Source organism: Streptomyces sp. MST-110588 (assembly GCF_022695595.1).
Taxonomy (GTDB): domain Bacteria; phylum Actinomycetota; class Actinomycetes; order Streptomycetales; family Streptomycetaceae; genus Streptomyces.
Map to the genome: position 1 here is coordinate 6,430,446 of NZ_CP074380.1, position 57,671 is coordinate 6,488,116.

Annotated in this window: 38 protein-coding genes and 3 pseudogenes (1 of these 41 only partly in view); 24 read left to right on the plus strand and 17 right to left on the minus strand. The window is 71.9% G+C overall.

From position 1 onward, the window contains the following. Positions 1–378: 378 nt before the first annotated feature. Together KGS77_RS28200 and KGS77_RS28205 are read right to left on the minus strand one after the other, a co-directional pair. Positions 379–669: a DUF6343 family protein gene (locus KGS77_RS28200; RefSeq protein ID WP_242585969.1), complete on the minus strand. Its 291-nt coding sequence runs from the start codon at positions 667–669 to the stop codon at positions 379–381. A gap of 256 nt (positions 670–925) precedes the next feature. Beyond that, a complete protein-coding gene (locus KGS77_RS28205) occupies positions 926–2,614 on the minus strand; it encodes a UvrD-helicase domain-containing protein (RefSeq protein ID WP_242585970.1) in 1,689 nt (562 codons plus the stop codon). Positions 2,615–2,845: 231 nt separating this feature from the next. On the opposite strand from KGS77_RS28205, the gene KGS77_RS28210 reads away from it, so the two are divergent. The 4 genes and pseudogenes from KGS77_RS28210 to KGS77_RS34705 all read left to right on the plus strand — a co-directional run bounded on the left by KGS77_RS28210 (position 2,846) and on the right by KGS77_RS34705 (position 10,800). Then, positions 2,846–3,508 (plus strand): hypothetical protein, encoded by a 663-nt coding sequence (locus KGS77_RS28210; protein ID WP_242585971.1) that lies wholly within the window; start codon positions 2,846–2,848, stop codon positions 3,506–3,508. A gap of 187 nt (positions 3,509–3,695) precedes the next feature. Beyond that, the gene (locus tag KGS77_RS28215; protein ID WP_242585972.1) at positions 3,696–6,884 is read left to right on the plus strand and encodes a DEAD/DEAH box helicase; all 3,189 of its coding nucleotides are present in this window, start codon (positions 3,696–3,698) and stop codon (positions 6,882–6,884) included. Positions 6,885–6,985: 101 nt separating this feature from the next. Beyond that, positions 6,986–8,679: pseudogene (locus KGS77_RS28220) on the plus strand (SWIM zinc finger family protein). A gap of 27 nt (positions 8,680–8,706) precedes the next feature. Further along, entirely contained in the window at positions 8,707–10,800 is a 2,094-nt protein-coding gene (locus KGS77_RS34705; protein WP_277994275.1) for a helicase-associated domain-containing protein, read from the plus strand. Between the two features lie 143 nt (positions 10,801–10,943). Here the strand turns inward: KGS77_RS34705 and KGS77_RS28230 are convergent, their stop codons facing one another. After that, entirely contained in the window at positions 10,944–12,020 is a 1,077-nt protein-coding gene (locus tag KGS77_RS28230; protein WP_242585973.1) for an RNA ligase (ATP), read from the minus strand. Between the two features lie 370 nt (positions 12,021–12,390). Between KGS77_RS28230 and KGS77_RS28235 the strand changes: the two genes are divergently transcribed. Together KGS77_RS28235 and KGS77_RS34710 are read left to right on the plus strand one after the other, a co-directional pair. Beyond that, positions 12,391–12,870, plus strand: coding sequence for a hypothetical protein (locus tag KGS77_RS28235; RefSeq protein ID WP_242585974.1), 480 nt, complete (start codon positions 12,391–12,393; stop codon positions 12,868–12,870). 229 nt (positions 12,871–13,099) lie between these two features. Further along, positions 13,100–15,232 carry a tetratricopeptide repeat protein gene (locus KGS77_RS34710; RefSeq protein WP_277994276.1) on the plus strand — a complete coding sequence of 711 codons (2,133 nt, stop codon included), beginning with the start codon at positions 13,100–13,102 and terminating at the stop codon, positions 15,230–15,232. Positions 15,233–15,266: 34 nt separating this feature from the next. Here KGS77_RS34710 and KGS77_RS28245 read toward each other — a convergent pair whose 3' ends face one another. Then, entirely contained in the window at positions 15,267–16,715 is a 1,449-nt protein-coding gene (locus tag KGS77_RS28245) for a hypothetical protein (RefSeq protein WP_242585975.1), read from the minus strand. 464 nt (positions 16,716–17,179) lie between these two features. Here KGS77_RS28245 and KGS77_RS28250 point away from each other — a divergent pair, with 464 nt between their 5' ends. Beyond that, positions 17,180–17,818: a uridine kinase gene (locus KGS77_RS28250; RefSeq protein WP_242585976.1), complete on the plus strand. Its 639-nt coding sequence runs from the start codon at positions 17,180–17,182 to the stop codon at positions 17,816–17,818. Between the two features lie 30 nt (positions 17,819–17,848). On the opposite strand, the gene KGS77_RS28255 is transcribed toward KGS77_RS28250, so the two are convergent. From KGS77_RS28255 to KGS77_RS28265, 3 genes are all read right to left on the minus strand, one after another. Further along, complete coding sequence (locus KGS77_RS28255; RefSeq protein WP_242585977.1) at positions 17,849–18,400, minus strand: DUF1697 domain-containing protein; 552 nt, start codon at positions 18,398–18,400, stop codon at positions 17,849–17,851. A gap of 93 nt (positions 18,401–18,493) precedes the next feature. Beyond that, a complete protein-coding gene (locus tag KGS77_RS28260; RefSeq protein ID WP_242585978.1) occupies positions 18,494–19,117 on the minus strand; it encodes a methylated-DNA--[protein]-cysteine S-methyltransferase in 624 nt (207 codons plus the stop codon). A 135-nt stretch (positions 19,118–19,252) separates the two neighbouring features. Then, entirely contained in the window at positions 19,253–20,161 is a 909-nt protein-coding gene (locus tag KGS77_RS28265) for a glycerophosphodiester phosphodiesterase family protein (RefSeq protein ID WP_242585979.1), read from the minus strand. Positions 20,162–20,617: 456 nt separating this feature from the next. Between KGS77_RS28265 and uvrB the strand changes: the two genes are divergently transcribed. The 3 genes from uvrB (at position 20,618) to KGS77_RS28280 (ending at position 24,831) form a co-directional block, all read left to right on the plus strand. After that, a complete protein-coding gene (gene uvrB / locus KGS77_RS28270; protein WP_242585980.1) occupies positions 20,618–22,759 on the plus strand; it encodes an excinuclease ABC subunit UvrB in 2,142 nt (713 codons plus the stop codon). Positions 22,760–23,247: 488 nt separating this feature from the next. Continuing rightward, the gene (locus KGS77_RS28275; RefSeq protein ID WP_242585981.1) at positions 23,248–24,297 is read left to right on the plus strand and encodes a TerC family protein; all 1,050 of its coding nucleotides are present in this window, start codon (positions 23,248–23,250) and stop codon (positions 24,295–24,297) included. Between the two features lie 75 nt (positions 24,298–24,372). After that, positions 24,373–24,831 (plus strand): lamin tail domain-containing protein, encoded by a 459-nt coding sequence (locus tag KGS77_RS28280; protein WP_242585982.1) that lies wholly within the window; start codon positions 24,373–24,375, stop codon positions 24,829–24,831. Between the two features lie 118 nt (positions 24,832–24,949). On the opposite strand, the gene KGS77_RS28285 is transcribed toward KGS77_RS28280, so the two are convergent. From KGS77_RS28285 to KGS77_RS28295, 3 genes are all read right to left on the minus strand, one after another. After that, complete coding sequence (locus KGS77_RS28285) at positions 24,950–25,606, minus strand: MBL fold metallo-hydrolase (protein WP_242585983.1); 657 nt, start codon at positions 25,604–25,606, stop codon at positions 24,950–24,952. A 9-nt stretch (positions 25,607–25,615) separates the two neighbouring features. Next, on the minus strand, positions 25,616–26,392 hold the full coding sequence (locus tag KGS77_RS28290; protein WP_242585984.1) for a maleylpyruvate isomerase family mycothiol-dependent enzyme: 777 nt from the start codon (positions 26,390–26,392) through the stop codon (positions 25,616–25,618). Positions 26,393–26,517: 125 nt separating this feature from the next. After that, positions 26,518–28,221: an FAD-dependent monooxygenase gene (locus KGS77_RS28295; RefSeq protein WP_242585985.1), complete on the minus strand. Its 1,704-nt coding sequence runs from the start codon at positions 28,219–28,221 to the stop codon at positions 26,518–26,520. 166 nt (positions 28,222–28,387) lie between these two features. On the opposite strand from KGS77_RS28295, the gene KGS77_RS28300 reads away from it, so the two are divergent. Next, on the plus strand, positions 28,388–29,128 hold the full coding sequence (locus KGS77_RS28300) for a TetR family transcriptional regulator (protein ID WP_242585986.1): 741 nt from the start codon (positions 28,388–28,390) through the stop codon (positions 29,126–29,128). A gap of 406 nt (positions 29,129–29,534) precedes the next feature. Continuing rightward, on the plus strand, positions 29,535–32,636 hold the full coding sequence (gene uvrA, locus KGS77_RS28305) for an excinuclease ABC subunit UvrA (RefSeq protein WP_242585987.1): 3,102 nt from the start codon (positions 29,535–29,537) through the stop codon (positions 32,634–32,636). A gap of 130 nt (positions 32,637–32,766) precedes the next feature. On the opposite strand, the gene KGS77_RS28310 is transcribed toward uvrA, so the two are convergent. Further along, positions 32,767–33,717 carry a carbohydrate kinase gene (locus tag KGS77_RS28310; RefSeq protein ID WP_242585988.1) on the minus strand — a complete coding sequence of 317 codons (951 nt, stop codon included), beginning with the start codon at positions 33,715–33,717 and terminating at the stop codon, positions 32,767–32,769. Next, complete coding sequence (locus KGS77_RS28315) at positions 33,714–34,832, minus strand: LacI family DNA-binding transcriptional regulator (protein ID WP_242585989.1); 1,119 nt, start codon at positions 34,830–34,832, stop codon at positions 33,714–33,716. Before KGS77_RS28315 ends, KGS77_RS28310 begins: the two co-directional genes overlap by 4 nt. 160 nt (positions 34,833–34,992) lie before the next feature. Here KGS77_RS28315 and KGS77_RS28320 point away from each other — a divergent pair, with 160 nt between their 5' ends. The 3 genes from KGS77_RS28320 to KGS77_RS28330 all read left to right on the plus strand — a co-directional run bounded on the left by KGS77_RS28320 (position 34,993) and on the right by KGS77_RS28330 (position 37,950). Continuing rightward, positions 34,993–36,012: a zinc-dependent alcohol dehydrogenase family protein gene (locus tag KGS77_RS28320; protein ID WP_242585990.1), complete on the plus strand. Its 1,020-nt coding sequence runs from the start codon at positions 34,993–34,995 to the stop codon at positions 36,010–36,012. Then, positions 36,009–37,433 carry a sugar porter family MFS transporter gene (locus tag KGS77_RS28325; protein ID WP_242585991.1) on the plus strand — a complete coding sequence of 475 codons (1,425 nt, stop codon included), beginning with the start codon at positions 36,009–36,011 and terminating at the stop codon, positions 37,431–37,433. Before KGS77_RS28320 ends, KGS77_RS28325 begins: the two co-directional genes overlap by 4 nt. Before the next feature lie 106 nt (positions 37,434–37,539). Then, positions 37,540–37,950, plus strand: coding sequence for a Rieske (2Fe-2S) protein (locus KGS77_RS28330; RefSeq protein ID WP_242585992.1), 411 nt, complete (start codon positions 37,540–37,542; stop codon positions 37,948–37,950). Positions 37,951–38,093: 143 nt separating this feature from the next. Here the strand turns inward: KGS77_RS28330 and KGS77_RS28335 are convergent, their stop codons facing one another. Further along, entirely contained in the window at positions 38,094–39,059 is a 966-nt protein-coding gene (locus KGS77_RS28335) for a hypothetical protein (RefSeq protein ID WP_242585993.1), read from the minus strand. Between the two features lie 246 nt (positions 39,060–39,305). On the opposite strand from KGS77_RS28335, the gene KGS77_RS28340 reads away from it, so the two are divergent. Together KGS77_RS28340 and KGS77_RS28345 are read left to right on the plus strand one after the other, a co-directional pair. Next, positions 39,306–39,968, plus strand: a complete 663-nt coding sequence (locus KGS77_RS28340) for a papain-like cysteine protease family protein (protein ID WP_242585994.1) — start codon at positions 39,306–39,308, stop codon at positions 39,966–39,968. A 4-nt stretch (positions 39,969–39,972) separates the two neighbouring features. Next, positions 39,973–40,869 carry a hypothetical protein gene (locus KGS77_RS28345; protein WP_242585995.1) on the plus strand — a complete coding sequence of 299 codons (897 nt, stop codon included), beginning with the start codon at positions 39,973–39,975 and terminating at the stop codon, positions 40,867–40,869. 119 nt (positions 40,870–40,988) lie between these two features. Here the strand turns inward: KGS77_RS28345 and KGS77_RS28350 are convergent, their stop codons facing one another. Genes KGS77_RS28350 through KGS77_RS28365 form a run of 4 tightly spaced genes read right to left on the minus strand, consistent with a single transcriptional unit; the run spans position 40,989 to position 44,720 of the window. Next, on the minus strand, positions 40,989–41,822 hold the full coding sequence (locus KGS77_RS28350) for an SDR family oxidoreductase (protein WP_242585996.1): 834 nt from the start codon (positions 41,820–41,822) through the stop codon (positions 40,989–40,991). Then, on the minus strand, positions 41,819–43,126 hold the full coding sequence (locus KGS77_RS28355) for an aminotransferase class V-fold PLP-dependent enzyme (RefSeq protein ID WP_242585997.1): 1,308 nt from the start codon (positions 43,124–43,126) through the stop codon (positions 41,819–41,821). The genes KGS77_RS28350 and KGS77_RS28355 overlap by 4 nt, the downstream gene beginning before the upstream one ends. After that, positions 43,123–44,022: a tryptophan 2,3-dioxygenase family protein gene (locus KGS77_RS28360; RefSeq protein WP_242585998.1), complete on the minus strand. Its 900-nt coding sequence runs from the start codon at positions 44,020–44,022 to the stop codon at positions 43,123–43,125. Before KGS77_RS28360 ends, KGS77_RS28355 begins: the two co-directional genes overlap by 4 nt. Next, entirely contained in the window at positions 44,019–44,720 is a 702-nt protein-coding gene (locus KGS77_RS28365) for a DUF6875 domain-containing protein (protein WP_347404539.1), read from the minus strand. Before KGS77_RS28365 ends, KGS77_RS28360 begins: the two co-directional genes overlap by 4 nt. A 371-nt stretch (positions 44,721–45,091) precedes the next feature. Here KGS77_RS28365 and KGS77_RS28370 point away from each other — a divergent pair, with 371 nt between their 5' ends. The 7 genes and pseudogenes from KGS77_RS28370 to KGS77_RS28400 all read left to right on the plus strand — a co-directional run. After that, the gene (locus KGS77_RS28370) at positions 45,092–45,712 is read left to right on the plus strand and encodes a hypothetical protein (RefSeq protein WP_242586000.1); all 621 of its coding nucleotides are present in this window, start codon (positions 45,092–45,094) and stop codon (positions 45,710–45,712) included. A 148-nt stretch (positions 45,713–45,860) separates the two neighbouring features. Next, a pseudogene (uvrC, locus tag KGS77_RS28375) lies at positions 45,861–48,001 on the plus strand (excinuclease ABC subunit UvrC). 143 nt (positions 48,002–48,144) lie between these two features. Continuing rightward, entirely contained in the window at positions 48,145–49,035 is an 891-nt protein-coding gene (gene rapZ, locus KGS77_RS28380; RefSeq protein WP_242587739.1) for an RNase adapter RapZ, read from the plus strand. After that, a complete protein-coding gene (gene yvcK / locus KGS77_RS28385) occupies positions 49,032–50,090 on the plus strand; it encodes a uridine diphosphate-N-acetylglucosamine-binding protein YvcK (RefSeq protein ID WP_242586001.1) in 1,059 nt (352 codons plus the stop codon). The genes rapZ and yvcK overlap by 4 nt, the downstream gene beginning before the upstream one ends. After that, the gene (gene whiA / locus KGS77_RS28390; RefSeq protein ID WP_242586002.1) at positions 50,081–51,070 is read left to right on the plus strand and encodes a DNA-binding protein WhiA; all 990 of its coding nucleotides are present in this window, start codon (positions 50,081–50,083) and stop codon (positions 51,068–51,070) included. Before yvcK ends, whiA begins: the two co-directional genes overlap by 10 nt. A 1,209-nt stretch (positions 51,071–52,279) precedes the next feature. Beyond that, on the plus strand, positions 52,280–53,758 hold the full coding sequence (locus KGS77_RS28395) for an MFS transporter (protein WP_242586003.1): 1,479 nt from the start codon (positions 52,280–52,282) through the stop codon (positions 53,756–53,758). Positions 53,759–54,736: 978 nt separating this feature from the next. Then, a pseudogene (locus KGS77_RS28400) lies at positions 54,737–57,671 on the plus strand (M14 family zinc carboxypeptidase) (it continues 76 nt past the right edge of the window).

Genomic DNA, 57,671 nt, shown 5'->3' on the forward strand with positions numbered 1-57,671 from the left:
TCCACCTCCCACCCACGGCCCGCCTCCACCCGAGACCTGCCCCACAAACGTCACTTCTTCCCCTTCTCTCTTCCCCCCCAGGGGCCCGCCCCCCACCCACCCCTCCACCACCACCCCAACGCGCCCACATCCCAAGCAGAACGCTCGGCACGCTCCCACCGGCCGCTCCCACGCGCCCTTCCGTCGGCCGGGCCGCGCCGCACCGGCCGCACCGCACCGGCCGCACCGCACCGGCCGCGCCGCACCGGCCGCGCCGCACCGGCCGCGCCGCGCGCCACGCGCCCACGCGCCCACGCGCCCACGCGCCCACGCGCCCACGCGCCCACGCGCCCACGCGCCCACGCGCCCACGCGCCCACGTTTCAGGCTGTGCTTACCACTATCTGCGGCGGTTTTTGCCGTCTTCTTCCTTCGGGGCGTGGGCGGGTTCGTACGGTGGGACGTCCCGCCCCGGCTGGTAGTGCGGCCCCTGGCGGATGTGGCGTATCACGATGACCAAGTCGACAGCCGCCACCACAGCCACCAGCGCACACGCCGCGGCCCATCCGGGGCGCCCGGCCACCGAGAAGGCCGCCGCTCCGGCCGCGGCCCACACCAGTCCCCACAGTGCCAGCACGCGCCGCATTCTCAGCGGGCTGCGCGCCTGCAACGGCTCGTTCCCCGTACGCATCGCAACGCATCTCCTCCTCTCCAGGGTCCTCCCTGTCGGCGAACTCGTCATCTGCTCCTTCCGGCCGCAGGCCGCCGACCCTGGTGGGCCTGGTCGTCCTGGTGAGATCGGTGGGCCCGGTGGGTCCGGTGCCGTGTCTGCAATCCGGCCGGCGGGCGTCGCCGACGCTGGTTGCGTGTCCGTGGCCGGGGCTTGTCGGTGCTGTCTGCCATGGCTCGTGGGAGAGCTCGGGGACTGGTGCCGTACACCCCGCCTTTCAGCACGCTGACGGCGTCCCGGAAGCCTTGATCGCCTCCTTCGCCCTTGGCGTTCTTGGTGGTGCGCCGGGCCGGGCGGCGCCGCCTGCTCTGGGGTCTCCGGCCGGGTGGCTGTTGATCCACGACAGTCCACCGACGTCGAGCCGCAGACGGGCCCGGGTCACCGCCACGTAGGCGAGGCGCGCCTCGTCGGGATCGATGGGGCCGGGAAGCGGTTGTCCGTCCTCGCCCACTTCGTCCAGGTCATCGGGCGCGGTGAAGTCCTCCGCGATACGTACGGTGGGCCACTCCCGCCCCTTGGCACGGTGTGCCGTCGAGACCGTCACCTCCGCCGCCCCCTCGTCGACCAGCTTGCCCAGGGCCTCCAGAACGGCCTCCGTGCCGTGGTCATCCACCAGTTGCACCAAGGGCAGCAGATCGCGTCCGGACGGGTCTCGCTCCGCGTACTCCCGCAGTTCCTCCCAGGAGTCGAAGAGCAACAGCTCGGGGTGGGACGTCCGACAGCCTGACCGCAGGTCGTGTGCGGCCCGCGCAAGCGCGCCCAGCGTCCCGCCGCCGCCTACCAGGGCCACCCGGCGGCCCTTCTCCAGCAGCCTTATGACCTCCACCATCGCGCCGGCGTTCGATCGGCACACCACCGCGTCCGCGTCCGGCGTGGCGCCCACCTCGGTCGTCAGCAGCGGTGAGCCGTTGAGGCGGATCGGGGCGTCGATGACCGACAGCCAGCGGTTGGCCTCCTCGGCCAGTGCCGGGCCGAAGCGGAAGGACTGGGAGAGGCTGAGCTGTCTGCCGTCGAACCCCGTCATGACATCGCGCGCTCCCCGCCACCCGTAGATGGCTTGCGCCGAGTCGCCGACCAGGACGAGCTGTGCGTGTCCGCGCTGTGCGACGAAGACCTGCTCCACCACCGGGTTGGTGTCCTGCGCCTCGTCCAGGAGCAGGAAGTCCGCCGCGATGACCGGCTTGTCCAGCGCCCACATCTTCAGATAGTGGTCGTGCTCGAAGCGGACCACTCCCTGCTCCGTGCGCCGCAGGTCCGCCCACGCCTTGTGCGCGTACGGCAGTACGAGCTGGGCCAACTGCGCGTGCGAGGCGTCCGACTCGGCGCCGCGCAGCCGCGGTACGTGCTGGGCCGTGATGCTCTCGTCCGCGGACTGGCAGAACCGGGTCACCGTGCGCAGCGCGGTGAAGGACAGAGCCCTGCTGGTCACCTTGCGCGCCCCGATGCGCACGCTCATCCCGGCGTCGATGCCGAGCGCCTCGCCGGTCTTCCAGCCCGCCCGCCGAGGGGCGCTCAGGCGGTGCCGGTACCGCTTTCCCACGGCCGCGTACGCGAGGGCGTGTGCGGTGCCGCACGCCACTTGAGGTGGGAAACGCCGGGCGGCGTCACGCGCGATCGTTCTGTTGAAGGCGAGATATCGGCCGTGGCGCATCTCCTCGGGCGGATCCGGGGGAGGGGGCTGGCCCTGCTGCCCGTACGGCGGCTGCCCATGCCCGCGTTCCGGTCTCCGGGGTCGTGTGCAGTGGGCGAGCATGGACAGTGTCGTGGTTTTGCCCGTGCCGGCGCCGGCCTGGATGACGAGGTGGTCACCCGCCCGGAATGCTTCCGTGGCGGCGATCTGCTCGGCGGTCGGAACCTTCGGGGCGTGGGAGGTGCCGGGGGCGGGGTGAGTGATTGTCGCGGACATGAGCTGCTCCTTGCCGGGTGCTGTCGCTGTCACGCTGCGTGACGAGTGGCTTCACGCTAGCCCTTTCCGCGGAATCTGTCCGCCTGCCTCCGCGGCCTGTGGATAACTTTCGCCGAGGCCCGCCGCGCACCGGCCGAAGGGCGTTGTCAGTGCCGTCTGCTTCCATCGTTTTCACGCGCAATCGCGGCGGTCCGACGCCGCACGCGGCGGACGGCAGGGGGCAGGAAAGACATGGGCTTCACCTCGGCGTGGCTGATCACTTCGCATGACGACGACTTCATCCGCGACCTGGAACCGCGGATGCGTGAGCTGATCGACACGGCTCGGGCCCTGCCCGCCTCGCGTGCGGGATGGGAGCGCTGGGCGGCCGAGCCCCTGCCGGACTGGCGGAGCTGGTACCGAAACGGCGGCGGGGGCGATCAGGCCGTCCGGGAACAGGCCGACCGGGTCCGGGAACGGGCCGAGTCCTTCTTCGGCCTCACGAGCGCCGGACAGTTCGACGAGCTGTACGACGGCCGAGGCCCCGACGACGACTTCTCCGTCATGACCGACGTGTGGGGCCGGCATGACGAGCAGGTGAGGCCCTTCGCCGCCGTCCACTCCAAGGAATACCCGGTCGCGGCGCTCTTCCACGCCCTCGGCAGCCGCCGGGCCGCTCTCATACCGGGCTGGCTGGGGACCTTCCTCCTCTCCGCGGAGCAGGTGCGCGAGAGCCTTCCGCGGATCGAGGCGGCCTTCTCCTTCTCCGACGAGGAACGCGCCCTGGCCGAGGAGCAGATCTGGCTGGACGAGGACCCCGGGCAAGAAGGGGTGCTGGATGGCCCGCCGCGCTGCTGGCGCCAGGCGGCGGCACACGGGCTGGGGCTGTGCGGGGTCTACGTCCACATCTATTGAACCGGTGTACCGGCCGTCGGGCCGCGACCTGGCGGAGTCGCTTGTGCGCGCGGGGCCGGCCGGCGGTGCGCGAGCACGATCAGGAACAGGAGGGGCGGTGCGTACGACCGTAGACTCGCAGGTCGGGGCGGGACGAACGAGCCGGGCGGCAGCACCGGCCTTTGACGGACAGACGCGTGAGGGCAGCATGGTGAGGCGGGAGGAGACGGCGGCGGGGGCGCATCCGCCCCTCGGCGGCACGCCCCCGCATGGCCTGCCCGCCGACCGTGCCTCCGGGGGGCCGGGGCAGGCCGCTCTGGTGCGCTGTGCCGCGGTGTTCCTGCCCGCCGACCCGCCGCGCGCCGGCGAGATCGCGTTCTGGCGGCCTGACGGCGGCCCGTTGCCGTACAACGATGCCTACGCGGACGATGCCTACGCGGTCGGTATGGGTGCGGACAGTCCCTCCGCCTCGAAGTCGTACGCGGTCGGGGCAGTCGATGGAGGTGACGGCCCGGTGGGGGCGACGCGGCTCACGGTGGCGCGTCGCCACGGCAACGGGGCTCGCAGCCGTACCGTCCCCGCCGTCGTGCTGTCCATCGCTGACGCCGTCCCGCTGCTGGCCCGGGCCCGGCACGACCCGGCGGCGCACCCTGCCACCGCCTGCTGGGGCGCCGCGGCCCTGCACGCGCTGCACCTCGCCGCCCGCGGGCGGCTGCTGCCCGGCCTGACCGTCCAGGACACCGACGCCTGGCGCGCCGGCCCACTGGATCCCGAGGACATCGCCCACCTGCGCGCCATCGCCGCGGCCCTGCCCGCCGAGGGGTACGCCGTTCCGCTCCCCGGCAGCCGCCCGCTGCGCCTTCCCGACCCGGGGGCCTTGGTGCGCGCCCTGGTGGACGCCGTGATCGACGCTCTGCCGCGTACTCCCGCGGCGGCGGATGTGGCCGGTACCCCGTTCGCCGCGCGCGGCCCGCAGTATCTGCCCCAAGCGCGGGAGTGGGCCGCCGAGGTCGCGGCAGGAGTCGACGCGGGCGTACGGCTGTCACTGCGCCTGGATCTGGACCCGGACCGGCTCTTCGACTTCCGGGAGGGAGAGACGGACCCCGGGGCGGGCTTGGGGACCGGCTTGGGGACGGACGCCAGGAGCCACGACGGCGATGACGGCGTGGCTGAGGAGCATGACGGCATCCATGACGGCATCCGTGACGGGCGTGACGGCATGGGCGACGAGCATGACGGACCGAGCGATCTGTACGGCACAGAGCTTGCGGGCAGCGGGCGCGGGGGAGGCGGCGGTGCGCAGGAGCGCAGTGCGGCGGCCGTCGTCCTTCAGGTGCAGAGCCTCACGGACTCGACCCTCATCAGTGACGCCCGGGACCTGTGGGAGGGCGAGGGCCCCGACCACTTCGGGCCGCGGGCCCGCGTCGACACCCTGCTCGCCCTGCGCCGCGCCTCCCGCGTCTGGCCGCCGCTCGCCCGCCTCCTGGAGCGGGCGGTCCCCGACGTGCTGCCGCTCACCGAAGAGGAGCTGTACGAGCTGCTGGGCGAGGCCACACCGCGCCTGAACGCCGCCGGGGTCGCCGTCCACTGGCCCAGGGAGCTGGCGCGCGGGCTGACCGCCGCGGCCGTTCTACGCCCGGCGCCCGGCTCGGCCGCCGACGGCTTCGGTTTCTTCGACACCGACCGGCTCGCGCAGTTCCGCTGGCAGGTGGCGCTGGACGGGCAGCCGCTCACCGAGGCGGAGATGGACGCGCTCGCCGAGGCGCATCGCCCCGTCGTACGGCTGCGGGACCGGTGGACGCTGGTCGACCCGGCGCTCGTCCGCAAGGCCCGTAAGCGCGAACTGGGCTACCTGGACCCGGTCGACGCCCTCGCCGTCACACTCAGCGGTACGGCGGAGGTCGACGGCGAACAGGTCGACGTCGTACCCGTAGGGGCCCTAGCCGTCCTCCGTACCCGTCTGACCGGCGACGTCCGGCCGCTGCCGCAGCCCGCCGGACTGCGCGCCACCCTGCGTGACTACCAGCTCCGTGGCCTGGCCTGGCTGGACTTGATGACCTCCCTGGGCCTGGGCGGCTGCCTCGCCGACGACATGGGGCTGGGCAAGACCGTCACCGTCATCGCCCTGTACCTCCACCGGCGACCCACCGCTCCCGTGCTGGTGGTCTGCCCGGCGTCCCTCCTCGGCAACTGGCAGCGGGAGATCGAACGCTTCGCCCCTGGCGTCCCCGTACGCCGTTTCCACGGTGCCGGCCGCAGCCTGGAGGACCTGACCGCAGGCTTCGTCCTGACCACGTACGGCACGATGCGTACGAGCGCCGCAGAACTGGCCGGCCGCTCCTGGGCGTGGGTCGTCGCCGACGAGGCACAGCACGTCAAGAACGCCCGGTCCTCGACCGCCAGGGCACTGCGCGACATCAAGGCGCCCGCCCGGATCGCCCTCACCGGCACGCCCGTGGAGAACAATCTCTCCGAGCTGTGGGCCCTCATGGACTGGACCACTCCCGGGCTCCTCGGATCCCTGAAAACCTTCCGCGCCCTGCACGCACGGGAGGTCGAGGGCGGCGAGGACCCGGATGCGGCTCGGCGACTGGCCCGGCTGGTCCGCCCCTTCATCCTGCGGCGCAAGAAATCCGATCCCGGCATCGCCCCCGAACTGCCGCCCAAGACCGAGACCGACCACCCGGTGGCGCTCGGCCGCGAACAGGCCGCGCTCTACGAGGCGGTGGTGCGCGAAACACTCGCCCGGATCGGGGCCGCCGAAGGCATCGCCCGCCGCGGCCTGGTGATGAAGCTGCTCACCGCCCTCAAACAGATCTGCAACCACCCCGCGCAGTACCTCAAAGAAACCGCCCCGGGCCTGGCCGCCCGCTCCGGCAAGCTCGAACTGCTCGACGAACTCCTCGACACGATCCTCGCGGAGGGCGGGGCGACGCTGATCTTCACCCAGTATGTGGAGATGGCGCGGCTGCTCGAAAAGCACCTCGCCGTCCGAGGTGTCCCGCACCAGCTCCTGCACGGCGGTACACCCGTCGGGCAGCGCGAGAAGATGGTCGACCGCTTCCAGTCGGGGCAGGTCCCCGTCTTCCTGCTCTCCCTGAAGGCGGCGGGTACGGGCCTGAACCTCACCCGCGCCGGGCACGTCATCCACTACGACCGGTGGTGGAATCCCGCCGTGGAGGAACAGGCGACGGACCGCGCGTACCGCATCGGGCAGACCCAGCCCGTACAGGTACACCGCCTCATCGCCGAAGGCACGGTCGAGGACAACATCGCCGAACTGCTGAGCGCCAAGCGGGCCCTGGCCGATTCGGTCCTCTCCGGCGGGGACGCCGCACTGACCGAGCTGACCGATGAGCAACTCGCCGACCTGGTCTCCCTCAGGAGGCCCGCATGAGCCCCGACCCGCGCCCGGACGACTCCCCGGCTGCCGCCTCCTGGCCCTCCGGCCGGCTCAGCCGGACCGGCCGGTCGGGCCGGCCTGATCGCACCGGTCGTATCGGCCGTACCGGTGCCACCGGCCGCACCGGCCGTTCGGGCAGCGCCGGCCGCAGCGACCGGTCCGACCGTTCGCGTACGTTCCCGCCGCTGCCCGTCCGCTCCGGTGACCAGGACCCGTTCGCCGAGTCGTGGTGGGGCAGCGCATGGCTGGACGCGCTGGAGACCACCGCGCTGGACACCGCGCGCCTGGCCCGCGGCCGGACATACGCCCGCGACGGCAATGTCGACACGATCAACGTCACACCGGGCCGTATCGCCGCCTCCGTACGGGGCAGCCGGCCGCGCCCGTACAGCGCGGAGGTCCGCCTACAGGTCCTCACCGACGACGAGTGGGCCGTGCTCCTGGACACCATTGCCGCCGAGCCGGAGCATCTGGCGGCGCTGCTTGCGAAGAAGCTGCCCCGTGCGCTCGCCGAGTCGGACGTACGGCTGCTGCCCGGGCCGGGCGACCTCCTCCCGCGCTGCTCGTGCCCCGACCGGGGACATCCGTGCAAGCACGCCGCCGCCCTGTGTTTCCAGACGGCCCGGCTCCTGGACGCCGATCCGTTCGTCCTGCTCCTGATGCGCGGTCGCGGTGAGAGGGAACTCCTCGACGAACTTTCCCGCCGCAGCGCCACCCACGCCGCGCTCGAAAGCCGTCCGCTGTCCGCCGCCCCGCGCGCGGCACGCCTCGGCGGCCGTGACAGGCCGGTCGGCGAGGACGCCTCCGCCCGGCCCGGCGCGCCCGCGCGGCCCGGCATGTCCACACAGCCCGGGGCACCGGGAGACTCCGCGGCGGCTGAGCGTGCCGCCACGGCCCGGCGCGGCGAGGCGTGCACCTCCTCGGCGGCGTCACCCCCGAGGGGCCGCAGACACCCCGAGCCGCGACCACAACCCGGGCCCGTCATGGCCACGACCGCGATGCTGCTCACGCCTCAGACGCTGCTCACGCCTCACTCGGCGGCGCCGACCAGGGCGTTCTCGCCCGCGTCGCCCTCTCCGAACGGCTGCTTCCGGCACTTCCGCCGCCCATGCCCGTGCCGGACCGTCCGGGCCGGGCCCCGGCTCTCCCGGAGGCCGTCGGCCTGCCCTTCGACGCCGGGTCGCTGGAGTTCCTGGCCACCGACGCCGCCGCCCGCGCCCACGCGTACCTGGCCGCCCAGCCCGCCCGTCCCGACGCACCCACCGCATCCGCCCCTCGCCCCTCAGCCGCTCACTCCTCCACCGCCCCCACCCCCGCCGTCCCCGAGGCCGTCCGCAGCCCCTTCCCGGCGCTTACGGCATGGCAGGACGCCGTCCGGCTGGCCGCCGGCGCCCATCCCACGGCCGGCCTGACCGCCACGACCCGCGGCCTGTACCGGGACCTGGCCGCGGCCACCGGCCGTACGACCGCGGACGTGGCCCGCGCGGTCGCCGCCTGGCGGCAAGGCGGTGCCGAAGGACTCGTCCTCCTCGACACCACCTGGAACCCGCCGGCCGGGGACTTCGACCGCGCCCGCAGCGCCCTGCTCTCCGCCGGCCTCCCCGACCTCCCGGTCCTGCGCCCCCGCTACAACCACCTCACCGACCCCGCCCGCAGCATCCAGCTCCGCTTCGGCCACGACAACCGCTGGTACCCCTACGAATCCGACCCCGGCCGCGAGGACTGGTGGCCCACCGGGCGCGCCGACCCCGACCCCGTGGCGGCCCTGACCGCCCTCCTGGCACGATGACCGGCCGCGCTGACTACCCTCGGGGCCGTGGAAGGTCTCGACACGCTCACCCGGTCCCTCGCGCAGCGCACCCCCGAACAGCTCGCCGCCCTGCTCACCCGCCACGCGGAGCCCCTCTCCCGGCAGCCCGCGCCCACCCGGCTCCGCGCCCTGGCCGCCACACTGTGGTCGTACGAGACCCTCCACCACGTGGTCCTCCACCTCGATCACCCGCGCCTGCACCTGCTGGCCGCGACCGCCCGCATCAGTCAGGGCCTCGCCAAGGAGAGCGCTCCGGTTCCCGCCGCCCCGGCGCCCGGGGCGGACTACCAGTCGCTGATGGCGCACCGTCTGTCCTTCGCGCACCTGGCCACCGAGCCCGTACCGAGCGAGGAGATCTACGCCGCCCTGGGCGCGGACCGGGCCGGTCCCGCCCGCGACGCCGCCGTCGCCGCGCTGCGATCTCTGTACGAGGACGGGCTGGCGGCACCCACCGAAGACGGTCGCGTCGTCGTGCCCCCTCGCACGCCCCAGCTCCTGGGCACGCTCGACCTCGGCCCCTTCACCCCCACCGCGCCCATCCCCGACGCCACCTCCGACACCGCTCGCGGGCCGCAATCCGCCGTCGGGCACGCCGCCGTCGGGCACGCCGCCGTCCCTTTCCCCGCCCCCCGCTCGCCCCACGCCGAATCCCAGGCCGCCGCCTCCGTACTGGCCGCCGCACTGGACCGGCTGCTCGCATCCCTCGCCGGCCGGCCCGCCGCGCTCCGCAAAGCAGGCGGCCTGGCCCTGCGCGAAATCAAACGGCTTGCGAAGGACGCCGGCACGACCGAGGCGCAGTGCCGCCTGCTGCTCGATCTGGCCCTGGCCGCCGGACTGATCGCACTGACCCGTACGCCGGCGGGCACCACCGCACTGCCCACCAGCGCCTACGACGACTGGCTGACCCGTACCCCCGGCGCACGCCTGGCCCCGGTCCTCGCCGCCTGGCTCACCCTCTGGGCCATCCCCACCCATACGCCGGAGGGCGAAACCCCGACCGCGCTGGTCCGCGGTCACGACCGGCACGCCCCCGCCCTGCGGTACGCGCTCCTCGCCACCCTGGCCACCCTCCCCGCCGGCACCGGACTTCCGCCCCTCCGTACCGCCCTTCCGCCCCTCGACGCCGAGCCCCAGCCCCTCTCCAAGGGCATACAGGCCGAGGACACACAGGAAACCCGGGGCACGCAAACACCCCACCACAACGGCCCGGTCCCCTCCTCGGAGAGCCGCCCCGCCGCCTCGCACCCCCTGCTCCGGGCCGCCGCCTGGCACCGTCCGCTCGCCGTCACCGACCAGCCGGCGGCCGAAGCCCGCGCCGCCCATACGCTCCAGGAAGCCGCCTTCCTCGGCCTCACCGCCCACGGCACCCTCACCCCGCTGGGCCATGCCCTCCTCACGGCCCCGGACGCCGCCCGCACCGACGCCACCGACGCTCACAGCGCCCCGGCCGACGGCCTGCCGGCCGACGACTCCCCGCTCCACGCCGCCCTGCGCGACCTCCTGCCACCGCCCGTACACAAGGCCCACTTCCAGGCGGACCTGACAGCCGTCGTCCCCGGCCCGCCCGCCGCCGACCTCGCCGCTCTGCTCGCCGCCACGGCCGACCGGGAGTCCGAAGGCCACGCCGTGACCTGGCGGTTCGGCCCCGGCTCCGTACGCCGCGCCCTGGACGGCGGTTACCGGGCCGACACCCTCCTCGCCGGCCTCACCGAGGCATCGGCGACCGGGACGCTGCCCCAGCCGCTGATCTACCTCGTCCAGGACGCCGCCCGCGCCCACGGCCGTATGAGCGTCCTACCCGTCGGATGCTGCGTCCGCTCCGACGACCAGGCCCTGATCCGCGAACTCGCCGCCCACCGGGCGCTGCGCCCCCTCGGCCTACGCGCCATCGCCCCGACCGTCCTGACCAGCAGCAGCGAGCCCGCCGCCACCCTGGAAGCGCTCCGGGCCGCCGGGTACGCCCCCACCCTCGAATCCGAGACCGGTACCGCCACGATCGAGCGCCTCCCTTCTCATCGCGCCAACACCCCGCCCCCGGCCCGCAGATCCGCCGCCGCGCTCGCCCTCACCCTCGCCCAACGCCTGCTGGCGACACCGTGAGGCCATGAGGATGTGAGGCCATGAGGACGTGAGGCCATGAGGACGTGAGGTTTTGAGGCTATGACGCGTGTGAGACAGCGACATCACATTTCTCCCCTCCCGTCCCCTCCCCACCCCCTCCGCGTCCGCCCCCGCCCTCCCGCTCACTCGTACTCCGTACCACCCTTACGCGTCAGGTAAGCACCGCTGACCACCTTGGCGATCGCACGCCCGCCCAGCTCCTCGCTGTACCGGTCGGTGAGCGGGCGTACGACGACACCCTCCCGGATGTGCACGCCACGCCCCGAGACCGTCTCGCGGCCCTCGGCCAGCTCCAGCACCCGCCGCGCGTCGTACGGCCCGGTGAACAGCGTGGGCACCAACGGCAGTTGCCCGCCCAACACCGCCGTCAGCTCCTGCGGGTCCAGCCACCGCACCCGCCCGTCGACCTCCACCGCGACATCGAACACCGCGTAGGCCGGTACGCCACGCCGGCTGTCGGCGCCGTACCCGAGATCCTGCACCCCGTCCCCGTACACCTCGCCGTAGATCCCGACCCGCGCCGCCCCCAGCTTCTCCGCCAGGAATGCCGCGGCCTCGGGTATGCCGTGCCCGCGAACGGCCCGCCAGTACAGGTTCTTTTCGTCCTCCTTCAACGCCAGCCGCTGCGCACCGAGCCCCTTGGACGTCACCCGCGTGACTTCGCTGCCGGCCGTGTACGTCACACAGCACGCGGTGCCGTGCACCTTCTCCGTCACCGCTACCGGCTCGCCCTCCGCGAACACCTTCGGGTAGCGCTTCAGATTCTCGATGTCGATCCACGGCAGCACATCAGGCGCCGACTCGACATCCCCGCTCATCGAGACAGGCACCGGCGGCACCCACTTCACAATCCCGAGCACCTCGGCGAAATCGGTACCGTCAGCCGCCGCCCGTTCCAGGTCCGTATCCGCCAATGCCCGAGGACGGCAGACAATTCCCTGCGACAGCTCCCCGCGCAACCGAATGGCCTTCACCCGATTGCCCGCGGCCCCGGCGAGCTTCCCGCTCAGCCCCAGCTCCTCCACCAGGTCCTTGGGCAGTACGGCCTGCTCCGGCACGTACACCGCGAAGTCGCCCGTACGGTATACGCCCTTGGCGACCACCGCCCGATACAGCCCCACCTGCGCCAATTCCAGCGCATCGGCATTCGGATGCCCGTGAATCGTCAATTGCTCGGCCGTGACCCGCAGCGTCGACACGACAAAACCCTTCTCCCATAACCACACGGACCGCCACCCACCGCAACAGCCACCCTCACTCTGCCCGCCCCACCCCTCACTCGGCGAACCGTTTTCCGCCCCACTTCTCTGCCCGCTGCCTTCAGTCCGGCGAATTCGCCAATCCCCTGGGGCCGTGGTCGGTCCGGCAGCGTCCGCGCCCGGGCAGGCCGGCCTCTCCACCTATGGAGGTCGCCTGTTCATGTATGGAGGACGGCCTGTTCACGTATGGGGGACGGCATGTCCACGTATGGGGGACGGCCTGTTCAAGACGGGGCTGGGATCTCTACCGTGGCGGGAACGGATAGGTGCCGGTGCCGTGTGTACGGCGGGCCGGGATGGAGGGGGAGCGATGGAGGCGGAGTTGGTGGCGCTCGCTACGGCGGGGGCTACGGCGTTGGTGCAGCAGATGGCTGCCGAGGGGTGGGCGCAGGCGCGGGAGCGGGTGGTGGCGTTCTTCGCGCGGCGCCGGGGAGCCGGTGAGGAGGAGGCGCTCGCGGGCGAGTTGGAGGTCTCGCGCGGGGAGTTGCTGGCGGCCCGCGAGGAGGGGGACGACAGTGGGGCGGTGGATGTGGAGGCCGAGTGGCGGGTGAGACTGCGTCGGCTGCTGCGGGAGGATCCGGCCGCCGCCGAGGAGTTGCGGGAGCTGGTGGACGCGTGGCGCGAGGAGAGCGGTGGTGTGCGGGTGCGGGACGTGCACAACAGCATCACTGGCGGGGTACACCACGGGACGGTGATCCAGGCGGGGGTGATCGCCGGGCTGACGCGGGAGGGGCGGCGGGACGCGCGACAGGACGGTCGGCGGGGCGGGCGTGCTCCGGATGATCACTGATGGAGTGGGGGAGGGGCTCGGGGAAAGCGCTGCGGCCAGTGGGGGCACGGAGTTGAGTGGGGACGGGTTGAGGCGTGGGACCGGTGGTGGGGCGCGGGTGAGCAATGAGGTCAGCGGGGGGACGATTCACGGGAACGTGGTGCAGGCACGGAGCGTGGGAACGGTAGTGTTCGAGGCGGTGGCGCCGGCGAGGGTGCCGGGGGCGCCGGTGCCGCGGACGGTGCCCGGGGTGACACGTCTGTTCGTCGACCGGGAAGCCGTGGTGGACGAGGTGACGGCGTTATTGGACGGTGCGGACCGTGCGGGCCCCGGCGCGGGTGGCGGGCCGGTCGTGGTCGTGCTGTGGGGGCCCTCAGGGGTCGGGAAGACGGCCACGGCGCTGAGACTGGCGGCGGCGTTCGGGGACCGGTTCGAGGAGGCGCAGCTCTACCAGCCACTGCGCGGCGCGTCGCCCGACACGGCGGTCAGTCCCGCGGACGCGCTGGTGCATCTGCTGCGTGATCTGGGCGCTCACCGGGAATGGATAGGAACCGACCAGGAGACGCTGGAGCGGCAGTTCCGCAGTCTGACGGCGGGGCGGCGTGTTCTGACGGTGCTGGACGATGCCCTTTCTGCCGCTCAGGTACGTCCTTTGCTGACCGCTTCGCCTTCCTCCCTGACCATTGTGACCAGCCGGCACCACCTCGGTCGCCTGGTGGCGGAGCACGGCGCCCATGGGCTGCGCCTCGGTCCGTTGGGGACCCGTGACGCGGTGGGACTGCTGGCCCGTATGGGAGGCGCGGGAGCCGGGGTCGAGGCGGTGGCGCGGCGCTGCGGCGGTATGCCCCTCGCGCTGTGTGCGGTGGGGGCGCGGGCCGCCGCGCGGCAGGAGCCGGACTGGGAGCTCCTGGAACGCGAGATGGCTGAGAGCGAACGGCGGGTCGTGCGGTCGATGACGGACGAGGCGGAGCGCGGGCGCGATGCGCCGGAGGAGGGCGGGCACGGGAGCGGGCGCGATGCGCCGGAAGGGGCCGGGAGCGGGCGCGGTGTGCTGGATGTGGCGGTGCTCGCCGCGTCGTACGAGGAGCTGCCCGAGACCGTGGCCCGTGTGTACCGCCTGTCGGGACTGCGGCCGTGGGCCCATGTGACAGCGGCCTCGGCCGCGGTCGCGGCGGGGGTCACGGAGGCGGAGGCCGCGGCGGCTCTGGAGGAGCTGGTCCGGCGGCGGATGCTGGAGAGGGAAGAGGAAGAAGAGGGAGAGGAAGAGGGGGACGGAGAAGGGGAGCGGCGGCGGTATCGGTTTCATGATGCGTGGCGGGAGTACGCGCAGGAGCGGGCGCTGGCGCGGGACGGTGCCGCGGGCGTCGCGGCGGCGCTGCGCAAGGTCCTGCTGTGGTACGTACGGGCTGCCGCCGCGGCGGACGCCTGTGTGCTGCCGGGCCGCTGGCATCTGGGGCCTGCCTACGCGCGTCTGGAGGGCAGGCCCGCCGCGTACGCCGACGGGCACAGCGCACTGGAGTGGCTCCGCGAAGAACGCCAGAACCTGGCGGAGGCGGTACGGGCCGCGGCCGACTACGGCCTGGACGAGGTGACATGGCAGTTGTGCGAGGCCATGTGGGGACTGCATCTGCGGCTCGGGTTCCACCAGCAGTGGGTGGGCACCCACCGGCTCGGCGTCCAGGCCGCGGCGCGCTGCGCGGAGGAATGCCCCGAGGCGGAAGGGCGGATGCGGGCCCAACTCGGCTTCGCCTATATGGGGCTGGGGGATTTCGCACGGGCGCAGACGGAGTTCGAGGAGGCCGCCGCCGCGGACCGGCGGGCCGGTCACGTACGGGGTGAGGCGACCGCGGTGGAGTCACTGGGGCTGCTGCGGCTGCGGCAGGAACGGTGGGCCGATGCCGTGGACTGCCTGGTGACGGCGCGGGAGCTGGCCCGGCAGGTCGGTGACCCGAGGGCGCTGGCCCTGTTGGAGCACCATCTGGGGCGGGCGCTCCAAGGGGCGGGCCGTCATGAGGCCGCCGTCGCACAGTTGGAGCGGGCGCGGGAGCTGATGCGCGCGCTGCCCGATCCGTACAACGAAGGCCGGGTGCTGATGAGCCTGGGCCGGGCGCTGCTGGAAGCCGGGCAGGGCCCCGCCGCCGAGGAGCTGCTCACGGAGGCGGCGGCGGTGATGGCGGCGGAGGGCGCGGTCATCCAGCAGGCGGACGTCGCCGAACTGCGGGCGCTGGTGGCACGGCGGGCGGGGGACGCGGAGGCCGAGGCCGGACATCTGCGGGCGGCGCTCGCTTTCCATGAGGCGACGGGGGCGCCGGGCGCGGTGACGGTCCGGGCGCGCCTGGAGGAGCTGGGGGAGCTGGAGGGGCGTCAGAGCGCAGGGAGTTGACGGGGTGGCGAACAAGAAGGGGGAGCTGGAGGGGCTATACGGGGGACGCGATGACGGAGAGCTTGATGTGGTGGCGGGTGCGGCCCGTCACCGTGACGAAGCCCGGTGCGAGGTCCTTCAGGGGGCGGCCCGCCTCGTACCAGGCGTAGAGCGCCGAGGCGTAGGCGGTCGGGTCGCACGGATCGCGGTAACCGTCCGGCCCGGGGGCCGCCTCCAGCGTGAGGAGATGTCCGTCCGCCGTCCGTATGAGACAGCTTCCGGGCGTGGTGACGCAGGCCGCCATCGCACAGTGCGGATGCCGGCGCAGGGCGTCGTGTGTCCATGCCTCGGGTTCGGACCGGGCGTGGTGCAGGACGATGTCCGCGAGCGCGAGTTGGCCGGGGTCCGGGGTGTCCTCGTGGACGGCGGTGTGGGCGCTGGGGTGGAGGTCCGGGGCAGGGTCACGCCGGTCCCGGCAGGCGCTTTCGTATGCGTACGGGGACGAGGGGGGCGGCGTGCCGGCGCAGCGGGTGACCGCTATCTCGGGCGTGCCGTCCGGGCCGGGGCCGAGGAGACGCGTCAGGGCGCCGAGGGGGGCCGGCGGCGGGCAGAGCGGGGCCGTCCCGGGCGGTGGGTCCAGGAGGCGGGGCAGACAGGCGGGCGTGCGGGGCTCGGGGAGGCTCAGGAGGCGGTAGAAGGCCCGGCGGAGCAGGGTGGCCGATGCGCCGGGGGCGGAGGTTGTCTGCTCGGCGAGCCGGGCGTAGCGGTCCGGGTCGTGGGTGGTCAGGAGGGCGTCGAGCTGGGGGAGCAGAGGTTCCTGCGGGCGCAGGCGCGGCGCGAGGCGGCCGAGCGCGGCGACCGGGGAATCCGGATCGAGGTCCTGGGGCGGGAAGGCGCCGAGGAGTACGGGCGTGCCGATGGCGGCGGCGTAGTAGGTGACGCTGCCGTGGTCGCCGATGACGGCGTCGGCCGCGGCCAGCACCTGGCGCCAGGGGCCCAGGGGCGGGACGAGGGTGAGGCCGGCCCGCTGTGCGGCGTGCAGCCAGGCACGTACCTGGCCGGGGCCGTGACCGTGCCAGATGTTGGGGTGGAGGACGGCGCACAGGCGGTACTCGTCGACGGGGAGTTCGGCGGGGAGACGGGCGAGCAGCCAGGGGAGGATGTCGTTCTCGTCGCCGAAGAGGGAACGCGGGCCCCAGGTGGAGTTCAGGACGATCAGACGGCGGCCGGGGGCCGTGCCGAGCGCGCGGCGGAACCGGTCGCGGTAGGGGAGCGCGGCCAGCAGACGGTCGAAACACGGGTCGCCGGCGAGGACCGCGGTGGGCACGGCCTCGGGGCATGAGGCGCGCAGCCGGGCGAGCTGTTCGGGGTGGGACAGGACGGTCGCCGCGGCGACCGGCTCGCCGTCGTGCAGCAGCCACTCCGGGGACAGACCGAAAACCGGAGCCGGTGTCCGGTGTCCGGTGTCCGGTGTCCGGTGTCGGCAGTCTCTTATTGTAGCCAATGCCGTGCGACAGGACGGCCAACTTTCCCTTGAAATGGTGCAGTTCGCCGCCGTAGCTGGCGCTGATCGCCAGGTCCACGGCGGTCTCCCGGGCCTGTTCCCACGGCAGTACGGGCAGCCCGGCGTCGGCCAGCAGTTCCGGCACACCGGCCAGGAAAGGGGACGAACCCGTACACGTGGCCAGGCACTGTACGCGGGTGTCGTCGTGGAAGAGCGGCAGGACGTCCAGCAGCCGGGTCGCCGAGGTGACGTTGTGCACGATGAACAGGACCCGTACGGTCCCGGCCCGCGTCGACCACCGCGCGCTCTCGGGCCCCACCGGCACCCGAAGCCACCCCGCGACCTTGCCGCTCCCCGTCTCTTCCCCCATCTCCCTCTTCCCCCTCCACCCTCGTGCCCGCCCGTCACCCCGGCCCCGGCGGCCACCCTAATCGCCGGACCGGCGCGCCCGGCAGAATGGGGGAGTGCGGCTTGAATCGATCACCTGGGAACGGCTGGCCGACGCGCTGGCCGGGCGGATCGCCGGCATGGCGGCGCGGGACGGCGGCCCGTGGCTGCGGGTGGCGGTCGACGGCGCGCCGGCCGCCCGGCCGAAGGAGACGGCCGGCCGGCTGGCGGAGGCCCTGCGGGTGCGCGGGCGTGCCGTCCATGACGTGGACACCCACGGTTTCCTGCGCCCCGCCTCCCTGCGCCTGGAGTACGGCAGATACGACCCCGACGCGTACTACGGCGAGTGGTTCGACCGGCAGGCACTGTGGCGGGAGGTCTTCGGACCGCTGGAACCCGGCGGCCCCGGGCGGGTGCTGCCCGATCTGTGGGACCCCCGTACGGACCGGGCGACACGCAGCCCGTACGTGCAACTCCCGCCCGGCGGCGTGCTGTTGCTGCACGGGCCGTTCCTCTTCGGCCACTGGTTCCCCCTCGACCTGTCGGTCCATCTGAAGCTGACTCCCGCCGCCCTCGCCCGGCACACGCCCGAACAGGAACGATGGACGCTGCCCGCCTTCGCGCGGTACGAGGACGAGGTGCGGCCGGAAGAGGCTGCCGATGTCGTCGTACGGGCGGACGATCCGCGGCGCCCGGCGTGGAGCGGCCTGGACTGAGCGCGGCCGGGCCCGGCGAAGACGGACCGGTCAGGCGTCGGCCAGGGCCAGGAGTTTGGTCACGGTGTTCCAGTTGCGTGCCGTGGCCGTCACCCCCAGGGGTATTCGGGAGACGGCCTCGGCGAGCTTGGAGCGGCCGATGCCGCCGGGGCACCACAGATACAGCTCGCGGCCGGTCAGCCGGAACCGGTCCGGCGCGTAGCGGGCGGAATCGAGCGCCTGGAGCGCGCGCAGGCCGGTGGCGTCGGCCGGGGGCCCCGACAGGAAGGTGATGTGCAGGCTCTTGGGCTCCGGTACGGCCTGCGGGAAGGGGTTGGCGGCGACGGCGGCGGCCAGCTCGTCACGGGTACGCACCATCACGGGGACGGGGAAGCCCATTTCCTCGGCGATCCGGGCCTCAAGGGCCGAGGCGGTTTCCGCGGGCGGCGTGCCGGGGTCGGCGAAGACGATGTTGCCGGTCTGGAGGAGGACGGACACGTCCTCGTAGCCCAGGGACTCGAACACTTCGCGCTGCCGCGCCATGGGGAATTTCTTGTGACCTCCGACATTGATGCCACGCAGGAGAGCGATCTGACGGGACACGGCACGGCGCCTTTCCGGGGAGGGGGTGTTCGAGAAGAACCGGGCTGAGGAGAAGCGGGCCGACCAGAGACGGGTCGGCAGGAGGCGGGGTGATCAGAAGAGGGGCGCGGGCAGGACGCCCTCCAGGGCCAGCAGGAGCCGCTTGGTCTCCAGGCCGCCGCCGAAGCCCCCTATGCCGCCGTCGGCGGCCACGACGCGGTGACAGGGCACGACCACCGGCAGCGGGTTGGAGCCCATGGCGGCGCCCACCGCGCGGGCGGCGCCGCGTTCGCCGACCCGGTCGGCCAGGTCCTGGTAGCCGACGACGCTGCCGTACGGGACGCCGGCCGCCAGTTCACGCAGCACCCGCTCGTTGAAACCGCCCGACAGCGACCAGTCCAGCGGCACGGTGAAGGTGTGCAGTCGGCCGGTGAAGTACGCGGTGAGCTCGCTGACGGCCGTGGCCAGATGGGGCAGGTCCGCCAGCGGGTCCGTACCGAAAGCCTGCCGCAGACGTGTCACCGCCCGGCGGGTCGTGCGCTGGTCGCTGTGGAAGACGACCTGCGCCAGTCCCTCGCGCGTCACCGCGAGCAGCAGCGGGCCGATGGGCGTCTCCAGCACCCGCCAGGCCCAGTCGCGAGGCCGCGGCCCGGGCGTCGCGCGTGGCCCGGCGGCTTCCGTCGGCTCACCGTCCTGCGCCTCTCGCCTTCCCTGTGCTTCCTGCTCCGGCATCGTCATCTCCCGCTCCGCCCGCCGCGCTGTGAAATCGCCACGGAATCAGCGTATGGCCCGCCACTGACAACGCCCCGCGGGCCGCCCCCACCCAGCTTTGAGGGGGACGGCCCGCGGGGCGGCCACGGCGGCGGGCGACGCCTACCGGCGGCTCCTGCTGCCGGCCTCGTCGAGCGCGTCCCGTACGACGTCGGGCTTGTTGCTGATGATCCCGTCGACGCCCATCTTCGCGACCTTGACCGTGTTACGGGCGTCGTCGACCGTCCAGGTGTAGACCTCCATCGGGCGGCCGTGCGGGCCCTTCAGCGCGTGCACGGTGGAGACGTACGCCGCGTTGATCGTCCCGTGGTTCGGGTTGATCTGGTCGGCGAACGCCTGGTACTTGGGGAGCTCGGAGACCGCGGGGGTGCCCAGGAAGCCCGTCTTGACGTCGGGACGGAGCTGGTGGACCTTCTTCACCGAGTCGGCGTTGAAGCTCTGGATGATCAGCCGGCGCTTGACGTGGTGGCGGTCCAGCCAGCCCTCGGCCCGCAGCTCCCTCAGGGCCTGGCGTTCGACGCCCGGATACAGCTCCGGAGCCTTGAGTTCCATCAGGAGTTTCTGCCCGTTGTTCTCGACGGCGTCCATGTACGCCTCCATGGTCGGCACACGCTCGCCCTTGAACTGGGGCCCGAACCAACTTCCCGCGTCCAGCTTCTCGATCTCCCGGAGCGTGAAGTCGGAGACGTTCCACGGCGCGCGACCGGGGAATACCTGTTCGACGTTGGTCGTCCGGGCGAGCGAGGTGTCGTGCATGATGATCAGTTCGCCGTCCTTGGTGCGCTGGACGTCGTTTTCCACCCACTCGATACCGAGTCTGTCGGCCGCGTTGACGGCGGAGATCGTGTTCTCGGGGGCGTAGGCGGAGGCGCCGCGGTGGGCGAGGACCACCGTCCCGTCGTGGTGGGTCGCGGCCCCGGCGGAGGCGGCCCGGGCGGAGGCCGTGGACAGGATGAGTGCGGACAGGCCCAGGAGCGCACCGGTGGCGGTGGCGGCGGAGCGGATACGCATACGGACTCCTCGTGATCGCGCGAAGGCGGACTGCTGCGGGGAAGGACATGACTGGGTGGGGCGGAACGGGACTGGACGGCCAGAGGGTCGCAGGTGGGGTGGACCGGAAGATAGGCGAGCGATGGACAGAGATTGAACGAGAAGTGTTCTGTGCCCGGTGTGCGAACCGGGGACACCCGTCACCGGTGACGCCCGTACGCAACGGATGCCGGGCCCGGCCCCGTATCGGGGGAGGAGACCCGGCTTCCGCGCGCATCGCCGACGGACCGCCCGTGGACCGCCCGTGGGGCGACCCGTGACCGACTCGACTACGTCCTTGACGGGTGGGCGGTTCCGGCCCGGCCGGCGAGCGGTGCGCTGGGCGAGCCCTCGGCGCCCGGGCCCGTGCACCGGCAAAGTGCCTGGTCGGAGGTGTTGCCCGGCCCGTTGTCAGTGGGGGGTCGTACGGTGGATGCCATGCGGCCCGTATCCAAGATCGAACGCACGGTGGCACCTTTCGAGGTCGTCAGCCCGTATCAGCCCAGTGGCGACCAGCCGGCGGCCATCGCCGAGCTGGAAAAGCGCGTCCGGGGCGGTGAGAAGGATGTCGTCCTCCTGGGCGCGACCGGCACCGGCAAGTCGGCGACCACTGCGTGGATGATCGAGAAGCTGCAACGGCCCACCCTTGTCATGGCGCCGAACAAAACCCTGGCGGCCCAGCTCGCCAATGAATTCCGCGAGCTGCTGCCGAACAACGCCGTTGAGTACTTCGTCTCCTATTACGACTACTATCAGCCCGAGGCGTACGTGCCGCAGTCCGACACGTACATCGAAAAGGACTCCTCCATCAACGAGGAGGTCGAGCGGCTGCGGCACTCCGCGACGAACTCCCTGCTCACCCGGCGCGACGTGGTCGTGGTGGCGTCGGTGTCCTGCATCTACGGCCTGGGTACGCCCCAGGAATACGTGGACCGTATGGTGCAGCTCAAAGTGGGGCAGGAAATCGACCGGGACCAGTTGCTGCGCCGGTTCGTCGACATTCAGTACACCCGTAACGACCTCGCTTTCACGCGCGGCACTTTCCGGGTGCGCGGCGACACCATCGAGATCTTCCCGGTCTATGAGGAGCTGGCCGTCCGGATCGAGATGTTCGGCGACGAGATCGAGGCGCTGTCCACGCTCCACCCGCTGACCGGCGAGGTGATCAGCGACGACCGGGAGCTGTACGTCTTCCCGGCCAGCCACTATGTGGCGGGCCCGGAGCGCATGGAGAAGGCCATCGCCGGCATCGAGGCGGAGCTGGCCGAGAGCCTGGCCACGATGGAGAAGCAGGGCAAGCACCTGGAAGCCCAGCGGCTGCGGATGCGTACGACGTACGACATCGAGATGATGCGTCAGATCGGGTCCTGCTCCGGCATCGAGAACTACTCGCTGCACATCGACGGCCGTGAGCGCGGCTCCGCGCCCAACACGCTGATCGACTACTTCCCGGAGGACTTCCTCCTGGTCATCGACGAGTCGCATGTCACCGTGCCGCAGATCGGCGCGATGTACGAGGGCGACGCCTCGCGCAAGCGCACCCTGGTCGACCACGGCTTCCGGCTGCCGTCCGCGCTCGACAACCGCCCGCTGAAGTGGGAGGAGTTCCTGGAGCGGGTCGGCCAGACGGTCTATCTCTCCGCGACGCCCGGCCCCTATGAGCTCTCGCGGTCGGACGGCTATGTGGAGCAGATCATCCGCCCGACGGGCCTGGTCGACCCCGAGGTGATCGTCAAGCCCACCGAGGGGCAGATCGACGACCTGGTCCACGAGATCCGTACCCGTACGGAGAAGGACGAGCGGGTCCTGGTCACCACCCTCACCAAGAAGATGGCCGAGGACCTCACGGACTACTTCCTGGAGCTGGGCATCCAGGTCCGCTATCTGCACAGCGATGTGGACACGCTGCGGCGGGTGGAGCTGCTGCGCGAGCTGCGGGCCGGCGAGTTCGACGTCCTGGTCGGCATCAACCTGCTGCGGGAGGGACTGGACCTGCCCGAGGTCTCCCTGGTGGCGATCCTGGACGCCGACAAGGAAGGGTTCCTGCGGTCGGGCACGTCCCTGATCCAGACCATCGGGCGGGCGGCGCGCAATGTGTCCGGCCAGGTGCACATGTACGCGGACAAGATCACCCCGGCCATGGCGAAGGCCATCGACGAGACCAACCGCCGCCGGGAGAAGCAGCTCGCGTACAACAAGGAGCGCGGGATCGACCCGCAGCCGCTCCGTAAGAAGATCGGGGACATCGTCGCCTCGCTCGCCCGCGAGGAGATCGACACCCAGGAACTGCTGGGGACGGGCTACCGCAAGGCGGCCGGTGACGGCAAGGACGCCAAGGGCAAGGCGCCGGTCCCCGCGCTCGGTGGCAAGGCGGCGAAGGGCAAGAAGGGGAAGGCCGCAGCCGCCGGCACGCCGACGGACCGGCCCGCGGCGGAGCTGGCCGAGCTGATCGAGCAGATGACGGACCGGATGCGGGCGGCGGCGGCCGAGCTGCAGTTCGAGGTCGCGGCCAGGCTGCGGGACGAGGTGGGCGAGCTGAAGAAGGAGCTGCGTCAGATGCGGGAGGCGGGGCTGAGCTGAGAAGCGCTACGGGGCTCCGGCCGGAGACCGTGGCTGCGGCTGCGGCTGCGGCTGTGGTTGCGACGGCGGTGGCGGCCGGATCCGGTGGCGGGCCTGAGCCCGGTTCAGGCGCGTGAGATGCCGTACGGGCCGAGATGCCGTACGGGCCGTGTACGGGAACGGTCGCCCGGCCGTCCGTACGCGGCCCGTACGGCGTCCGCCCGTCGTCCGTACGGCGTCCGCCCCCGCCGTGCGCGCCTTGCCGCGGGATGTCTCGGGGCTCCTGACCAGGGAGTTTACCCAACTCTTTACTATTCCTTGGTTTTCCTTTACTCTTTTTCCGCGGAGGGGAGTACTCCCGATGCGGCGTTCCCGTCATCACGGATCGGGGGAGTGGGGAGATCCCGGGACGCCGGCCCGGACCGCTTACCGCGAGGCGCGCGGTCCCGGGTGGAAGAGACCTCCGGCAGCGACGACGCTGTGTGCCGCACGACTCTGCCGGAGGAACAGTGGACGTTTCCCTGAACCTGTGGGTGCTGACCGTTCTCGGTCTGTGCGCCCTGATCGCCGCCGACTTCTTCATCGGCGGCCGAAAACCGCACGACGTCTCCGTCAAGGAGGCCGGGACATGGACGGCCGTCTGGGTTGTCCTGGCCGCGCTCTTCGGGCTCGGACTGTTCCTGTTCGGCGGCGGCCGGCCCGCCGGTGAGTTCTTCGCGGGCTTCATCACCGAGAAGTCCCTGAGCGTGGACAACCTCTTCGTCTTCGTGCTGATCATGAGCAAGTTCGCGGTGCCGTCGAAGTACCAGCAGCGGGTGCTGCTGGTCGGCGTGCTGATAGCCCTGGTGCTGCGGGCCGGATTCATCGGCGCGGGCGCCGCGATCCTCGCCACCTTCTCGTGGGTCTTCTACATATTCGGCGCCTTCCTGATCTGGACGGCCTGGAAGCTCATCCAGGAGGCGCGCGCCGGGGAAGAGGACGAGGAGTTCGAGGAGAACCGCTTCCTGAAGATGGTCGAAAAGCGGTTCCCCTCGACCGACAGGTACCACGGGACCAGGCTGTTCATCGTGGAGAACGGCAAGCGGCTGATGACGCCGATGCTGATCGTGATGCTGGCGATCGGCACCACCGACGTCCTGTTCGCGCTGGACTCCATCCCGGCGATCTTCGGTCTCACCCAGGACCCGTACATCGTCTTCACCGCCAACGCCTTCGCGCTGATGGGGCTGCGACAGCTCTACTTCCTCATCGGCGGGCTGCTGAAGAAGCTGGTCCACCTCTCCTACGGCCTGTCGGTCATCCTGGGCTTCATCGGTGTGAAGCTGGTGCTGCACGCGCTGCACGAGTCGGGGGTGAGCGTCCCGGAGATCAGCATCCCGGTCTCGCTGGGCGTCATCTGCGCCGTCCTGGCCGTCACCACGATCACCAGCCTGCGGGCCTCCCGGAAGCAGGCGGCAAAACAGGCGGCGAAGCAGGCGGCGGCCGGAACGGATGAGCGGCGCACGGGCCGTGACCAGGACCGGGACCAGGGCCGTGACCAGGACCGGCTGGAGGTCTGAAGTCTGAAGGACACCGCCGGAGAGCGGTCGAATATCCTGACGCGGTCACCGATCACGCACATCCCGAGGGGGACCATGCGTCACCGCATCCATGCCGCCGCCGCTGCCGCGCTCGCCGTAGGCACGATGGCCGCAGGTCTGGTCGTGGCCGCGCCCGCGTCCGCGGCCGGATCCGTACACATCACGAAGATCTACTACAACAGCCCGGGCCGGGACGACCGCTCCAACCGGAGCCTGAACGGCGAATGGGTGGAAATCAAGAACTCCACCTCGCGGAGCGTGAACCTCAAGGGCTGGACACTGACGGACGCCTCCCGGCACAAGTACACCTTCGGGTCCTACAGCCTCGGTGCGGGCAAGTCGGTGAAGATACGCACCGGCCGGGGGACGGACACCGCGGGCAACCGCTACCAGAACCGCCGTGCGTACGTCTGGGACAACGACAAGGACACCGCGACGCTGAAGAAGGCGTCCGGTGCGCGCGTGGACCGGTGCAGCTACAACAACAGGCACCGGGAGTGGGTCGCCTGCTGAGGTGACGCCTTTCCCGGCACCGTCACGCCGCCCATAGGCCCGTACGGCTCCCGTACGGGCCTATGGGCCCGTAGCGGGACGGGTGGACGACCGACCGGGCCGTCCACCCGTCCCCGGGTCACCAGCCGCGCTCGCGCCACTCGGCGAGGTGCGGACGCTCGGCCCCGAGCGTGGTGTCGGCGCCGTGGCCGGGGTAGATCCAGGACTCGTCAGGGAGCCGGTCGAAGAGCTTGGCCTGCACATCGTCGACGAGACGGGTGAACGCCTCCGCGTCGCCCCAGGTGTTGCCGACGCCGCCCGGGAAGAGGCAGTCACCGGTGAAGACGTGCGGATGGCCGTGCGGGTCGTCGTAGATCAGGGCGATGCTGCCCGGGGTGTGCCCGGTCAGATGGCGGGCGGTGAGCTCGACCCGGCCGACGGTGAGCGTGTCGCCGTCCTCGACCAGGACGTCGGTGGGCACGGGAATGCCCTCGGCGTCGTGCCGGCCCGCGTACGTACGGGCGCCGGTCGCCTCCACCACCTCTCCCAGCGCGCCCCAGTGGTCACCGTGCTGATGGGTGGTCACCACCGAGGCGATCCCGCTGTCCCCGATCAGGCCGAGCAGGGTACGCGGCTCGGCGGCGGCGTCGATGAGCAACTGCTCGTCCGTCGCACGGCAGCGCAGCAGATAGGCGTTGTTGTCCATGGGACCGACCGCGACCTTGGAGATCATCAGGTCGGTCAGTTCGCGTACGTCGGCCGGTCCGCCGACCTTCACCGCTCCGGTATAGGGCATGGATCCACCTTAAAGTGGCGGGACGGCCGGCAGCGGGCCGCCCTCGGTGGTGAGTCCGCCGCCCGCGCTGCGCCCGGTGAGCCAGCCGACCAGGGCGGCCGGGGTGCCGGTGACCACCACCGGCGCGGCCCCCGCGGCGGCCTCCGTGCCGTTGGACCCGGCCGTTCCCCCCGCCCGTCCCGTGTGCCACCGCCGACCGTTCTCGGCGCGCAGTTCCAGCGCCGGCACCTGGGGGTGGCCCGCGAACTTCACGGTCGTCAGGAAGTCCAGCTCGGCGTCGAGGAAGGACCCGGGAAGCTGTTTGACGGAGTAGCCGACGCCCAGGTCGATGTGGTGCAGTTCGGCCTCGGCCAGGCGGCGGAAGGGCAGTCGTGCGGCCCGTTCGATCACTCCGTTGCGCATCTCCACCTCATACGGCCAGCGGTCGGCCGTCAGAGCAGCCGCCGCCGCATCGAAGCGGTCGGCGCTGGTACGCAGATCCTCCAGGTGTGCGGCGAGCGGGCGGTCGGCGCCGGCGGCGATGTCGGCGTCACGGGCCGCCGCGCTCGCGTACATCGGTGTACGGACGCCGGTACGTGCCCAGGTGAGCAGGTTGACCAGCGCGTCGGCGTTGCGCGCCAGATGGGCGAGGAGGTGGCCGCGGGTCCAGTCCGGGAGCAGAGACGGTTCACCGATCGCCTCGTCGTCCAACTTGCCCACGGAGACGAGAAGACGGTCGGTTGCCTCGCGGACGGCTGCCGCGTCGTGCGCGAAGTCCGGTGCGAAGGCGGGCGCGTTGTCGGTCATGGTCAGAAACTATCGCCGCCAGGGCTTCTCCGGGAGTCGGCCGGCACACGATCCGGGCGTGTGCGGGGATGTTCGTCCGCGACGGGCGGATGCGGTGCCGTCCGGCGGCGGCGGAAACCACCGGCTCACTCGCCGGTGAACACCCCGGTCTCGAACACGCCTGCGTCGACGGGTTCCCCGAACCAGCGTCGCAGGGCGTCGTCGAGCGCGTCCAGCCCGCCGGATGTCTCCCGCGCCCCTGGCACCTCCCGGGTCCCCGGCACCTCCCGCGCCCCCGGCACCCCCCGGGTCCCCAGCGCCTCCCGCACATCCGCTGCGCCCCGAGCGTCCCGTACGTCGTGCGCGTCCCGTATGTCCCGTACGGGGGCGGTGCCGTCCGCGCCCGGGACCGCGTCGGCGGCCCAGGCCGTGATGCCGTCCGGCCGTACCAGCAGTCCGGCCAGCTCCGGCCGCGCCGGGCAGGTGGCCGTCACCACCCGCACCCGGTCGCCGTACCCCGCGGCCCGCCGGCGCAGACCGGCGTCGTCGGCGAGGTCCAGGAGCAGCGCCCGTCCGTCGTGCATATGGGCGGCGAGCCGGGTGCCGTCGGCCAGTTCGAGGTCCGGGGCGCTGCGGCCGGTCAGCGGGTGGTCACCGGGCAGGTCGTAGCGCTGCCACACCCCGGAGATCTTCTTGGCGAAGAACGTGGTGCCGGCGACGGTACGGGACATCTCCGCGACCACCTCGCGCAGCGCGCGGGCGTGCGACTCCGGTCGCATCAGCGCCACTTGGGCCCGGGTCCACTCCAGCACCCACGCCCCGATCGGGTGCCGTTCGGCGGTGTAGGTGTCCAGCAGTCCTTCCGGTGCCCGGCCGCGTACGGTGGCGGCCAGCTTCCAGCCGAGGTTCATCGCGTCACCGATGCCCAGGTTCAGGCCCTGGCCGCCGAACGGCGAGTGCACATGGGCGGCGTCCCCGGCCAGCAGCACCCGGCCCTTGCGGTAGTCGCTCACCTGGCGGGCGTTGTCGGTGAACCGGGTCGCGGTGTGCACCTTGGTGATCGTGACGTCGGCCCCCGAGACGGCGCGCAGGGCCGCCTGCAACTCCTCGGCGGTGACGGGCGCCTCGCGGTCGGCGGGCGGCCCGTCGAACTCGACGGTCAGGATCCGGCCGGGCATCGGGCCGTGGGCGTAGGTGCCGGTCTTCGTCCAGTTCCAGCCGGCGCCCAGTGCTTGCGAGCCCTCCATCTCCACCAGGGCCTGGTGGCCGGTGATGCCCGGGTCCGTGCCGGGGAAGTCGAAACCGGCCAGTTTGCGGACCGTGCTGCGGCCACCGTCACAACCGACGAGCCAGCCCGTACGCAGTGCCCCGGCCGCCCCGGACGCCTCACGGGTGTGCACGCTCACGCCGTCCTCGTCCGCGTCGAAGCCGGTCAGCTCCACGCCCCGGCGGACCTCGACCCCCAGTTCCGCCGCGCGCTCGCCGAGCAGCCGCTCCAGTGCCTCCTGCGGTACGAGGCCGACGTCGCAGGCCGGTCCGGCGGCGGTGAAGTCGGGGTCGTCCTCGTCCAGGAGGTCGCCGCGGAGCATGATGCCCGCGAAGTGCCCGGCGAACCTGGGCGGCCGTCCGGTGGTGGTCGCGCCGGCCGCCTGCCGCTGACGTACGAAGGAGGCGAAATGCCCCAGCGCGCTCCGCTGCACCTCCGCCAGGTCCGGGAGCATCCCCCGCCGGTAGAACGCCTCGGCGCTGGGTGTGTTGATCGCTCCCGCCTTGATCGTCCGGTCGATTTCCGTCAGCCGCTCCAGGACGGTCACCGGTACCCCGTTCAGCGCGAGTTCGCAGGCGAGCATCAACCCGACCGGCCCGCCCCCGCGATCACCACGTCCGCGTCCGGCCGCCCGTCCGGTGCGCTGCCTGCCGTCGCGTCCGCCGATTCCGATACCTCGGAGGTGTTCCTCGTGATCCTCATGCGCTCACTATAGTGACTAAAAATTTATGGCGGCTAAAATTCTGGTCATGAGCGATGACGAGCACGAGCGCGCGAGCGGGGCCTATGGCACGCAGGGGGTACGGGGGGAGCCGGAGCCCGAGGGGCTCACCCTGCGCCAGCGCAAGAAGTTCCGGACGCGGCGGCGGATCTCCGGCGTGGCCACGCAGCTCTTCGTGGAGCGGGGCTTTGAGAACGTCACCGTCGCGGAGGTGGCGCGGGCCGCCGAGGTGTCCACGATGACGGTCTTCAACTACTTCCCGCGCAAGGAAGACCTCTTCTTCGACCGGGAACCGGAGATGGTGGAGCTGATCACCCGGGCCGTACGGGAACGCGGCCCGGGCCACCCGCCGCTCGCCGCCCTGCGCGACCTGGCGCTGGACCTGCTGGCGCGGCGGCATCCGCTGGGAGCGGTGGGTGAGGGGTTCACCCACTTCTGTCAGGTCGTGGTCGATTCGCCGGCGCTGCGGGCCCGGGCGCGCGAGGCGGTCGGGGAGATCGAGGACCTGCTGGCCGGGCTGCTGGCCGAGGCGGTCGGCGCGGACGCCCGCGATCACGGCCCGCGGCTGGCCGCGGCGCTCGTCCTCGCCGGCTGCCGTACGGCGTACGGCACCGCGGTGCGGCGGCAGTTCGCCGGGGATTCCGTCGAGGCCGTCGCCGCCGATCAGGCGATCCTCCTGAAGGAGACGTTCGCGGTGCTGGAGCCGGTGGTGGAGCGGGTGCTCCCGGGGGCGGCCCGGCCGGTGGCGGACGCCGGGCCGGAGGGGTAGGCGGGGCGGCCGGGCCGTCGAGGCCATGGGGGCGGTCGCGGACCGTCCCGGAGTGTGGCGAGGCGTTCCGAAGCGTGGCGGGGCGTCCCGGAGCGTGGCGGGGTGTTGCGCGGCGTGTGTGAGACCGCACCGTACGGATACGTGTTTCTCACGCGTCGTGTGCGGCACCTCTCTCACCAGCGGGGAAGTCAAGGGCGCCACCACTCGTTGGAGTGAAGGTAGCTGCCGACGGCCATAAATCGAATGCGCGTGCTATAGGCTCGTGTGTGGCATCACTAAGACAGTGCCGCGGCGGCCCCCATACCCTGGGGCGAGGGGCCCGCTCGGCTCCGCCGCCTCCGCCCAGTGCCGTGGCCGCGGAAGCAGAGCCGCGGCCCCCGCCCCCTCCAGAAAGGTGCCGACCGGCGTGGCCGACCGTCTCATCGTCCGTGGCGCTCGCGAGCACAACCTCCGGAACGTCTCCCTCGACCTGCCCCGCGACTCCCTGATCGTCTTCACGGGGCTTTCGGGGTCGGGCAAGTCCTCGCTCGCCTTCGACACGATCTTCGCCGAGGGTCAGCGGCGTTACGTCGAGTCGCTGTCCTCCTACGCCCGGCAGTTCCTCGGGCAGATGGACAAGCCCGACGTCGACTTCATCGAGGGCCTGTCGCCCGCGGTCTCCATCGACCAGAAGTCGACCTCGCGCAACCCGCGCTCGACGGTCGGCACGATCACCGAGGTCTACGACTACCTCCGCCTGCTGTTCGCCCGCATCGGCAAGCCGCACTGCCCCGAGTGCGCGCGGCCGATCGCCCGCCAGTCGCCGCAGGCCATCGTGGACAAGGTGCTGGAGCTGCCCGAGGGCAGCCGCTTCCAGGTGCTCTCCCCGCTGGTGCGCGAGCGCAAGGGCGAGTTCGTCGACCTCTTCGCCGACCTCCAGACCAAGGGCTACAGCCGCGCCCGCGTCGACGGACAGACCATCCAGCTCTCCGAGCCGCCCAAGCTCAAGAAGCAGGAGAAGCACACCATCGAGGTGGTCGTGGACCGCCTCACCGTCAAGGACAGCGCCAAGCGGCGGCTGACCGACTCCGTGGAGACCGCGCTGGGCCTGTCCGGCGGCATGGTCATCCTGGACTTCGTCGACCTGGACGAGGACGATCCGCAGCGCGAGCGGATGTACTCGGAGCACCTGTACTGCCCGTACGACGACCTGTCCTTCGAGGAGCTGGAGCCGCGCTCCTTCTCCTTCAACTCGCCCTTCGGCGCCTGCCCCGACTGCAGCGGCATCGGGTCGCGCATGGAGGTCGACCCCGAGCTGATCGTCCCGGACGAGGACAAGTCCCTGGACGAGGGCGCCATCCACCCCTGGTCACACGGCCACACCAAGGAGTACTTCGGCCGCCTGGTCGGCGCGCTGGCCGACGCCCTGGGATTCCGTACGGACATCCCGTGGGCGGGGCTGCCGCAGCGCGCGAAGAAGGCGCTGATGAACGGCCACAAGACGCAGATCGACGTGCGCTACCGCAACCGCTACGGCCGCGAGCGGTCCTACACCACCGCCTTCGAGGGCGCGGTGCCCTTCGTCAAGCGGCGCCACCAGGAGGCGGAGAGCGACAGCAGCCGGGAGCGCTTCGAGGGCTACATGCGCGAGGTGCCCTGCCCGACCTGTGAGGGGACGCGGCTGAAGCCGATCGTCCTGGCCGTCACGGTCCAGGGCAGGTCGATCGCCGACGTCGCGGCCATGTCGATCAGCGACTGCGCCGACTTCCTGCGGGAGATGACGCTCGACGCCCGCGAGAAGAAGATCGCGGAGCGGGTCCTGAAGGAGGTCAACGAGCGGCTGAAGTTCCTGGTCGACGTCGGCCTGGACTACCTCTCGCTCAACCGGGCCGCCGGCACGCTCTCCGGCGGCGAGGCCCAGCGCATCCGGCTCGCCACCCAGATCGGCTCCGGCCTGGTCGGCGTCCTGTACGTACTGGACGAGCCCTCGATCGGCCTCCACCAGCGCGACAACCACCGGCTGATCGAGACGCTGGTACGGCTGCGGGACATGGGCAACACCCTCATCGTGGTCGAACACGACGAGGACACCATCAAGGTCGCGGACTGGATCGTGGACATCGGCCCGGGCGCCGGCGAGCACGGCGGCAAGGTCGTCCACAGCGGCCCGCTGAAGGAGCTGCTGGCCAACAAGGAGTCGATGACCGGGCAGTACCTGTCCGGGCGCAAGACCATCCCCACGCCGGAGATCCGCCGCCCGGCCGACCCCGCGCGGCGGCTGACGGTGCACGGCGCGAAGGAGAACAACCTCCGCGACATCGACGTCTCCTTCCCGCTGGGCGTGCTCACCGCCGTCACCGGCGTCTCCGGCTCCGGCAAGTCCACGCTCGTCAACGACATCCTCTACACCCACCTGGCGCGCGAGCTGAACGGCGCCAAGTCGGTGCCGGGCCGGCACACCCGTGTGGCGGGCGACGACCTGGTCGACAAGGTCGTGCACGTCGACCAGTCGCCCATCGGCCGTACGCCCCGGTCCAACCCGGCCACCTACACCGGTGTCTTCGACCACGTCCGCAAGCTGTTCGCGGAGACGACGGAGGCCAAGGTCCGCGGGTACCTCCCCGGGCGCTTCTCCTTCAACGTCAAGGGCGGCCGGTGCGAGAACTGCTCCGGCGACGGCACGATCAAGATCGAGATGAACTTCCTGCCGGACGTGTACGTGCCGTGCGAGGTCTGCCACGGCGCGCGCTACAACCGCGAGACGCTGGAGGTCCACTACAAGGGCAAGTCCATCGCCGAGGTGCTGGACATGCCCATCGAGGAGGCGCTGGACTTCTTCGAGGCCGTGCCCACCATCGCCCGGCACCTGAAGACCCTCAACGAGGTGGGCCTTGGATACGTACGGCTCGGGCAGTCCGCGCCGACGCTCTCCGGCGGTGAGGCACAGCGCGTCAAGCTCGCCTCCGAGCTGCAGAAGCGCTCGACGGGCCGTACGGTCTACGTCCTGGACGAGCCGACGACCGGTCTGCACTTCGAGGACATCAGCAAGCTCATCAAGGTGCTGTCCGGACTGGTCGACAAGGGCAACTCGGTGATCGTCATCGAGCACAACCTCGACGTGATCAAGACGGCCGACTGGGTCGTGGACATGGGTCCGGAAGGCGGCAGCGGCGGCGGCATGGTCGTCGCCGAGGGCACGCCCGAGCAGGTTGCGGCGGTTCCCTCCAGCCACACGGGCAAGTTCCTGCGGGAGATCCTCGGCGACCGGGTCAGCGACGCGGAGCCGGCCGGCAAGCCGGGGCGGGCCGCGGCGAAGAAGACGGCCGCGAAGAAGAGCACGGCGCGCCGGACGGTGGCCGCGCAGGCGACGGCGAAGAAGACCGTTTCCGCCAGGACGGGGACGGCGTCGGCGACCGCATCGTCGGCGTCGGCTCCGGCGAAGAAGACGGCCGCGAAGTCCTCGGCCGCGAAGAAGACGGCTGCCACCAAGGCGGCTGCCACCAAGGCGGCGCGGGCCCGCCGGGCCTGAGCCCGGCGGCCCGTCGGCCCGGCCCCGGCAGCTCGGGAGACGGACTTCGGCCGGCCGGAGCGGGTGCGTTATCAGCGCCCGCGCCGGCCGGCCGAAGTGTGTTCCGTCCGGGCCCGGTGGCCGGTCGTCCTCAGTCCGTCGGTTCCGCCAGCTCCGCCGCGTACGGCGGCTCGGCGCCCGCGCGGGAGCAGGTGACGGCGGCGGCGCGGGCGGCGAAGCCCAGGATGTCGCGCCAGTCGGCGGCGCCCAGCGAGGCCACGGCCGCGTACGACAGCGCGTCGTGCGCGGCGAGCCGGTGCAGCAGCGCGGCGTTGACCGTGTCACCCGCGCCGATCGTGTCCACCACCTCGACCCGCTCGCCCGCGACGCTCACCTCACCGCCTCCCGGCGTCAGTACGGTCAGCCCCTCCCCGCCCCGCGTGAGCACGACCGCCGCGGGCCCCGCCGTCAGCCACTCCTTCAGCGCCGCCGCCAGGTCCCGGTTCCCGGCCAGCCACGCCGCGTCCTCCTCGGAGAGCTTGAGCAGTGCCACATGCGGCAGCCAGGAGCGGAAGCGGTCACGGTAGGCGTCGCCGTCCGGGATCAAGGTGGTACGGATGTTGGGGTCCAGTGCCGTGAACAGTCCGCGTCCGGCCTCCCGGCGCAGCAGGGACTCGTACGCGCCGGCGCCCGGCTCCAGGACGAGCGAGCAGGTGCCCAGCGACAACGCGCGGGCGTGGGCGGGCAGTTCGGCGGGCAGGGTGAACAGGCGGTCGGCGGTGCCCTCGACGTAGAAGCCGTAGCCGGCCGAGCCGTCCGCGCCGATGTCGGCGAGGGCGAGGGTGGTGGGCTCGGTGCCGCGCTGGACCAGCGAGGTGTCCACCCCGGCCGTACGCAGCCCCGCCAGCAGGGACCGGCCGAAGGCGTCGGTGGACAGCCGGGAGCAGAAGGCGGTGGGCGAGCCGAGCCGGCCGAGCGCCACGGCGGTGTTGTACGGGCCGCCGCCGCGCCGCGGCAGCAGGGCGGGCAGCCCTTCCGGCGCGGGTGGGGTCTGCGGGCTGGGGACGAGGTCGATCAGGGCCTCGCCGGCGACGACGATCACGGGGTGCGGTTCCTTTCCTGAGCCCGGCTGCCGGGCGCTGTGCTGTCCCCGCCGCGGGAGGCGGTGTGCTCCTGGCCGCCGGGCCCGGTGCGGGACCCTCCGCCGGGCCCGGTGCCGTCCTCGCGGCAGCCGCACGACGTACGGTGCACGAAGGTGCAGGGGAGGCGAAGGGTGCGGGGCGGCCGGCCCGGCTCCTCCAGCCGCTCCAGCAGCAGCCGGACCGCCGTCGCGCCGATCTCCTTGCTGGGCTGGCAGACCGCGGTCAGCCGCGGGGAGAACAGGTCGGCCCAGGAGAAGTCGTCGAAGCAGGCCAGTGCGATGTCGTGAGGCACCTCGCGGCCCAGGTCGCGCAGCGCCTGGAGGGTGCCGATGGTCATCGCGTTGTTGGCGGTGATGATCGCGGTGGGCGGCCGGGAGGCGGCCAGCAGATGGCGGGTGGCGGCCTCGGCGCCCCGGGCCTCGGAGTTGCCGCCCGCCAGCAGTTCGGGGACGAAGGGCAGCCCGCGGGCGCGCAGCCCCTCCCGGTAGCCCTGGACGCGCTCGGTGGTCGTGCTCAGTCCGGGCAGCCCGGCGACCAGGCCGATGCGGGTGTGCCCCAGGCCGGCCAGGTGCTCGACCAGTTCGCGTACGGGGGCGGTGTTCTCGGCGCAGACCTGGTCGTGCTCCTCACCGACGAGCCGGTCCAGGAAGACGGTGGGCACCGCGCGCCGGGTCACGTACTGGACCATGCCGGCCGGGGCGGCGGACGGCGCGACGATCATGCCGTCCACCCTGCGCTCGTGCAGCAGCCGGACGACTTTCAGCTCGTGCTCGGGGTCGTCGTGCGGGTCGGCGATCAGCAGGCTGTAGCCGGCCTCCAGCGCGCTGGACTCCACGCCCTGGAGGATCTCGGTGAAGTACGGGTTGCTGATCGCGGAGACCGCCAGGCCGATGGAGCGGGTGCGGGAGGTGACCAGGGAGCGGGCCAGGGTGTTGTGGGTGTAGCCCAGCTCGTCGATGGCGTCCAGGACGGCGGCGCGGGTGCCGGGACGTACCGTACGGGTCTCGTTGAGCACATGCGAGACCGTGGCCACGGACACTCCGGCGTGCCGTGCCACGTCGGCCATCGTCGTCATCCCGCTCTTCCTCCCCGAATGTCTTCGGCCGCGCCGGTCACCGCCGCGGGCCTGTCGGTACGTAGTCCATCACAGCCTAGACGTAAACGCTTGCGCAAGCGTTTACGTGCACGTTATGGTCCCGGCACCCCAACCGCACGAGGACGTGAGGAGGCGCCGTATGCGCGCCGTCGTGGTCACCCGGCCGGGAACATCCGGCAGCCAGGCCGAAACGGTTCTTCAGGAAGTTCCCGACCCCCGGCCCGGCCCGGGAGAAGTCGTCGTACGCGTCTCCTCGTGCGGCCTGTGCGGCACCGACATGCACATCCTGGGCGGCGAACTGCCCTCCGTCCGCTACCCGCTGACCCCCGGCCACGAGCTGACCGGCGAGGTCGTGGAGACCGGCGAGGGCGTCGTGACGCCGGCCGTCGGCGACCGGGTCGCGGTGGACCCCAACATGCCCTGCGGCGCCTGCCACTACTGCCGCATCGGCCGCGGCAACCTCTGCGAGGACTACCGCGCCGTCGGCGTCACGCAGGCCGGCGGCTTCGCCGAACTGGTCGCCGTACCGGCCCGCTGCTGCTACCTGCTGCCCACAGGCTTCTCCGAGGCCGCCGCCGGCCTGGTCGAGCCGCTGTCCTGCGCGGTGCACGGCCTGAACCGGCTGCCCCGCCGCCCCGGCGAGCACTACCTGATCTACGGCGCCGGAACGATGGGCCTGATGATGGCCGCGCTCGTACGGACCGCGGGCGCCGCCTCCGTCTCGATGGTGGACCTCAATGAGGACCGGCTGGCCTTCGCCGAGTCCTTCGGCGTGGACGCCGCCGTCACGCACGCCGGCGAGCTCGGGCGGGCGCCCGGCTTCGAGGTCGTCATCGACGCGACCGGCGTGGTCGCCGCCATCGAGGACGGCCTCACCCGGGTCCGCAGGGGCGGGACGTTCCTCCAGTTCGGCGTCGCCGACCCGGCCCGCACCGCGGCCTTCTCGCCGTACCGCGTCTACAACGACGAGATCGACATCATCGGGTCGATGGCGGTCCACCACTCCTTCCAGCCCGCCATCGACCTCCTGGCCTCCGGGCTGGACCTGGACCCGCTGGTCAGCGACGTCTTCGCCCTGGAGGACTTCGACGAGGCCGTCGCCCGCTTCCGCGCGGGCACCGGACGCAAGATCCACCTCGCCCCGCAGAAGAAGGGATGAGGGCCGTGCGACCCCGCGTGAAGAACGCCCTGATCTGGGTCTTCGGCGCCCTCGGCGGCATCCTGTGGGGCTATGACACCGGCGTGATATCCGGTGCCATGCTCTTCATCAAGGACGACATCGCCCTGACCCCGCTGCTGGAGGGCATGGTCGTCTCCGGCCTGCTCGTCGGCGCCATGCTCGGCGCGGGGCTGGCGGGCCGGCTCAGCGACTCCTGGGGCCGGCGCAAGCTGATCCTGGCCGCCTCCGGCGTCTTCATCCTCGGCACCCTCGGCGCGTCCCTGGCCACCGGCCCCTGGTCGCTGATCGTCTTCCGCTTCGTGATCGGCACCGGCGTCGGCATCGCCTCCGTCGTCGTCCCCCTCTACCTGACCGAACTGGCGCCCAAGCACCTGCGCGGCGGCCTGACGTCCCTGATGCAGCTCCTGGTCACGGTCGGCATCTTCCTCGCGTACGTCACCGACTACCTGCTCGCCGGTGACGGGGCGTGGCGCTGGATGATCGGCCTGGGCACGGTGCCCGCCGCGATCCTGGCGCTGGGCATCGTCACCCAGCCCGAGAGCCCCCGCTGGCTGGTCGGCAAGGGCCGCGACGAACAGGCCCGTACGGTCTTGAGGCAACTGCGCGGCGACGGCGCGGCGGCCGGGGCGGAGCTGGCCGAGATCCAGGAGACCGAGCGCGCCGAGCGGGCACAGAGCGTGCCCCTGAGCCTGCGGGACCTGCTCTCACCCCGGCTGCGGCCCGTCCTGGCCGCCGGGATGCTGCTGGTCTTCTTCCAGAACTTCGTCGGCATCAACACGATCATCTATTACGCGCCGACCCTGCTCACCGACATCGGCTTCGGCTCGGACGGCGCCATCCTGGCCAACGTCGGCATCGGCCTGCTCAACATGCTCATGACGCTGCCCGCCATGCGGCTGATCGACCGCCGGGGCCGCAAGCCGCTGCTGCTGGGCGGCGCGCTGGGCATGTGTACGGCGATGGTCCTGCTGGCCGTCACCAACCTTTCCGGCCTGGGCTACGGCCCGCTGCTCTCGGCGCTGACGCTGGGCGGCATCGCCCTGTACATCGCCTCCTTCGCCGTCTCCTGGGGGCCGGTGCAGTGGGTGATGCTGCCGGAGCTGTTCCCGATGCGCATCCGGGCCTCGGCCGTCAGCCTGTGCGTGCTGTTCAACTGGCTGTTCAACATGATCGTGGCGCTGGTCTTCCCCTCCCTGCTGCACGCCTGGGGCGCGGGGGTGAACTTCCTGTTCTTCGCGGTGACGACGCTGGCGGCCTTCGTCCTGGTACGGAAGGTGCTGCCGGAGACCAAGGGGCGCAGCCTGGAGGAGATCGAACAGGAGCTGCTGCGGCAAAGGCCGGGCCGGTCCCGGGCGGAAGGATCTGTACCGGTATCGTCAGGTGCCGACGCCCCCAGGTGAGGCCCCCATGTGACGCCTGACGCCCTTTGGTGACGCCCTTTGGTGACGTCCTTTCGTGGTCCCTTCTGTGACCGCCCGCGGTCACCTTCGAGCACTGGAGTACGCCATGAGCCAGCCCCCCGCCCGCCGGACCGTGCTGCGAGGGGCGGCGCTCGTGGGCGCGGCGGGCTTCGGCGTCGCCGCCTGCTCCTCCGGCGGGTCCAAGGAGGCGTCCGCGGTGCCCACCGCGCCCGTCGAACTGGGGGCGGCCTCGGAAGTGCCGGTCGGCGGCGCCAAGCTCTACCGCGAGAGCCGGCTGGTGGTCTCCCAGCCCGCCAAGGGGCAGTTCAAGTGCTTCGGGGCCAAGTGCACCCACGCGGGCTGTGTGCTGGACAAGGTCGACAAGACGGAGGGGCACTGCCCCTGCCACGGCAGCCGGTTCGACGTGGCCACCGGTCAGGTGATGCAGGGCCCGGCGACCAAGCCGCTGCCGGAGGTCCCGGTGAAGGTCGAGAACGGCAAGCTCGTCGCGGGCTAGCGACGGCCCTTCGCCGGGGAAGTCTCCGGCGGTCGACGGGGCGAGCGGCCGGCGCCCGCGGGCCGTACGGACCGGACCGGGGCGCTCAGCTCGGCTCGGCCGAGCCCGGCTGGCTCGGCTCGGCCGAGCCCGGCTCGCTCCGCTCAGCTCCAGTCCCAGCCGATCCCCAGGATGCCGGGCCGCACCACCTGCTCGATCAGATGGACGCCGCGGTGGGCCCCGCTGAGCGTCAGCTCCTGCTGCGCGCCGCGCGGCGCGCCCGCCGAGACCTGGGCGAAGCGGCGGCAGCGCACCGGCAGCGCCGCCTGGTCGAAGCGCACCTGGAGCACGTACTGCCCGCCCGCGAAGCTGAATCCCCGTACGTACTCGGTGCTGGGGCCGCCGCTGCCGTCCTGGATGCCGTACCCGAAGACATGGGTCTCCCCGGTCCGCAGCCGGGTGTCGAAAAGCAGCTCGGCGACCACCACCCCGCTGACCGCGTCCCCGCGCACCCGGCCCGTCCGGCAGTTCTCCGCCGCCCGCACCACCACCCGCGAGGGGTCGCAGCCCGGGTCGCCCCGGTGGATGGCGACATAGCGGTCCACGCCGTCCCGGTGGGCGCGGACGACCTGGAAGGACTCCCGGCCGCGCATCTCTCGCCCGGCCCCTATGAAGACCCGCTCGTGATGGGTGACGGTGTGCAGTCCGCCGTCCGTGGGGGACTCCAGTTCGGCGAGCAGCCGGTGTACGGAGTCGGCCGAGCCGACCAGTGAGCGGTAGGAACGGGCGGCGGGCCGCTCGGTGACCGGTCCGGCGCCGCCCTCGGGGACCAGCAGCCGCAGCAGGGAGTGCGCGGGCAGCTCCAGCACCTCCTCCAGCGCGCGTACGGCCCGCAGCGACTCGGGGCGCTGCGGGCGGCGGGCGCCCTGCTGCCAGTAACTCAGGCTCGTCACGCCGACCTTGACGCCGCGCTGTGCGAGCCGGTGCTGTACGCGGTGCAGGGCGAGGCCGCGTACCGCGAGCGCGGTGCGCAGCGCCAGATGGAAGGGGCCGGTGCGCAGGATGTGCGCCAGTTCCGGCGGGGCCGTCGGTGCCGCCGGTGCCGCCGGTCCAAAGGTGTCCTGATTCATCGCCCCAACCCTTCAGCGCGCGTGGTGAATGTTCACAACCGGATCGCGCGCCTTGCACTACCCCCGCTTGTTCACTGCGGTACGCCGGGCGCGCGCCGTTCACAGGCGGCACCTGCCGTCCACACCCCCGTACCACCTGCATTGAAGCGTGTTGACCTGCTCCCGACAACACCCGATGCTCCTGGTCAGCATCCGGATGCGCTCCTCCGTCCCACACCCCTCGCTCGGGAGGAACGCCCATGACCCGTGCAGCACGCACCCCCCGCGACGCAGACACCTGTCGGCCGCGGCACTCGGCGCCACCGCGCTGATCGCCGTCTCCGTGGCCCCGGCCGCCGCGTCCCCCACCGCGGCCACCGCAGCCCCCGCCGTGACGACCGCGTCCCCACCGCGGCCGTCGACACCTCCACGGCGGCCGGTCCCCGGTTCGCCGCCAACCGGCTCGACATCACCATGCAGGCCCAGGAGAAGACCAACTGGTGCTGGGCCGCCTCCGGCAACACCATCGCGACCTGGTACGGCAGGAACTACAGCCAGAACCAGTTCTGCAACGCCGCCTTCAACCGTCAGCAGGGCACCACCTGTCCCAACAGCCAGGCCACCCTGGGCAACGTCCAGACCGCCCTGAGCTGGGCGGGCATCAGGCCCGGCTCGTACGTCTCGGGCTATCTGCGCTACGGCACCGTGCAGAGCGAGATCAACGCCCGGCGGCCCGTCGAGACCCGCATCCAGTGGTCCTCCGGCGGCGGCCACATGCACGTCGTCTACGGCTACGACACCGCCAACAACTGGATCTACTGGGGTGACCCGTGGCCCAACAACTACCGCTACAACTGGGGGGACTACAACTACTACGTCAACGGCGACTCCTTCTCCTGGACGCACTCCCTGTACCGGATCGGAGCCTGAGACCATGACGAAGAAGAGCGCCGCACGGAACCTGGCCGCCGGGGCCCTGGCCGCCGTCGTCATCGGCTCGACGGCCCCGCCCGCCCTGGCCGACGCGGCCCCCGCCGCCCCGCCGGCCCCGCCCCGCTCGGCCGTCACCGCCGCCCACGACGCGGCGGCGGCCCCCGCCACCCTGGAGACCCTCTCGCGCTTCTTCGCCCGCGACGGCGCGATCAGCCGCACCAGGGCGCAACCCAGGATCGAGGGGCGGACCGTGCCCGTCTACGTCCTGTCGCCCGACTTCGTGCGGGGCAGGACCGGCGCGCCGGTGTCCCGGCTGGAGTTCCTGGCCAGCAAGGCCGTCTCCGCCGACGGCCAGAAGGCGTCCGTATGGACCGTACGCACCGGTGGCAACTGGAAGGTCGTCAACATCGCCACCGGTGACGACGAGACGCGCCACGCCGCCGCTGGCGGTGGCGGAACGGTCTTCCACGAGCCGCAGATCGACGCCTGGTACGTCCAGCGCGGTGCGCGGATCCTGCCGCTGGAGGACAGGGCCAAGCGGGCGATCGGCGCGCGGGGCACCACGGTCGCCGCCTACCAGAAGCGGGTGGCGAAGGCGTACGGCGACAAACTGCCCGGATCGGCGTACGACAAGCGCGGCGAGGCGGGCGGCTACGGGCCGGGCGCGGCACCGGGCGGCGGCGCGTCCGGCCCGGACGGCACCGCCGTGCGGGCCGCCGGAGCCGGAACCGCAGCGGAGACCGGGGCCGGTGACGCCCGGCAGCAGCCCGTCGCGGCCGGTGAGATGGGGGGCGGTGACGGCGCGGTGACCGCGGCCTCGGCCGTGGCGGGCGTCGCCGCGGCGGCGGCCCTGGGCCTCATCTCGACCGCGGCCGTACGCCGGCTGCGCCGCCGCTGAGCCCGTACGCGGGGCGCATACCCCTTCCTCACCCCATCGTGTGAACGGCGCGGCCCCGGCCGGATACCCCCGTACGAGGGACATCCGGCCGGGGCCGCGCGCCGTGCGGACAACCGGTCTCAGTGCAGGTACGAGGCCCCGTTCAGGTGCAGCACCGCGCCCGTCGCCCATTCGGCCTCCGGCGAGGTGAACCAGGCCACCGCGGAGGCGATCTCCGACGGGTCGGCGACCCGGCCCAGCGGGTGCTGGGCCAGGACCGCCCGGGACGCCTCGGGGTCCTCCAGGAGGTCCGCCGTCAGGTCGGTGCGGGTGAAGCCGACGGCCAGCGCCGCGACCGCGATCCGGTGCGGCGCCAGAGCGACCGCCAGCGACTGCGCCAGGGAGTGCAGGCCGGCCTTGCTCGCCCCGTACGCCGGCACGTGCGGCTCGCCGCGGTAGCCGCCACGCGAGCCGATCATGACGATCCGGCCGCCCGCCGGGCCCTGCGGCCGGTGCAGCAGATGGTCGACCACGCACCAGGAGGTGTTGGCGGCGGCGATCAGGTTGACGTCGATGTGGCGGCGCCACAAGGACTGCCACTCCTCGTAGGAGGTGCCGGCGATCGGGTGCTCGATGTAGATGCCGGAGTTGTTGACCAGGACGTCGATGCCGCCGAGGCCCTCGACGGCCTCGCCCACCACCCGCGCCACCTGCCCGGGGTCGGCCAGGTCCCCGGTGACCGTCAGATGCCCCTCGCCCGGCAGCTTGGCCACCACCGCCTCGCCCGCCGCGGTGTCGGCGCGGCAGTGCACGGCCACCGCGGCGCCCCGTGCCGCGTGCGCGGCGGCGACTGCGGCACCGATGCCGCTCTCCCGGGACGCGCCGGTGACCAGCACCCGCTGCCGAAGACCCGGCTGCGCACCGCCCCGCCTGCCGTCCCACGCACCGTCGCCCGCGGTGTCCGTGGCGCTCATACGGCACTCCCTCCGCTCTCCCCGCGGTTTCCCTCACGGTGGTCCGTACGGTCCGCCATACGGTCCTGAGTCACCCGCCGCATCCGGTGCGCGGCCTCGTACACCTCGGTGAACCGGGTGGACAGCGCCACCGGCGCGATACGCACCCGGTCGGGGAGGGAGTGGTCGACGAAGACACCGGCCTCGGCGAACAGCGGCACCAGCTCCCGGGCCAGGGGATGTCCGTAGGTCAGATGCGCGCCGCGGGCCGCCGGGTCGGGCGGGCCGGCCAGCCGGAACCCCAGCGGCACCAGCAGCGTCTCGGCGAGCGCCTGGAAGAAGCCGGTCAGCGCCACACTCTTGGCGCGCAGCCGTTCCAGACCCGCCTCGGCCAGCAGATCGAGCCCCGCTCCGGCCGCGACGGCGGACAGCACCGGCGGACTGCCGGTCAAGAAGCGCCGGATGCCGGGGTCCGGGTCGTACTCGCGCCGCATCGCGAGCTGCTCGCGATGGCCGTACCAGCCCTGCACCGGCTGGGTCGTGCGGGCCTGGAGGCCGCGGCGCACATACAGCAGGGCCGGCGAGCCGGGGCCCGCCAGCATGTGCTTGTACGTCGAGGCGACGGCCAGGTCCGTGCCGCACGCCGTCAGAGAAAGCGGCACCGCGCCCACCGCGTGGCTGAGGTCCCACAGCACCAGCGCGCCCGCCGCGTGCACGGCCTCGTTGACCGCCGCCATGTCCAGCAGCGCGCCGGAGCGCGGGGAGACCAGCGACAGACAGACCACGGCCACGCTCTCATCGAGCGCCGCCCGCAGCACCTCCAGGTCCAGACCCAGGTCCGGATCGGCGGGCACGGTGCGCAGCTCGCCGCCCGCGTCCTGGGCGACCCCGGCCATCACGTACCGGTCGGTGGGGAAGTTGTCGTCCTCCACGACGACCGTCCGGCGCCCGGGGCGCGCCCGCAGCGCCGCGACCGCCAGCTTGTAGAGGTTCACACTGGTGCAGTCGCTGACCACCGCCTCGCCCGGCTCAGCGCCCAGCACCACCCCGGCCATCCGGTCGCCCAGGTGCCGCGGCAGGTCCAGCCACTGCGTACGGGCCTGCGCGAGCCGGTCCCCCCACTGGCCGCGGACCACCTCCTCCATGAGGGCGGCGGTGGCCGCGGGCAGCCGGCCCAGCGAGCTGCCGTTGAGGAACAGCGCGCCCGGCGGGACGGGGTGGAAGCGCCCGGCGAACCCCGCCAGCGGGTCCGCCGCGTCCCGGCGCCGGGCCTCCTCCAAGGTGGGCGCGGGCAAGGTGGGCGCGGGCCGCCGTGTCGTGGTCACAGCAGCCCCCTGGCGGCCCACAGCTCCGGGAAGAACCGGTGCTCACTGATCCGGCGCAGCCACGCCACGCCGTGGGTGCCTCCGGTGCCGGGCTTGAAGCCGATGACCCGCTCGACGGTCAGCAGGTGGACCGCGCGCCAGCGGCAGGCGGCCTCGGCCACGTCCATCAGGGCCTCGGCCAGGAGGAAGGCGGGATCGGTGGGGTCACCCGCCCGGTAGACCTCCGCCCAGGCCCGTTCGACGTGCGCGCTGGGCTCGTACGGCAGGGAGAAGTCGCGCTGCAGGTGCTCCCGGGGAATGTCCGCGCCGCGCCGGGCCAGCAGCGCCAGCGCCGCGTCGTAGACGCTGGGGGAGTGCAGCGCCTCCTGTACGGCGTCGTTGACGTGCGGGACGTTCCGGTGGGGGCGGGCCAGTTCGGCGACCTTGTTGCCCAGCACGTACTCCACCATCCGGTACATGTACGACTGGAAGCCGGACGCCTTCCCCAAGTGGTCGCGGAAGGCGTTGAATTCGGTGGGCGCCAGCGTGCCCAGCACGTCCCAGCAGCCGACCAGGAGTTCCAGCACGCGCCGGGAGCGGCGCAGCGCCCATACGGCGTCCGGGACGCGGTCCTGCTCCAGCAGCCCCCGGATCCGCACCATCTCCTCGTACACGAGCTTGAAGAGGAGTTCCTTGACCTGGCCCAGGATGTAGAAGGTCGGCTCGGAGGGCGCCTGGGAGCGCGGGTGCTGGAGGGACAGCAGGACGTCGATGCTCTGGTAGTCGATGTACGGGGTGCTGTGGCCCTCGAAGTCCAGCAGCGGGCCGCCGCCGGTGACGGACGCGGTGGTGGCCCGCTCGACGTCGCTGCTGACTCCGAGGTCCGGTGGGGTCAGATCCGGTGGTGTGCTGCTCACTGGTCTCCTTTTCCCGCTTCGTTTGCTTCTGCTTCGGTTCTTTCTGCCTCGGTGGTTTCTGTCTCAGTTCTGTCTGCCTCGTCCGCTCCCCATTTCGCCTGGGCCTCCTGGAAAACCTGGGCGAAGAACGGGTCGGGAACCGAACCCTGGCGGTAACGCTTCCCGTACCGCCGGCGGTAGGCGTCGAACCACCGCGGATCGGCGTTCAGGAACATCACGTCGTGGAAAGCCATGTGGCGCAGCGCGAACATCGGGACGGGCGAGCGCGACACCAGGAGTTCCCGGTTGCGGGCGGCCCGTTCGTCGCATTGCGGATGGAACTGGCCCAGCATCAGGCCTTCCCGTGCCAATGTGGTCTTCCGGCGGGCGTGGGCCGCGTCCAGTACCCGGTAGCGGTCGGGACCGATGCCCCGCAGGACGACGACCAGGGCACGCAGGGTGCGGTTGCGCCCGGCCCACTCGATATGGTCGAAGGTCTCCCGCATGCGGTCGATGACGCCGACCACGCCCGGCACATCGATGTCCGGACCGACGTCCCATTCCCGTACGTCCAAGGTGCCGGCTTTCATGGACGGTTCCACGAACGGGCACACCGGACCCGTACGGCCGATATGTCGGTGGGGTTTGGTCAGATAGTCGGTGAACCACTGATGCGCGAGGTCCAGTGGTGTTGGTGCTGGGCAGTGCGGAGAAGTCACGCCGACCCCCGTCCGGCTCTTCCGTATCCGGCCCGCTTTTCCGATCTCCAGGGACCGGCAGGCTCAGAATTTCGCTGACCGGCCGGGCCGTGGGAGGCGCTTCCGCGACAAATGACGGATCGGGAACCGGAAACCGATGCGGCTTTCGCTCCGGTATGCCCCGCATAGGGATCTTGTGGTCGTGTGCCCCTTTAGCGTGCCGTCCTTCCCTGACGAGCCGTCATGGGGGCATGGGCGGCGGCGCACGGACTGTGGCCGACAACCACCCTTGTGGGCGCTGCGCCGAGCTGCTAACAGCCGGGCGGGCGACGGCACGATGAGGGAACAATGAGCGCCCCAGCGCGCGCACCCTCCACGGGAGACCGGCCACGATGATCCTCGCCCGCCGCCTCGTCCACCTCTACGCCGGGCTCGCGCTCTTCGGCGTCAGCGTCGCCCTCCAGCTCCGGGCCGGCCTCGGCCTGAACGCCTGGGACGTCTTCCACCAGGGCGTCTCCCGGCACACCGGCCTCTCCCTGGGCACCGTCGTGATCCTCGCCTCGGTCGCCGTGCTGCTGCTGTGGATCCCGCTGCGCGAGCGCCCGGGGATCGGCACCCTCTCCAACGTCGTACTCGTCGGCCTGTGCATCGACGCCACGTTGCACCTGCTGCCCTCCGTACGGGCCCTGGGTGTCCGTGTCCCCCTGCTCCTGACCGGCGTCGTGCTCAACGCACTGGCCACCGCCCTGTACATCTCCGCGCGCTTCGGCCCCGGGCCGCGCGACGGCCTGATGACCGGTCTGTGCCGGCGCACCGGCAGGACCACGCGGCTGGTGCGCACCGGCATCGAGCTGACGGTGCTGGCCCTGGGCTTCGTGCTGGGCGGGACGATCGGGGTCGGCACGGTCCTGTACGCGCTGGCCATCGGGCCGCTCATCCAGTTCTTCCAGAAGTACGTGAGGATTCCCGGGCCGCCGGACACGGCGGCGCTGACCACGGCTCCGGCCGACTGATCCGTAGGGCCCGGGCGGCGGACCGGGGCGCGGGAAGGCGGCGGACCGGGGTGCGGAGGCGGCGGACCGGGGTGCGGGAAGGGCCGCCGGTGCGGGCCCGACCCCGGCGGTCCGCTGATTGTCACAGGCGGTCAGTAGGGTGGTGGTCATGGCAGACCCCAGCAGCTACCGACCCAAGCCGGGAGAGATCCCCGACTCGCCGGGGGTCTACAAGTTCCGCGACGAGCACCGCCGCGTCATCTACGTGGGCAAGGCCAAGAGCCTGCGCCAGCGGCTGTCCAGCTACTTCCAGGACCTGGCCAACCTCCACCCGCGTACCCGCACGATGGTCACCACCGCCGCATCCGTGGAATGGACCGTCGTCAGCACCGAGGTCGAGGCGCTCCAGCTCGAATACACCTGGATCAAGGAATTCGACCCGCGCTTCAACGTCAAGTACCGGGACGACAAGAGCTACCCCTATCTCGCCGTCACCCTCAACGAGGAATTCCCCCGGGTCCAGGTCATGCGCGGCGCCAAGAAGAAGGGCGTGCGCTATTTCGGCCCGTACGGCCACGCCTGGGCCATCCGCGAGACCGTCGACCTGATGCTGCGGGTCTTCCCCGTGCGGACCTGCTCCGCCGGGGTCTTCAAGCGCTCCGCGCAAATCGGCCGCCCCTGTCTGCTGGGCTACATCGGCAAGTGCGCGGCGCCCTGCGTCGGCAAGATCTCCGCCGAGGAACACCACGAACTGGCCGAGGACTTCTGCGACTTCATGGCCGGCCGCACCGGCGCGTACATCCGCCGCCTGGAGCGGCAGATGCAGGAGGCCGCCGAGGAGATGGAGTACGAGAAAGCCGGCCGGCTGCGGGACGACATAGTGGCGCTCAAGCGCGCGATGGAGAAGAGCGCCGTCGTCCTCGCCGACGCCACCGACGCGGACCTGATCGCCCTCGCCGAGGACGAGCTGGAGGCCGCCGTCCAGATCTTCCACGTACGCGGCGGCCGGGTGCGCGGCCAGCGCGGCTGGGTCACCGACAAGGTCGAGGCCGTCACCACCGCCGACCTGGTCGAACACGCCCTCCAGCAGCTCTACGGCGAGGAGAGCGGCGACGCCGTCCCCAAGGAAGTGCTGGTCCCGGCCCTGCCCGACCCCCTCGAACCGGTCCAGCAGTGGCTCGCCGGGCGCCGCGGCTCCCACGTCTCGCTGCGCATCCCGCAGCGCGGCGACAAGAAGGACCTGATGGCCACGGTCGAGCGCAACGCGCAGCAGGCCCTGGCCCTGCACAAGACCAAACGCGCCTCGGACCTGACCACCCGCTCCCGCGCGCTGGAGGAGATCGCCGAGGCCCTGGGGCTGGACTCGGTGCCGCTGCGCATCGAGTGCTTCGACATCTCCCACCTCCAGGGGGACGACGTGGTCGCCTCGATGGTGGTCTTCGAGGACGGCCTGGCCCGCAAGAGCGAGTACCGCCGCTTCCAGATCAAGACCTTCCAGGGGCAGGACGACGTCCGCTCCATGCACGAGGTCATCGGCCGCCGCTTCAAGCGCTACCTCCAGGAGAAGCAGCGGACGGGGGAGTGGCAGGAGGAGGGCCCGGAGACACCGGCGCAAGCTCCCGACGGCGCGCCCGGGCCCGCCGAGGAGGCGCCCGCCTCCGGAGGGGACACCGGACCCGCCACCCCCGGCACCGGCCCCGCACCCCTGGACGAGGACGGCCGGCCCAAGCGCTTCGCCTACCCGCCCCAGCTCGTCGTGGTCGACGGCGGCGCGCCCCAGGTCGCCGCCGCCCAGCGCGCCCTGGAGGAGCTGGGCATCGACGACGTCGCCGTATGCGGCCTGGCCAAGCGCCTCGAAGAGGTCTGGCTGCCGAACGAGAACGACCCGGTCGTGCTGCCCCGCAGCAGCGAGGGGCTCTACCTCCTGCAGCGGGTCCGTGACGAGGCCCACCGCTTCGCCATCCGCTACCAGCGCACCAAACGCGGCAAGCGCCTGAAGGCCGGACCGCTGGACGAGGTCCCCGGCCTCGGCGAGACCCGGCGCCGGGCCCTGCTCAAGCACTTCGGCTCGCTCAAGAGGCTCAAGGCCGCCACGATCGAGGAGATCTGCGAAGTGCCCGGTATCGGCCGCAGGACCGCCGAGACGGTCGCCGCGGCCCTGGCGGGGCGAGCGCGGGCGGCCCGGCGGTGAATACCGCCACAGGCGAGATCATTGAGGATGACGGGGCCGTACCGGCCGTGTTGTCGCAGTCGTCGGACGGCGCGGGCACACCGGCCCCGCCGTCACCGGAACGGGGGCAGAACCTATGAGCAGCAGCACGCCGCACAGCGGCTCGACACCACACGGCAGTACCACGCCGCACGGCGGCAGCACACCGCACGGCGGTACGCAGCAGGACAGCACACAGCAGGAAATCGAGAGAGACGGTGCAGCACAGGTGAGTACGGGCCCGATGCGCGACTCCGATCAGGGCGAGAGCGCCGCGATCCCCGAGCTGGTGATCATCTCCGGCATGTCCGGGGCCGGCCGGAGCACGGCCGCCAAGTGCCTGGAGGACCTCGGCTGGTTCGTGGTCGACAACATCCCGCCCGAGCTGATCCCCCCGATGGTGGAGCTGGGCGCCCGCTCCCAGGGCAACGTGGCCCGTATCGCCGTCGTCGTGGACGTCCGGGGCCGCCGCTTCTTCGACAACCTCAAGCAGTCGCTGTCCACCCTGGACGCGCAGAACGTCAAGCGCCGCATCGTCTTCCTGGAGTCCTCCGACGAGGCCCTGGTGCGCCGCTTCGAGTCCGTACGCCGCCCCCACCCCCTCCAGGGCGACGGCCGGATCGTGGACGGCATCGCGGCCGAACGCGACCTGCTGCGCGAGCTGCGCGGCGACGCCGACCTGGTCATCGACACCTCCAGCCTCAACGTCCACGAGCTGCGCGCCAAGATGGACGCCCAGTTCGCCGGCGAAGAGGTCCCCGAGCTGCGCGCCACCGTCATGTCCTTCGGCTTCAAGTACGGCCTGCCGGTCGACGCCGACCTCGTCGTGGACTGCCGCTTCATCCCCAACCCCCACTGGGTCCCCGAGCTGCGCCCCTACACCGGGCTCAACGAAGAGGTCTCCGGCTACGTCTTCAGCCAGCCCGGCGCCAAGGAGTTCCTGGACGGCTACACCGAGCTGCTGCGCATCGTCGCCGAGGGCTACCGCCGCGAGGGCAAGCGTTATGTGACCATCGCCGTGGGCTGCACGGGCGGCAAGCACCGCAGCGTGGCCATGTCCGAGAAGCTCGCCCGCCGCCTGGTCTCCGAAGGGGTCGAAACGGTCGTCGTCCACCGGGACATGGGGCGCGAGTGACCGCCCGTACCATGCGACTGCGCCGCGTCCGCCGGCTCGTCCCCGGCGGACGTACGGCCAAGGGCGCCACGCCCAAGGTCGTCGCGCTCGGCGGCGGCCGGGGCCTGTCCGCCTCCCTGGCCGCGCTGCGCCGGATAACCGGAGACCTGACCGCCGTCGTCACGGTCGCCGACGACGGCGGCTCCAGCGGCCGGCTCCGCGACGAGCTGGGCGTACTGCCGCCCGGCGACCTGCGCAAGGCGCTGGCCGCGCTGTGCGGCGACGACGACTGGGGCCAGACCTGGTCCCGGGTCATCCAGCACCGCTTCACCAGCGAGGGCGAACTGCACGACCACGCCGTGGGCAACCTGCTGATCGTCGCCCTGTGGGAGCAGCTCGGCGACCACGTCCAGGCGCTGGACCTGGTCGGCAAGCTGCTGGGCGCCCACGGCCGGGTACTGCCCATGTCCGCCGTCCCCCTGGAGCTCCAGGCGCTGGTCAAGGGACACGTCAAGGGCCGCCCCGAGGAGATCTCCACCGTCCGCGGCCAGGCCACGGTCGCCCTGACCCGCGGCGAGGTGCAGTCCGTCCACGTCGTACCCGAGGACCCGCCGGCCGTCCCCGAGGCGGTCGAGGCCGTCCTGGACGCCGACTGGGTGGTCCTGGGCCCCGGCTCCTGGTTCTCCTCGGTCATCCCGCATCTGCTGGTGCCCGAACTGCGCCGGGCCCTTGAGGAGACCAAGGCCCGCAAGGTCCTCTCGCTGAACCTGGCACCCCAGCCGGGTGAAACCGATGGCTTCTCACCGCAGCGTCATTTGGAGGTTTTGGCCCGACACGCCCCTAAACTCGCCTTCGACGTGGTGCTGGCCGACAAGGCCGCCGTACCCGACATCGAAAGCCTGACGGCTGCCGCCAAGCAGTACGTCGGCAGCGAGGTCGAACTGGCGGCGGTGGCGGCGGGCGGCGGATCCCGGACACCATCCGGGGCCGCCCCCGCCAAGCACGACCCGGAGCTGCTGGCAGCCGCGTACGACCGTATTTTTCGGATGCATGGAAGGATCGGCCCATGGCGATGACGGCAGCGGTGAAGGACGAAATCCCCCGGCTCCCCGTCACCCGGACCTGCTGCCGGAAGTCGGAGGTCTCGTCGATCCTGCGGTTCGCCGGAGGACTGCACCTGGTCAGCGGACGCATCGTGATCGAGGCGGAGCTGGACACCGGCATCGCGGCCCGACGGCTGCGCAAGGACATCCTGGAGATCTTCGGCCACTCCTCCGACCTGGTGGTGATGGCCCCCGGCGGCCTGCGGCGCGGCAGCCGCTACGTGGTCCGGGTCGTCGCCGGCGGCGACCAGCTCGCCCGCCAGACCGGCCTGGTCGACGGCCGCGGCCGGCCCATCAGGGGCCTGCCCCCGCAGGTCGTCTCCGGCGCCACGTGTGACGCCGAGGCGGCCTGGCGCGGCGCCTTCCTCGCGCACGGCTCACTCACCGAGCCCGGCCGCTCCTCCTCCCTGGAGGTCACCTGCCCCGGCCCGGAAGCGGCCCTCGCCCTGGTCGGCGCGGCCCGCCGGCTGGGCATCAGCGCCAAGGCCCGCGAGGTGCGCGGCGTGGACCGCGTCGTCGTCCGCGACGGTGACGCCATCGGCGCCCTGCTGACCCGCCTGGGCGCCCACGAATCGGTGCTGGCCTGGGAGGAGCGGCGGATGCGCCGCGAGGTGCGCGCCACCGCCAACCGGCTCGCCAACTTCGACGACGCCAACCTCCGCCGCTCGGCACGGGCCGCGGTCGCCGCGGGCGCGCGCGTCCAGCGGGCCCTGGAGATCCTCGGCGACGAGGTCCCCGAACACCTCGCCGCCGCCGGCCGGCTGCGCATGGACCACAAGCAGGCGTCCCTGGAGGAGCTGGGCGCCCTGGCCGACCCGCCACTGACCAAGGACGCGGTCGCGGGCCGTATCCGCCGCCTGCTGGCCATGGCCGACAAGCGGGCCCAGGACCTGGGCATCCCCGGCACGGAATCCAACCTCTCCGAAGAAATGGCCGACGGCCTGGTCGGCTGACCCCCGCTTCTTCCGGCCCGCCCACCCGGCCCGCACCACCGCCCCCGACCCGGCCCGAGTGCTGCCCGACCCGCCCCGAGCAGGGTCCGGTCCCGTCCAGCCACCGGGTACGGTCCGGGCAGCCGCAAGCGTGGTCCGCCCGCCCGAGTACGACCACCGGATCCGGCCCGAGCCGACCGGCCACCGTACGGCCCGAGCAGACCCGAGCGCGGTCCGGGCTGATCCGAGGGAGACCCCGGGGCGGGCCTGAGGGAGTCCCGGGGCTGGTCCGAGTGCGGTTCGCCCCCGGGCCGTTGGGTATCCCCCCGATGGGGGTCTGGCGGCGTTCGATTTGCCCTGTAGGGCGTGACCCTGCCGTGTGGCCCGTGTGCGGTCGGGGGCCCGTGTGCGGTTCAACCCCGGGCTGCCGGGTATCCCCCGGTGGGGGTTTGCGGCGTTCGATTCCTCCTGTAGGGGCGCGACCTGGCCGCGTGGCTGGTGTCCAGTGACGTCGAAGTCTGCGGATTGAAGCTTCACTTTGCGGGGGATCTTGCGGACTGAAGGGTTACCTTGCGGTGAGGGGCGGGGTCAGCCGGACGTGGTGCATGCGTGAAAGGTCCTGTCGGGTGGTTCTGCCGGGCCGCCGGCGGACGGATTCGAGGTCGCGTACGTAGCGCCGGACGGATCGGAGTTACGGCGCCCGCCAGCGGACGCGTGGGTGGTGCCGTTGGAGCACGCCTTCCCCGTAACCCTGATATGTGAAGTGGGAGGGCACCATCTGGCACAGCACTCGCACCGACGACTTCATGAAGCAAGAGGTTGCGAGAAAGCGACAGGAGCTCGGCCGCGGAGCAACGGAGTGAGCGGCGGGCCGTGCGGGCCCGTGCGGGGCGGGTGCTGCGGGGTGTGTGAGTTATCGCGTTGCATGGACGTCGGAGGGGCCTTTACCCTGTTTGAGTTCCGCCCGTGCCCGTTCCGGGGCTCCGGCGCTGTGTTTCGAGGTGACGACTTATCTCCCAGGCCAAGTAGCCGTCCGCAGTTCCCCACGTTCTGATCGTTTGAACGTGTCCGGGGGCGGACGTCGCGCTGGCCTGAGTTGCGTCACCCACCCCCGCGTTTCCCTGTCATTTTCCGGGTGCAGCTCTGCCGTCTGCCCCGGGTTTCGTGTTTTCCGGCCCCGGCACGGCTGACGGCAGGGCTCCCCGACTCCTTGTATCAGGAGCCCCCGCAGTGCCTTCCCCCGCGCTCGACAACGAGCCACAGCACACCACCTCACCCCCGAACCACCCCGCAACCGGACTGTCGAAGATGGGCCTGGCCGCCTGGATTGCCCTCCTGGTGCTCCTGGGCGCCGAGCTGATGGACATGATCGACCAGTCGGTCGTCCTGACCGCTCTGCCCGCGATCCAGGAATCGACCGGTGCCGGACCGGACGCGGTGCAATGGCTGACCACCGGCTATTCCCTGCCCATCGCCGTCGGACTGATCACCGGCGGACGCCTCGGCGACCTCTACGGCCGGCGCAGGATCCTCCTCATCGGCACCGCCGTGTTCACCACGGCCTCGCTGCTGTGCGGCCTCGCTGCCGGGCCGGGCGTGCTGATCGGCGCCCGCGCCCTCCAGGGCATGGGCGTGGCCATCATGATCCCGCAGATCCTGGCCACCCTCCACGTCACCTTCGAGGGACGCAGCCGCAGCAAAGTGTTCGGTCTGTACGGGGCCATCATGTCGCTCGCCAATGTCCTGGGCCCGGTGATGGGCGGCCTGCTCACCGAGGCCGACCTGTTCGGGCTGTCCTGGCGGCCGATCTTCCTGGTCAACGTGCCCGTCGGCCTCGCCGTGCTCCTCCTGGGACGCCGGTTCATCCCCGAGTCGACCGTGAAGAAGGCCCACCGGCTCGACCTCGCCGGCATGCTGCTGTCCGCCCTGGCCATTGTCCTGATCGTCTTCCCGCTCAGCGAGGGGCACCTCCGTCACTGGCCGCTGTGGTGCATCGCCATGCTCGCCACCGGTCTCCTTGCCCTGGGCGTCTTCCTGCGCCACCAGCAGCGCAAGCAGAACAAGGCGCCCCTTGTGCCCCTGTCCCTCTTCCGGGGCAGGCAGTTCTCCGGCGGCACGGCCGCGCAACTGATGCACGGCCTGCTGTGCGGGCTGTTCTTCATGACCTGGACCCTCTACCTCCAGCGCGGACTGGGCATGAGCCCCCTCCACGCGGCCCTGGCCTTCGTGCTGCTCTCCCTCGGAGAGCTGGCCGGCGCGACGCTCGCAGCGAAGAGCGGCGGGCGCTTCGCCCGCAGGCTGCCCCAGGCCGGAGCCCTCATCGCGTCCGCTTCGATGGCCGCCTACGGACTCCAGGCCGCCACAGCCCAGGAGGACCTGACCCTGCCGGCGATGACCGCTCCGGTGGTACTGATCGGCTTCGGTCTCGGCATGGTCAGCGGCCCGCTCGCCGACCTGTCGCTGGCCCGCGTCCCGCACGATCACGCAGGGGCCGCCTCGGGCCTGTTCAACACCGCCATCCACCTGGGCATCGCGCTGGGCACCGCGCTGACCGCCCTGGTGTTCTTCGCCGCCACCGGCGGCTCGCCCGACGCCGGACTCAACCGTGACGCGTTCATCACCGTGCTGTGGTGGGTCGGCAGCCTCCTCACCCTGATGTGGGCCCTGATGTTCTTCCTGCCCAAGCACACGAAGAGCCGGGCCGGCTGAGCCGGTTCCCCAAGGCGGCGGCACCTCCCAGTGCCGCCGTCTGTCCCGTACGCCCCACACAGCCACGAGTAGCCAGGATCAACAACGAGACCAGTGACACCTACGAGCACGGGAAAGGAAGAACGAACGAGCCGGGCCACCGCCCGAGAAAACGACAGGTAGAACTTCACAACCTCGACGCACGCTCTGAAGACACACTTTTCGCCTCGCTGATCACCTCATACCGCGGCGCAGCCTTCGGCTGCACCGGACAGCTTGAGTTCGGAGCGGGTGCCGCAGGTTCGTCGTCACCCCGCAGAACACTGTCCGGCCACCGGGCACCGTCCGTGGCAGACCCGAGTACGGTCGGTGCCAGCCGTGTGCGCGGTCGGGGGTGACCTGAGCGCGGTCGGGGCGGCCCGTGTGCGGTTCGCCCCCGGACCGATGGGTATCCCCCCGGTGGGGGTTTGGTGGCGTTCGATTTGCCCTGTAGAGCGGCGTGACCGGCCACGTGACCCGGGCGCCTCCCCGGACCGGAGCCGTTCGATCCGGGTGCGTCCCGAGCCGGAACCGCTCGCCCCGCCCGTCTCCCCGGCTCACCCGTTCCCCGGTTCACCTGGCCCGTCCGCCTGATGTGTCCGCTTCCCGCGTACGCTCGCTCGCTCCCTGGCTCATCTGCTTTCCGCGTGTCCCTACCCGCGGCCCGCCTGTTTCGCGCGTACGCCCGGCCTGACCCGCCCGCCTCTCATACGCACATCCGTACCCACAGTCCCCACTTCCCTCGTACACCGGTCCGCACCCATGGCCCCCGCCTCCCTCGTACGCCCGCCCGCACCCACAGTCCCCCCGTCCCCGCCTCCCCCGTACGCCCGTACCCGGCGTCCCGAACGGGTGCCGGAGGCGCAAGCGCGCGCCGCCACGGTCGGTATTGACATGATCATGCAGGGTCACGAGTCTGTGTCTGCCGTCCATTGAGGCGGACCACCGCAAGGGGGGTTCATGAGACGTAAGGCGAGAGCGAGATCCTTATTGACGGCGGCTGCGCTGCTGCTCGCGGGAGTGGCGAGCGCACCCGCCGCCCACGCGCAATCGGACCCTGGCGACGCCCGCCGGCCCGACCATGCCCGCCAGCCCAACACCGCCCGCCCGTCCGGCGACGCCGGTGACGCCATCGGTGTCTGGACCGCGTCGGTCACCAAGGCGCAGGTCCCGCTGCTGCTCAAAGCGGGCGCGGACGGGCACGAGCTGAGCGGCCGGGTGCCCGGCAAGGGAGCGGCGAAGGTCGAGCTGTACCTCTCCGGCAACCAGGCCGCTACGTTGCGCCGGCAGGGTGTGGAGCTGACCCGCAAGGCCGTCTCCGAGGAGACGCAGCGCCGGCTCAAGGCCCAGGGCGACCGGGTGTTCCGGCCGTACACGGGAGTCAACGGCCTGATGAAGGAGATGATCGACACAGCCCGGTTCAACCCGAAGCTCGCCAAGGTCGTCAGCATCGGCAAGTCCCTCAAGGGCCGCGACATCATGGCCCTGAAGCTGACGAAGGACGCCGGGAGGAGCGAGGACGGCTCCAAGCCGGCCGTGCTCTACCTGTCCAATCAGCACGCCCGCGAGTGGATCACGCCGGAGATGACCCGCCGGCTGATGCATTACTACCTCTCCGGTTACGGCAAGAGCGACCGCATCACCAAGATCGTCGATTCCACCGAGCTGTGGTTCGTGCTCTCCGCCAACCCGGACGGCTACGACTACACCTTCGAGAGTCCGCAGAACCGCCTGTGGCGCAAGAACCTGCGGGACAACAACGGTGACGGCAAGATCACGCCGGGGGACGGCGTCGATCTCAACCGTAACTTCTCCTACAAGTGGGGTTACGACAACGAGGGTTCCTCGCCGGATCCGGCCAGTGAGACCTACCGCGGCACCGGCCCGTCCTCCGAGCCCGAGACCAAGGTCCTGGACGCCTTCGAGAAGCGCATCGGTTTCCGGTACGGCGTCAACTACCACTCCGCCGCCGAGCTGTTGCTCTACGGTGTCGGGTGGCAGGTGGCCACCCCGACTCCCGACGACGTCCTGTACCGTGCGCTGGCCGGCACCCCCGAGAAGCCGGCGATCCCCGGCTACCGCCCGCAGCTCTCCTCCGAGCTGTACACCACCAACGGCGATGCCGACGGCCACGCGGCCAACGTCAACGGGATGATGATGTTCACCCCGGAGATGTCGACCTGTCAGACGGCTTCCAACGTCGACCCCAACGATCCCTGGAACCCGGCCGACTGCCAGTCGGTCTTCAACTTCCCCGACGACGAGAAGCTGATCCAGGCGGAGTTCGAGAAGAACATTCCCTTCGCCCTCTCGGTCGCCGAGACCGCGGTCCACCCCGACCGGCCCTCCTCCTCGGTGGGCCTGGAGGCACCCGACTTCACGCCGCACGCCTTCACCACCTCCTACGCCCGCGGCGAGGATCAGGAAGTCGCGGTCACCGCGCGCAGGTCCGTACGCGACAAGACGCTCAACTACCGCGTCAACGGCGGGCCCCGGCAGACCGAGGACCTGCACGCCTGGAAGGGCGGCGAGCGGTACGGCGGCGATGACAACATCCGCTTCGACCAGTACCGCGGCGTCGTCGAGGGCGCGGACACGGGCGACAAGGTCGAGGTGTGGTTCAGCGGCCGTACGCGGGAGGGCAGGCCCACCCGCAGCACGCCCTTCACCTATACGGTCGCCGAACGGCCGCGCGCCGACACGCTGGTCATCGCCGAGGAGGGCGGTACGGCGCCCGCCCGGCACACCGCCGTGTACGTCAAGGCGCTGGCCGACAACGGCCACCGGGCGGCGGTCTGGGACGTGGCCACCCAGGGCCCGCCGCACGCGCTGGGCGTCCTGAGCCACTTCGAGAACGTCGTGTGGTACACCGGCGCGAGCCGGCCCGGCGGCGCCACCCTGCTGGCCGTACGCGACTACCTCAACGAGGGCGGGAAGCTGCTGACCGCCGGCGAACAGGCCGGTGGCTCCTCGGTCGTCGGCCCCGCGCTGACCGACGACTTCAGCCAGTACTACCTGGGCGCGGGGGCCGGATCTCCCTGAAGAACCCGCCCCTCTTCAAGGGCGCCGGCAAGCTCGCCGGCGCGGACGCCAAGCTCACCGACGCCCCCGGCAACCCGCTGGACACCGCCGGCGCCTATCAGGTGATCTCCGACGAGCTGCCCCCGGACCGGTTCCCGCAGTTCGCCTCCGCCGCGGCCGGTGACTACCCCGGCGTACGGACGCCCTTCCAGCCGTACGAGGGCGAGTACTTCGCCGCCGCCCAGCACCGGGACAACTCCTGGATGCGGCTGGCCCGCACGGTCGACCTGACCGGCGTGAGCGCCGCGAGCCGGCCGCGCCTGCAGTTCATGATCAGTTACGACACCGAGGAGGGCTACGACAACGCCGTCATCGAGGCGCACACCGTCGGGCAGGACGACTGGACCACGCTGCCGGACGCCAACGGCGGGACCACCAGCCAGGTTCCGTCCGGGTGCGAGGAGGGCTTCTACATCGCCGCCCACCCCTTCCTGCGGCACTACCTCACGCTGGACGGGACCGCCTGCCGGGCGAGCGGCACCACCGGGAGCTGGAACCGCTTCACCGGCACCTCCAACGGGTGGCGGGCCGTCTCGGCGGACCTGTCCGCCTACGCCGGCAAGAAGGTCGAGCTGGCGATCTCCTATGTGACCGATCCGGGTACCGGCGGCCGGGGCGTCTTTGTTGACAATGCCCAAATCGTGGTGCCCGGCACGAGTGAGCCCGTCGAGGGGTTCGAGGTCTCGCTGGGCCCCTGGACGGTCCCCGGAGCCCCGCCCGGCAGCCCCGCGAACACCCGTGACTGGGTCCGCTCAAAAGAGCTTTTCCACTCCTCCGCCGCGGTCACCACTGGTGACACCGTGTTGCTGGGCTT

Coding starts and splice junctions, on each gene's coding strand:
- KGS77_RS28200 (WP_242585969.1), bottom strand. CDS start 669: ATGCGTACGGGGAACGAGCCGTTGCAGGCGCGCAGCCCGCTGAGAATG.
- KGS77_RS28205 (WP_242585970.1), bottom strand. CDS start 2,614: ATGTCCGCGACAATCACTCACCCCGCCCCCGGCACCTCCCACGCCCCG.
- KGS77_RS28210 (WP_242585971.1), top strand. CDS start 2,846: ATGGGCTTCACCTCGGCGTGGCTGATCACTTCGCATGACGACGACTTC.
- KGS77_RS28215 (WP_242585972.1), top strand. CDS start 3,696: ATGGTGAGGCGGGAGGAGACGGCGGCGGGGGCGCATCCGCCCCTCGGC.
- KGS77_RS28235 (WP_242585974.1), top strand. CDS start 12,391: ATGGAGGCGGAGTTGGTGGCGCTCGCTACGGCGGGGGCTACGGCGTTG.
- KGS77_RS28260 (WP_242585978.1), bottom strand. CDS start 19,117: ATGACGATGCCGGAGCAGGAAGCACAGGGAAGGCGAGAGGCGCAGGAC.
- KGS77_RS28265 (WP_242585979.1), bottom strand. CDS start 20,161: ATGCGTATCCGCTCCGCCGCCACCGCCACCGGTGCGCTCCTGGGCCTG.
- uvrB (WP_242585980.1), top strand. CDS start 20,618: ATGCGGCCCGTATCCAAGATCGAACGCACGGTGGCACCTTTCGAGGTC.
- KGS77_RS28280 (WP_242585982.1), top strand. CDS start 24,373: ATGCGTCACCGCATCCATGCCGCCGCCGCTGCCGCGCTCGCCGTAGGC.
- KGS77_RS28285 (WP_242585983.1), bottom strand. CDS start 25,606: ATGCCCTATACCGGAGCGGTGAAGGTCGGCGGACCGGCCGACGTACGC.
- KGS77_RS28290 (WP_242585984.1), bottom strand. CDS start 26,392: ATGACCGACAACGCGCCCGCCTTCGCACCGGACTTCGCGCACGACGCG.
- KGS77_RS28295 (WP_242585985.1), bottom strand. CDS start 28,221: ATGCTCGCCTGCGAACTCGCGCTGAACGGGGTACCGGTGACCGTCCTG.
- KGS77_RS28300 (WP_242585986.1), top strand. CDS start 28,388: ATGAGCGATGACGAGCACGAGCGCGCGAGCGGGGCCTATGGCACGCAG.
- KGS77_RS28315 (WP_242585989.1), bottom strand. CDS start 34,832: ATGACGACGATGGCCGACGTGGCACGGCACGCCGGAGTGTCCGTGGCC.
- KGS77_RS28320 (WP_242585990.1), top strand. CDS start 34,993: ATGCGCGCCGTCGTGGTCACCCGGCCGGGAACATCCGGCAGCCAGGCC.
- KGS77_RS28325 (WP_242585991.1), top strand. CDS start 36,009: ATGAGGGCCGTGCGACCCCGCGTGAAGAACGCCCTGATCTGGGTCTTC.
- KGS77_RS28330 (WP_242585992.1), top strand. CDS start 37,540: ATGAGCCAGCCCCCCGCCCGCCGGACCGTGCTGCGAGGGGCGGCGCTC.
- KGS77_RS28335 (WP_242585993.1), bottom strand. CDS start 39,059: ATGAATCAGGACACCTTTGGACCGGCGGCACCGGCGGCACCGACGGCC.
- KGS77_RS28345 (WP_242585995.1), top strand. CDS start 39,973: ATGACGAAGAAGAGCGCCGCACGGAACCTGGCCGCCGGGGCCCTGGCC.
- KGS77_RS28350 (WP_242585996.1), bottom strand. CDS start 41,822: ATGAGCGCCACGGACACCGCGGGCGACGGTGCGTGGGACGGCAGGCGG.
- KGS77_RS28370 (WP_242586000.1), top strand. CDS start 45,092: ATGATCCTCGCCCGCCGCCTCGTCCACCTCTACGCCGGGCTCGCGCTC.
- rapZ (WP_242587739.1), top strand. CDS start 48,145: ATGCGCGACTCCGATCAGGGCGAGAGCGCCGCGATCCCCGAGCTGGTG.
- whiA (WP_242586002.1), top strand. CDS start 50,081: ATGGCGATGACGGCAGCGGTGAAGGACGAAATCCCCCGGCTCCCCGTC.